This window comes from Psychrobacter sp. UBA6739, from assembly GCF_002453835.1.
GTDB lineage: Bacteria > Pseudomonadota > Gammaproteobacteria > Pseudomonadales > Moraxellaceae > Psychrobacter > Psychrobacter immobilis_A.
In genome coordinates this window covers 1-57,671 of the sequence record NZ_DKHR01000028.1, presented here as the reverse complement: position 1 = coordinate 57,671, position 57,671 = coordinate 1, and the positions used below count along the sequence as shown (strand labels likewise).

The 57,671-nt window shown below is 42.7% G+C and carries 55 protein-coding genes and 1 tRNA gene (1 of these 56 running past the window's edge); 16 read left to right on the top strand and 40 right to left on the bottom strand.

All coding sequences use genetic code 11. The features are described 5' to 3' along the window. From B2575_RS06925 to B2575_RS06895, 7 genes are all read right to left on the bottom strand, one after another. Window positions 1-411, bottom strand: the start of a protein-coding gene (locus tag B2575_RS06925; RefSeq protein ID WP_296240767.1) for an anion permease. 1,047 nt of this gene lie to the left of the window's left edge; the window shows 411 of its 1,458 coding nt (coding positions 1-411); it begins with the start codon at window positions 409-411; its stop codon lies beyond the left edge, outside the window. A 307-nt stretch (window positions 412-718) separates the two neighbouring features. Then, window positions 719-1,462: a YidB family protein gene (locus B2575_RS06920; RefSeq protein WP_296240764.1), complete on the bottom strand. Its 744-nt coding sequence runs from the start codon at window positions 1,460-1,462 to the stop codon at window positions 719-721. Between the two features lie 301 nt (window positions 1,463-1,763). After that, window positions 1,764-2,207: a hypothetical protein gene (locus B2575_RS06915; protein WP_296240763.1), complete on the bottom strand. Its 444-nt coding sequence runs from the start codon at window positions 2,205-2,207 to the stop codon at window positions 1,764-1,766. 92 nt (window positions 2,208-2,299) lie between these two features. Continuing rightward, window positions 2,300-2,581: a succinate dehydrogenase assembly factor 2 gene (locus B2575_RS06910; protein WP_045444191.1), complete on the bottom strand. Its 282-nt coding sequence runs from the start codon at window positions 2,579-2,581 to the stop codon at window positions 2,300-2,302. 29 nt (window positions 2,582-2,610) lie between these two features. Continuing rightward, window positions 2,611-3,507: a dihydropteroate synthase gene (gene folP, locus B2575_RS06905; protein WP_296240761.1), complete on the bottom strand. Its 897-nt coding sequence runs from the start codon at window positions 3,505-3,507 to the stop codon at window positions 2,611-2,613. Between the two features lie 172 nt (window positions 3,508-3,679). Then, on the bottom strand, window positions 3,680-5,575 hold the full coding sequence (gene ftsH, locus B2575_RS06900; RefSeq protein WP_055124711.1) for an ATP-dependent zinc metalloprotease FtsH: 1,896 nt from the start codon (window positions 5,573-5,575) through the stop codon (window positions 3,680-3,682). Between the two features lie 401 nt (window positions 5,576-5,976). After that, the gene (locus B2575_RS06895; protein WP_045444188.1) at window positions 5,977-6,609 is read right to left on the bottom strand and encodes an RlmE family RNA methyltransferase; all 633 of its coding nucleotides are present in this window, start codon (window positions 6,607-6,609) and stop codon (window positions 5,977-5,979) included. Between the two features lie 343 nt (window positions 6,610-6,952). Here B2575_RS06895 and B2575_RS06890 point away from each other — a divergent pair, with 343 nt between their 5' ends. Further along, a complete protein-coding gene (locus tag B2575_RS06890) occupies window positions 6,953-7,261 on the top strand; it encodes a YhbY family RNA-binding protein (RefSeq protein ID WP_045444184.1) in 309 nt (102 codons plus the stop codon). Window positions 7,262-7,484: 223 nt separating this feature from the next. Continuing rightward, window positions 7,485-8,213 (top strand): hypothetical protein, encoded by a 729-nt coding sequence (locus B2575_RS06885; protein WP_296240756.1) that lies wholly within the window; start codon window positions 7,485-7,487, stop codon window positions 8,211-8,213. Between the two features lie 113 nt (window positions 8,214-8,326). On the opposite strand, the gene B2575_RS06880 is transcribed toward B2575_RS06885, so the two are convergent. Beyond that, on the bottom strand, window positions 8,327-9,055 hold the full coding sequence (locus tag B2575_RS06880; protein ID WP_045444182.1) for a CHAP domain-containing protein: 729 nt from the start codon (window positions 9,053-9,055) through the stop codon (window positions 8,327-8,329). Between the two features lie 262 nt (window positions 9,056-9,317). Between B2575_RS06880 and B2575_RS06875 the strand changes: the two genes are divergently transcribed. Further along, window positions 9,318-9,833: a hypothetical protein gene (locus B2575_RS06875; protein ID WP_201581977.1), complete on the top strand. Its 516-nt coding sequence runs from the start codon at window positions 9,318-9,320 to the stop codon at window positions 9,831-9,833. A 298-nt stretch (window positions 9,834-10,131) separates the two neighbouring features. Here the strand turns inward: B2575_RS06875 and lpxC are convergent, their stop codons facing one another. The 12 genes from lpxC to B2575_RS06815 all read right to left on the bottom strand — a co-directional run bounded on the left by lpxC (window position 10,132) and on the right by B2575_RS06815 (window position 25,591). Then, window positions 10,132-11,049, bottom strand: coding sequence for a UDP-3-O-acyl-N-acetylglucosamine deacetylase (gene lpxC, locus B2575_RS06870; protein WP_045444177.1), 918 nt, complete (start codon window positions 11,047-11,049; stop codon window positions 10,132-10,134). A gap of 372 nt (window positions 11,050-11,421) precedes the next feature. Further along, a complete protein-coding gene (gene ftsZ, locus B2575_RS06865; protein ID WP_045444174.1) occupies window positions 11,422-12,627 on the bottom strand; it encodes a cell division protein FtsZ in 1,206 nt (401 codons plus the stop codon). 235 nt (window positions 12,628-12,862) lie between these two features. Next, a complete protein-coding gene (ftsA, locus tag B2575_RS06860) occupies window positions 12,863-14,155 on the bottom strand; it encodes a cell division protein FtsA (RefSeq protein WP_198329470.1) in 1,293 nt (430 codons plus the stop codon). A 167-nt stretch (window positions 14,156-14,322) separates the two neighbouring features. Continuing rightward, window positions 14,323-15,117 carry a cell division protein FtsQ/DivIB gene (locus tag B2575_RS06855; protein WP_250163100.1) on the bottom strand — a complete coding sequence of 265 codons (795 nt, stop codon included), beginning with the start codon at window positions 15,115-15,117 and terminating at the stop codon, window positions 14,323-14,325. Between the two features lie 570 nt (window positions 15,118-15,687). Then, window positions 15,688-16,695, bottom strand: coding sequence for a D-alanine--D-alanine ligase (locus B2575_RS06850; protein WP_250163101.1), 1,008 nt, complete (start codon window positions 16,693-16,695; stop codon window positions 15,688-15,690). A gap of 26 nt (window positions 16,696-16,721) precedes the next feature. Further along, a complete protein-coding gene (gene murC / locus B2575_RS06845; RefSeq protein WP_296240742.1) occupies window positions 16,722-18,161 on the bottom strand; it encodes a UDP-N-acetylmuramate--L-alanine ligase in 1,440 nt (479 codons plus the stop codon). Between the two features lie 68 nt (window positions 18,162-18,229). Then, window positions 18,230-19,330, bottom strand: coding sequence for an undecaprenyldiphospho-muramoylpentapeptide beta-N-acetylglucosaminyltransferase (murG, locus tag B2575_RS06840; RefSeq protein WP_250163102.1), 1,101 nt, complete (start codon window positions 19,328-19,330; stop codon window positions 18,230-18,232). 338 nt (window positions 19,331-19,668) lie between these two features. Continuing rightward, window positions 19,669-20,652: a glutathione synthase gene (gene gshB / locus B2575_RS06835; protein WP_296240739.1), complete on the bottom strand. Its 984-nt coding sequence runs from the start codon at window positions 20,650-20,652 to the stop codon at window positions 19,669-19,671. 58 nt (window positions 20,653-20,710) lie between these two features. After that, window positions 20,711-21,433, bottom strand: a complete 723-nt coding sequence (pyrE, locus tag B2575_RS06830; protein ID WP_372886432.1) for an orotate phosphoribosyltransferase — start codon at window positions 21,431-21,433, stop codon at window positions 20,711-20,713. Window positions 21,434-21,494: 61 nt separating this feature from the next. Further along, window positions 21,495-22,496 (bottom strand): hypothetical protein, encoded by a 1,002-nt coding sequence (locus tag B2575_RS06825; protein WP_238048769.1) that lies wholly within the window; start codon window positions 22,494-22,496, stop codon window positions 21,495-21,497. A gap of 57 nt (window positions 22,497-22,553) precedes the next feature. Further along, window positions 22,554-23,405: an SDR family oxidoreductase gene (locus B2575_RS06820; protein WP_296240735.1), complete on the bottom strand. Its 852-nt coding sequence runs from the start codon at window positions 23,403-23,405 to the stop codon at window positions 22,554-22,556. An 83-nt stretch (window positions 23,406-23,488) separates the two neighbouring features. Beyond that, window positions 23,489-25,591, bottom strand: a complete 2,103-nt coding sequence (locus B2575_RS06815; RefSeq protein ID WP_296240732.1) for a DUF4105 domain-containing protein — start codon at window positions 25,589-25,591, stop codon at window positions 23,489-23,491. Window positions 25,592-25,865: 274 nt separating this feature from the next. Here B2575_RS06815 and ampD point away from each other — a divergent pair, with 274 nt between their 5' ends. The 3 genes from ampD (at window position 25,866) to B2575_RS06800 (ending at window position 28,914) form a co-directional block, all read left to right on the top strand. Then, window positions 25,866-26,453: a 1,6-anhydro-N-acetylmuramyl-L-alanine amidase AmpD gene (gene ampD / locus B2575_RS06810; RefSeq protein WP_296240730.1), complete on the top strand. Its 588-nt coding sequence runs from the start codon at window positions 25,866-25,868 to the stop codon at window positions 26,451-26,453. A 187-nt stretch (window positions 26,454-26,640) separates the two neighbouring features. Beyond that, window positions 26,641-28,191, top strand: a complete 1,551-nt coding sequence (gene murJ, locus B2575_RS06805; RefSeq protein ID WP_296240727.1) for a murein biosynthesis integral membrane protein MurJ — start codon at window positions 26,641-26,643, stop codon at window positions 28,189-28,191. 111 nt (window positions 28,192-28,302) lie between these two features. Then, window positions 28,303-28,914 carry a hypothetical protein gene (locus tag B2575_RS06800; protein WP_296240726.1) on the top strand — a complete coding sequence of 204 codons (612 nt, stop codon included), beginning with the start codon at window positions 28,303-28,305 and terminating at the stop codon, window positions 28,912-28,914. 111 nt (window positions 28,915-29,025) lie between these two features. On the opposite strand, the gene B2575_RS06795 is transcribed toward B2575_RS06800, so the two are convergent. Further along, window positions 29,026-29,631: a GNAT family N-acetyltransferase gene (locus B2575_RS06795; RefSeq protein ID WP_296240725.1), complete on the bottom strand. Its 606-nt coding sequence runs from the start codon at window positions 29,629-29,631 to the stop codon at window positions 29,026-29,028. Window positions 29,632-30,000: 369 nt separating this feature from the next. Here B2575_RS06795 and ribF point away from each other — a divergent pair, with 369 nt between their 5' ends. Further along, window positions 30,001-31,041 carry a riboflavin biosynthesis protein RibF gene (gene ribF, locus B2575_RS06790; RefSeq protein WP_296240723.1) on the top strand — a complete coding sequence of 347 codons (1,041 nt, stop codon included), beginning with the start codon at window positions 30,001-30,003 and terminating at the stop codon, window positions 31,039-31,041. Between the two features lie 115 nt (window positions 31,042-31,156). Here ribF and B2575_RS06785 read toward each other — a convergent pair whose 3' ends face one another. The 4 genes from B2575_RS06785 to B2575_RS06770 form a co-directional block, all read right to left on the bottom strand. After that, the gene (locus B2575_RS06785) at window positions 31,157-31,396 is read right to left on the bottom strand and encodes a DUF2789 domain-containing protein (protein ID WP_045444148.1); all 240 of its coding nucleotides are present in this window, start codon (window positions 31,394-31,396) and stop codon (window positions 31,157-31,159) included. 227 nt (window positions 31,397-31,623) lie between these two features. Beyond that, on the bottom strand, window positions 31,624-32,607 hold the full coding sequence (locus B2575_RS06780) for a malate dehydrogenase (RefSeq protein ID WP_055124854.1): 984 nt from the start codon (window positions 32,605-32,607) through the stop codon (window positions 31,624-31,626). Window positions 32,608-32,982: 375 nt separating this feature from the next. Further along, complete coding sequence (locus B2575_RS06775) at window positions 32,983-33,624, bottom strand: hypothetical protein (RefSeq protein WP_055124727.1); 642 nt, start codon at window positions 33,622-33,624, stop codon at window positions 32,983-32,985. 529 nt (window positions 33,625-34,153) lie between these two features. After that, window positions 34,154-36,292, bottom strand: a complete 2,139-nt coding sequence (locus B2575_RS06770; protein WP_296240714.1) for a lytic transglycosylase domain-containing protein — start codon at window positions 36,290-36,292, stop codon at window positions 34,154-34,156. 387 nt (window positions 36,293-36,679) lie between these two features. Here B2575_RS06770 and miaB point away from each other — a divergent pair, with 387 nt between their 5' ends. After that, window positions 36,680-38,170, top strand: a complete 1,491-nt coding sequence (gene miaB, locus B2575_RS06765) for a tRNA (N6-isopentenyl adenosine(37)-C2)-methylthiotransferase MiaB (protein ID WP_087814074.1) — start codon at window positions 36,680-36,682, stop codon at window positions 38,168-38,170. 184 nt (window positions 38,171-38,354) lie between these two features. On the opposite strand, the gene B2575_RS06760 is transcribed toward miaB, so the two are convergent. From B2575_RS06760 to B2575_RS06740, 5 genes are all read right to left on the bottom strand, one after another. After that, the gene (locus B2575_RS06760; RefSeq protein WP_296240712.1) at window positions 38,355-38,852 is read right to left on the bottom strand and encodes a GNAT family N-acetyltransferase; all 498 of its coding nucleotides are present in this window, start codon (window positions 38,850-38,852) and stop codon (window positions 38,355-38,357) included. Between the two features lie 131 nt (window positions 38,853-38,983). After that, window positions 38,984-39,724: a LysE family translocator gene (locus tag B2575_RS06755; RefSeq protein ID WP_296240710.1), complete on the bottom strand. Its 741-nt coding sequence runs from the start codon at window positions 39,722-39,724 to the stop codon at window positions 38,984-38,986. A gap of 135 nt (window positions 39,725-39,859) precedes the next feature. Further along, window positions 39,860-41,080, bottom strand: coding sequence for an acetylornithine deacetylase (gene argE, locus B2575_RS06750; RefSeq protein WP_296240709.1), 1,221 nt, complete (start codon window positions 41,078-41,080; stop codon window positions 39,860-39,862). Window positions 41,081-41,215: 135 nt separating this feature from the next. Then, window positions 41,216-41,701, bottom strand: coding sequence for a nucleoside deaminase (locus B2575_RS06745; RefSeq protein WP_296240708.1), 486 nt, complete (start codon window positions 41,699-41,701; stop codon window positions 41,216-41,218). A 287-nt stretch (window positions 41,702-41,988) separates the two neighbouring features. Continuing rightward, window positions 41,989-42,642, bottom strand: a complete 654-nt coding sequence (locus B2575_RS06740) for a UPF0149 family protein (RefSeq protein ID WP_296240706.1) — start codon at window positions 42,640-42,642, stop codon at window positions 41,989-41,991. A 246-nt stretch (window positions 42,643-42,888) separates the two neighbouring features. Here B2575_RS06740 and B2575_RS06735 point away from each other — a divergent pair, with 246 nt between their 5' ends. Both B2575_RS06735 and B2575_RS06730 read left to right on the top strand, forming a co-directional pair. Beyond that, window positions 42,889-43,329, top strand: coding sequence for a hypothetical protein (locus B2575_RS06735; protein ID WP_055124734.1), 441 nt, complete (start codon window positions 42,889-42,891; stop codon window positions 43,327-43,329). Window positions 43,330-43,445: 116 nt separating this feature from the next. Next, the gene (locus B2575_RS06730) at window positions 43,446-43,877 is read left to right on the top strand and encodes a cell division protein ZapA (protein ID WP_060491781.1); all 432 of its coding nucleotides are present in this window, start codon (window positions 43,446-43,448) and stop codon (window positions 43,875-43,877) included. 82 nt (window positions 43,878-43,959) lie between these two features. Here the strand turns inward: B2575_RS06730 and B2575_RS06725 are convergent, their stop codons facing one another. The 4 genes from B2575_RS06725 to B2575_RS06710 all read right to left on the bottom strand — a co-directional run bounded on the left by B2575_RS06725 (window position 43,960) and on the right by B2575_RS06710 (window position 48,291). Then, a complete protein-coding gene (locus tag B2575_RS06725) occupies window positions 43,960-44,256 on the bottom strand; it encodes a hypothetical protein (RefSeq protein WP_296240704.1) in 297 nt (98 codons plus the stop codon). A 254-nt stretch (window positions 44,257-44,510) separates the two neighbouring features. After that, a complete protein-coding gene (glyS, locus tag B2575_RS06720; RefSeq protein ID WP_296240702.1) occupies window positions 44,511-46,604 on the bottom strand; it encodes a glycine--tRNA ligase subunit beta in 2,094 nt (697 codons plus the stop codon). A gap of 9 nt (window positions 46,605-46,613) precedes the next feature. Further along, complete coding sequence (glyQ, locus tag B2575_RS06715) at window positions 46,614-47,591, bottom strand: glycine--tRNA ligase subunit alpha (protein WP_296240797.1); 978 nt, start codon at window positions 47,589-47,591, stop codon at window positions 46,614-46,616. 487 nt (window positions 47,592-48,078) lie between these two features. Further along, complete coding sequence (locus B2575_RS06710) at window positions 48,079-48,291, bottom strand: PspC domain-containing protein (protein WP_045454060.1); 213 nt, start codon at window positions 48,289-48,291, stop codon at window positions 48,079-48,081. A gap of 651 nt (window positions 48,292-48,942) precedes the next feature. Between B2575_RS06710 and nadR the strand changes: the two genes are divergently transcribed. The 5 genes from nadR to B2575_RS06685 all read left to right on the top strand — a co-directional run bounded on the left by nadR (window position 48,943) and on the right by B2575_RS06685 (window position 52,312). Then, window positions 48,943-49,983 (top strand): multifunctional transcriptional regulator/nicotinamide-nucleotide adenylyltransferase/ribosylnicotinamide kinase NadR, encoded by a 1,041-nt coding sequence (gene nadR / locus B2575_RS06705; RefSeq protein ID WP_296240698.1) that lies wholly within the window; start codon window positions 48,943-48,945, stop codon window positions 49,981-49,983. Window positions 49,984-50,096: 113 nt separating this feature from the next. Beyond that, entirely contained in the window at window positions 50,097-50,828 is a 732-nt protein-coding gene (gene pnuC / locus B2575_RS06700) for a nicotinamide riboside transporter PnuC (RefSeq protein WP_296240696.1), read from the top strand. Window positions 50,829-51,023: 195 nt separating this feature from the next. Then, the gene (locus B2575_RS06695) at window positions 51,024-51,476 is read left to right on the top strand and encodes a DUF962 domain-containing protein (RefSeq protein WP_055124739.1); all 453 of its coding nucleotides are present in this window, start codon (window positions 51,024-51,026) and stop codon (window positions 51,474-51,476) included. Window positions 51,477-51,827: 351 nt separating this feature from the next. Beyond that, window positions 51,828-51,995, top strand: coding sequence for a hypothetical protein (locus tag B2575_RS06690; RefSeq protein WP_296240694.1), 168 nt, complete (start codon window positions 51,828-51,830; stop codon window positions 51,993-51,995). An 11-nt stretch (window positions 51,996-52,006) separates the two neighbouring features. Next, on the top strand, window positions 52,007-52,312 hold the full coding sequence (locus B2575_RS06685; RefSeq protein ID WP_296240691.1) for a LysR substrate-binding domain-containing protein: 306 nt from the start codon (window positions 52,007-52,009) through the stop codon (window positions 52,310-52,312). Between the two features lie 54 nt (window positions 52,313-52,366). Here B2575_RS06685 and B2575_RS06680 read toward each other — a convergent pair whose 3' ends face one another. The 4 genes from B2575_RS06680 to B2575_RS06665 form a co-directional block, all read right to left on the bottom strand. Then, on the bottom strand, window positions 52,367-52,783 hold the full coding sequence (locus B2575_RS06680) for a roadblock/LC7 domain-containing protein (RefSeq protein WP_140412966.1): 417 nt from the start codon (window positions 52,781-52,783) through the stop codon (window positions 52,367-52,369). A gap of 8 nt (window positions 52,784-52,791) precedes the next feature. After that, the gene (locus tag B2575_RS06675; protein WP_055124740.1) at window positions 52,792-53,325 is read right to left on the bottom strand and encodes a GTP-binding protein; all 534 of its coding nucleotides are present in this window, start codon (window positions 53,323-53,325) and stop codon (window positions 52,792-52,794) included. A 4-nt stretch (window positions 53,326-53,329) separates the two neighbouring features. Beyond that, window positions 53,330-54,058, bottom strand: coding sequence for a BLUF domain-containing protein (locus B2575_RS06670; RefSeq protein ID WP_296240688.1), 729 nt, complete (start codon window positions 54,056-54,058; stop codon window positions 53,330-53,332). A gap of 188 nt (window positions 54,059-54,246) precedes the next feature. Continuing rightward, window positions 54,247-54,606: a hypothetical protein gene (locus tag B2575_RS06665; RefSeq protein WP_296240686.1), complete on the bottom strand. Its 360-nt coding sequence runs from the start codon at window positions 54,604-54,606 to the stop codon at window positions 54,247-54,249. Between the two features lie 430 nt (window positions 54,607-55,036). Here B2575_RS06665 and B2575_RS06660 point away from each other — a divergent pair, with 430 nt between their 5' ends. Further along, complete coding sequence (locus B2575_RS06660) at window positions 55,037-56,272, top strand: amidohydrolase family protein (protein ID WP_296240685.1); 1,236 nt, start codon at window positions 55,037-55,039, stop codon at window positions 56,270-56,272. Between the two features lie 215 nt (window positions 56,273-56,487). On the opposite strand, the gene B2575_RS06655 is transcribed toward B2575_RS06660, so the two are convergent. Continuing rightward, window positions 56,488-57,279, bottom strand: a complete 792-nt coding sequence (locus B2575_RS06655) for a glucose 1-dehydrogenase (protein WP_296240684.1) — start codon at window positions 57,277-57,279, stop codon at window positions 56,488-56,490. A gap of 288 nt (window positions 57,280-57,567) precedes the next feature. Beyond that, window positions 57,568-57,642 (bottom strand) — tRNA-Gly (locus tag B2575_RS06650). Window positions 57,643-57,671: the final 29 nt, after the last annotated feature.

The following is a 57,671-nucleotide window of genomic DNA, read 5'->3' as shown; positions in this document are numbered from 1 at the left end:
CATCAATTCAGCCGCAGTCAAAGAATAAGCCACGCCGATGGTTTTTTTACCAAAAATAGAAATAAAATAATAGGCAATACGTCGACCCAAACCCGTTTTTATCAAGCCACGCGATATCATAACTGCAATACCAATTAGCCAAATCAACGGACTTGAGTAGCTTGATAATGCATCACTAATGGCTTGTGCTGGGCTATCACTAGTCACGCCTGTAAGTGCGACTAGGGTGACGGCAACGATAGCAATGGCACCAATGGGTAATACTTTGCCGATGATGGCGACAATAGTGGCGATGAATAACGCCAGCATGTGCCATGCTTCAGGGGTGACGCCAGTAGGCACAGGTATCACAAACCAAATGATCAAGCCGACCAAAATGGCAACCGCTGCTTGAATAGGCTTAAATGGCATGATTAACTATCCTTATAAATGCTTATACCATCACGCAGTCATATTATATAAAGGATCATCAAAGTAGCCACTGCGACAAAAGACTCAATGAATCATATGACCATCTTATAAGATTTATAGAATTATTTTTCTATTATTCACCATTTTTAACATATCTATTTAGAATAAAGAGTAAATATTCAGTAATAGAGTACCAATAGTAGGGTTAAACTAACAGCCATAAAAAAGAGCACGTTGGATAACGTACTCTTTTTTATAGTATTAACTTTATGGCATTAACCGTTGCGACTTTCTTTAAAAAATAAATTTATTTTAACGCACCTAATCGCCTAGATAGCTGATTGATGATTTGATCAATCTCTTCATTGGCTTCAGATTCATTATCTAAATTGCCACTTGGTGTCAGCTGATTCATTACTTCTGGCAGCAACTCAGCAAGACCTTGACGGACTTCTACGTCATTAGCACCAGTATGTACTGCAACCTGCTGAATTTCACTTTCATCGAATAACTGACTGATATCATTTGGATCAAGGTTGTCATTGTCTTGTTGGTTACTCATCCAAGAACGCGCTTGGTTTTCATAACCCATACCTGTGATTTTTGATAATGCACCACTCAAGCCGCCATTGCGTTTGATCCAGCTTAGTACCATTGGCATAAGTGCAGCGATTAGCATACCTTTACCACCGAATCCAGATTTTCTCGTTTGACCACCCATGGCTTGACCACCCAATACGCTGCCTAATATGTCTCCAAGACCGCCGGCATTAGAATTGACGCCGCCACGTTGATTGCCACCAGTGAGTCCACCGCCTGTTAACCCACCGAGAATATCATCTAAGCCAAAACCATTGTCTGGCTGACGATCATACTGGCGTGGATTGTAGCCTCCAGTTTGACTACCACCGCCGAGCACGCTACCCAATATATCCCCAAGACCACCTGTACGACGTGGATCAATGCGTTGATTTACAGGATTACGCTGCGCATCTTCAGGATCCATCGCACGACGGGCCACCTGACTAACCAAATTCCCTAATAAGCTCATTCTCGATTCCTTTTTGTCATATTATTTATTATCTATAAACCGCTAAAAACTTCGCTGCTAATTTAATATATTAAGCAACAGCTTGATTTACTTATGCGATTCATAATTCTCTTGCAATATAACAAATCTCTTTCGCTATCCAGATAGGTGTTTTGTTATGACATGTAGGCGTTCGTAAATTCGTGGAAAAAACCGCTCATTGGGCGCTATAAAAAATACTACCTCAACTCGTATTTTCGGCGTTTATGTTAGGCATATTGAACATTCAACCATGGTACTAATAAGTACTATTTATAAGTATTCAATACAATCTAGCCAAAATATTCAACTCTCGCCATTGTTCAGGGCTCACTTGATCTCGAAAGATGGTCACTGATAAAGAGCGCTGATAAGGCTCTATAACATTGAATTCAAAGCTTATCGCCCATCGATATCCAGAGACAGCGATTAATTGTGCCTGCCATAGCTCATCACCGCGACCCGTACGGAGCAGTAGCTGCCAATGCTGCTCAACACGATGACTAAGTGGTGGTTGGCTAAGGTGCAGCAGTATGGGTCGTGATAATGTCAAATAAATAATCACCGCGGCGGTAACGATTAAAATAAGCACATATTGCCATAACAATAAAGAAGCGAGCCATGCCAGTACAACCATGACGACGGTCAACCCACTATAAAGCAGCAAACGCAAATAGCTGGCAGGCCAAATAGCCGTATCAATACGCAACGAATTTGCCAAGGTCATATTTTATCACCAAAAAAAACGGCAGACCATTATGTTACTTAGGCCTAGCTATACCAGCTCTAGACAACCATTTTTTATATCTAAATCAGTTTTTAAGTCAAATCTTTGGTATGACGCCATGTCTTAATTTTATTGACTAACGCCCATATTTCTTCATTTTCTGGACGATTTTGATTGGTGAAATAATCCAACAAATCAGGGTCTTCATGAGTCAGCATTTCTGCAAACGTCTCTTGTTCAGCAGGCTCTGCCGTTAAGTAAATCTCTTTGACATAAAGGTCAATATAAAAGTCTAACTCTTTTAATCCGCGGCGTGCTTGATAGATAATGCGGCGCTGTTCATTGGTTGGTTCTGGCTGAATCGGGGTGGTCATAAAAGTACTCTCATTATTTTAAATTGGGATTAAGGATAATTATGCGCAGATAATTGACGCCATAAGGCGACTGCTTGCTGCATCATCGCCACATTATGGGTGCGTATAATGCCAGCGCCTTGCTGTAGGGCAAAGATACCAGCTGCCGTACCTACCACATCACGATCTACCGCGTTGGTAGTAGCAACGACTTCGAAGCCACTCTTGCTCAATACTTCCGCTAAAAAACGTTTGCGCGAAATGCCAAACATCATCGGTAAACCAAGCGCTTGTAGCCTGCCAAGCTGGCTTAATAGTGCACAATGATGCTCATAATTTTTAGCAAAACCAAAGCCTGGATCGATAATAATTTTCTCACGCTTAACACCGATTCCTGTTACTTCGTCAATACGCGATAATAGCTCAGCCCTTACGTCACTAATGATGTCGTCATATTGTGCCAAATTATTCATCGTTGTTGGCTCACCGCGCATATGCATGAGCATGATGGGTATATCAAGCTCAGCCGCTAGTACTGCTGCACCCTCGCGTTTGAGTGCGCGTACATCATTCCAAATATCAGCACCAGCGTCAAAAGCCGCTTTCATAACCTCTGGATTACTGGTATCAATGGATAGCCAAATATCCTCCCCGCAATGCCGGCGGATGGCTCGAACCACTGGCGCAACACGCTGCAGCTCTTCAGACGTGCCCACAGCATTCGCATTGGGGCGAGTAGACTCACCGCCAATGTCGATAATAGTCGCGCCCTCTTCTATCATTTGCTGACAATGCGCAACAGCCTTATCTACCGCATTGAACTGTCCACCGTCTGAAAACGAATCGGGTGTGACATTAAGAATACCCATAATATGAGGCTGCGATAGATCTAGTGTTTTATCACGACTTGATATCTTATAGCTGGGTAAGGGCTGAAATAAGGACATAACCAAATTATCTCTCATTAAAACATTCTAATTATTGCAGACTGCTTGTTATGCGTTGTGCTTATGATACCAGTAAACTCTATTCTGTACTAAACCCTTCACGAAATATGGACAACAAAAAAAGCCCTTTATGATAAAGGGCTTTTTCTATTGAATATGAATCAATTAATAACTACATCGCTGGTAACGGTGGCGGTGTTGAGTTGGTTGTTTTAATATCATTCTTCGATAAGTTGACTTCGTTGTGCTGATAGACTCTAGGTGGACGTGGGTCTTCACCTGCTAAGATATCTTGCAACTGATCTCGGTCAATCGTTTCCCACTTCATTAGGGCATCTACCATCGCATGCATTTTTTCTTGATTACCTTCAATCAATTCACGCGCGATATCATATTGCTCCTCTAACATACGGCGAACTTCTTCATCGACCTTTTGTTGCGTGGCTTCTGAAATCGTACGACTGCTAGAGCCAAAATAGCCTTGCGAGCTGTCCTCATCTTCATAAACCATAATACCAAGCGCATCAGACATACCGTACTTCGTTACCATGGCGCGGGCCATCTTGGTTGCACGTTCGAAGTCGTTAGAAGCACCCGTCGACATTTGATTGATAAAGACTTCTTCAGCGATACGACCGCCGAATAAGATAGCAATATCGCTCAGCATTTTTGATTTATACATGCTGGTTTGGTCATGCTCTGGCAACTGCCAAGTAACCCCAAGCGCAAAACCACGCGGCATGATCGTTACTTTATGCACAGGATCGGTACCTGGTAGTAGCTCAGCGACTAAGGCGTGACCTGCTTCATGATAAGCGGTCGCACGGCGCTCCTCTTCACGAATGACCATTGATTTACGCTCAGGACCCATATATAACTTGTCTTTTGCATCTTCAAAGTCATTCATATCAACGCTGGTCTTGTTGCGACGTGCTGCAAACAATGCCGCTTCGTTGACAAGGTTGGCCAGCTGCGCACCACTAAATCCAGGCGTACCGCGAGCCAGTGCATTGGCATCCACACCGATAGTATTCGGCAGCTTTCTCAAATGCACTTTAAGAATTTGCTCACGGCCTTTAATATCTGGCAATCCTACTTGTACCTGACGGTCAAAACGACCTGGACGCAATAGCGCTTTATCAAGCACATCCGCACGGTTGGTCGCGGCAATGACGATCACGCCTTCATTGCCTTCAAAACCATCCATTTCGACCAATAATTGGTTCAGTGTCTGCTCACGCTCATCATTACCGCCGCCCATACCAGAGCCACGATGACGACCGACCGCATCAATTTCATCAATAAAAATGATACAAGGCGCGCTCTTTTTAGCCTGTTCGAACATGTCACGTACACGTGATGCACCGACACCAACGAACATCTCAACGAAATCGGAACCTGAGATAGAGAAGAACGGTACTTTAGCTTCACCAGCAATGGCTCTTGCTAACAAGGTTTTACCGGTACCTGGAGGGCCAACCATTAAGATACCACGTGGAATCGTCGCACCAAGCTTGGTAAATTTATCAGGGTCGCGTAAAAACTCGACCACTTCGACCACTTCTTCTTTGGCCTCTTCACAACCAGCCACATCTTCAAAGTTCACCTTGATTTGGTCTTCAGTCAACATTTTGGCTTTGGATTTACCAAAGCTCATAGGGCCACCGCCTTTACCGCCAGCGCCACCTTGCATGTTACGCATGAAGAATAAAAACAGACCAATAATCAATAGAATTGGGAAACTGGCTATCAGTAATTGCATCAAGACGCTTTGGCGTTTTGGGGCAGTCCCTTGGACTTCGACTTGGTTCTCACGCAGCAATGGCATGAGCTCATCATCTGACACAGCTGGTCTAATGGTCTCAAATGATGAACCATTTTTCTTTTCGCCGGTGATTTGCTCGCCATCGATTTCAACGCTGGCTACTTGGTTTTCTGACACGGCGGTCACAAACTCAGAGTAGTTAAGGCTATCCGGCTCGGATGATTGGTCAAAGCCGCTAAACACCAGCACCAAAACGCCGATTACCACCAGCCACAATAAGGTATTTTTTACCATGTCGCTCACTAGTTATTCCCATCCCTTACTTATTGGTGTGTTTATTAAACACGTGACGTCTATAAACGTACCGCTCATTTTTTAGTAAATATATTCATAGCCAAAATTTATAAGTCAGACTCATACAACTCAAATGCTGCATGGGGACTGTTTTCACAAGTTATAAATATCAATGACCTATATATCTATCGTAGATGAGCACATCAGGCGCTTATTGTCAGACGACTTTGCCTAAAACATATGCTTGAAACAAAGTTAATATACCATGATATGTGGTGCTAACCTGCATAATTCAAGCAGGTTTCGCTATTATTCAGTTAACGATTGTAGCGAGTTCAATACGCTCATGAGACTATGTTATGGTGACACATTATCTCGCTTACAATGGCTGTGAAATAACGACGTTATGATTATTTAATCGCTATCCAAAACATCTCTTTTGACCGTGGTCGTGACGCACCTGGTTTAATACTACGGATTTTACTAAAATCCTGCTGCATCTGCTTGCGTAATTCTTGTGTGCCTTCACCTTGAAACACTTTCATAATAAGTGCGCCACCTTCTGGTAAGGTTGCAAGCGCGAAGTCCACTGCCAGCTCGCATAAATACATCATACGTGGCTGATCGATTGCGCTGTTTCCTGCCGTATTTGGTGCCATATCGGACAGCACTACATCGACCTGCCTATCACCAACCTCTGCCATGATCGCATCAAACACTTCTGCTTCGCGAAAGTCGCCTTGAATAAAGGTCACATCAGGCAATGTATCCATCGGCAGAATATCAGAGGCAATCAAAATGCCTTTTTCGCCTACTAGCTGACCTGCCACTTGAGACCAACTGCCTGGAGCACTGCCCAAATCTACAACCGTCATGCCTTTTTTAATAATATTGGTCTTTTCATTAATTTCTAATAGTTTATAGGCGGCACGGGCACGATAGCCATCTTTTTGCGCTTTTTGCACATAATGATCGTCAATATGCTCTTTCATCCAAGCGCTACTACTCTTTGACAGTTTTTTATTTTCGATACGCGTGGCCAAAATACCTGCTCCTATTGCTTTGCAAAACATTCATACATATTACTGAAGTAGCTAAAAGATTTATGAAGCACTTTCGATATGGTTTAAATTCATTCGAATATGCTATCAATCAAGATTTTTATACATTTGCAGTCTTAAACTGACTAAATTCTATTGGTTAAAACACTGATTTATCAGACAGTAGCGTTTATAATGTGCCCAAACATTCAGTTTAACATTTTCATCACGTAAAATCGTGCAAAATCCTGCTGATCTCATGCAAGATGACCACAGATTATCTATAATGGTCGTCAACTGCTCTTAATAGCACTGTCTTTTATTTTTACCAACACCTAGGAATTCTATGCAACTCGATAACGCTACCATCAAACGCCTAAGAGGCATTGGTCACGACCTCAAACCTATCGTCATGATTGGCAACAAAGGTATTACCCCAACCATTACTGAAGAGATTGATCGCGCGCTATCAGATCATGAGCTCATCAAAGTAAAGCTGCCTGCTGGCACAAAAGAAGAGCGCGATGTCATCGGTGCGGAACTTGCCAAAGCGGCTAACGCGTCTTTGGTTCATTCTATTGGTCGTATGGCATTGTTACTACGTAAAAATCCAAACGCCAACCCAAAATTGTCTAATTTAGCACGTCATGCATAATAATATGTGATGACCAGCTGGTTTGAGTGATGGTATGGTATGCCATATCAACTCAAATCATAGCCACATGGCGACGATAAATGTAAAAGCCGCGATGCATCTTGCTCGCGGCTTTTATGTTGTCTGCTCGTTTTAGATTTACTTAGCGTGTAATATTAGCTCGCTTAGTCGGTACAATTTTTCTTATAGTTACTTCTATATTTTCATTGTCGGGTCTTAACTTATGAATCAATCATTCAATCTCTATGTGGCCACCGAAACCATAGTAAACGATGCGCAGCAACTGGGTGTAACAGTGGATGAGTTGCAGCGCATCTGTATAAAGGTGCGTGCTCAGATTATTCGACAGCCATCACTATACTTACAGCTAACCTATCAACTCACCCTGCCCAACCAACTGCTAGCAAAGCAGCTAAACTGGTCAGTGTGGCAGCAAGCGCAAGTAAGATTCGATGATTACTTGTGGGAAGAGACTTGCCTTGAGTGTTTTATCGCTGGTCGTCTGATAAATGATGAAAATCTAACAGATGCTCAAAAGGCAACGCCCTATATCGAGATTAATGCCAATCCAGACGGTCGTTACGCGCTATATCAATTTGAAAGCTATCGTAATCCTGCGACCTTACCACCAACACCCTTACATGCAGCTGATGGACAAGCGCGCGCGTCTATTAATTGGATAAATAATGTAAAGCCAACATTAAGGTACGTGGAGAATTCTTCATTTAATGATCCATCACTAGCAAATAAACCTCATCATTATGAGCGCAGCTTTAATGTACCAGTAATCCAACGATCCAATAAGCAATACACCATCGCAAATACTGTGATTGAGCAAATACATCCTTGTGTTATTTTATGGTTTGGTGAGATTGCTTTATATTTTGCCCCAAACCACGCCTCCCCGCCTGACTTTCACAATCGTAGCCACTGGTCGAAATTTGAGCTTTAACTCTACTTTTAACTTAAGCATCACAACTCAAAGCGCAAAAAAAACCAGCAACGCTATAAAGGCATTACTGGATTTGGAGAAAACTTTTAACATAGGTTACATCTAGCTGGCTATTATTTGTCAGCCATCGCGAGGTAAATACCACGGTCTGATGCATCATCGACATATTGCGAATCACGCCATGTCGTATAGCTGTAAGTGCCACTGTATGGGCTAATGCTGTTTTGGCGGAAATCAGATACCCAATCGTTACCATCAAAGATCTGGATATGACCATGTGGACGGTTTGACGTACGATTATAGACAACGACGTCACCCACTTGTGGCTGCATATCATTACTGATCTTGGTAAAACCTGCTTGAGCAAGTGTGCCGCGAGAAGCATACTGATAAGCTGAAGGGTTAGGCGTAAATTCGTAACCTGCTGATTGTAGCGCTTTACGTACATAGCGAGCACAGTAGCCAGAGCTTCTAGATAACGCTACTCGCGATGCACTTGCCGCTGCGATAGCAGGAGCAGAATTGCGATCAGGAGCGCGGCTTGATTGCTGCTGACGCTGCTCATAAGACAAACGGCTGGTAAGCGAAGCAAGCTGGTATTCTTTTTGCTTGGCATGCGCACTTAAATTATCAATGGCTTGACTGATCTCATCATTGCTATATACATGAGCACCACTGTTAGTGCTATAGATATTGCGGCTAGAACCGTAGTTCGCAGAAGCAGAGATGTTAGTGATGGTATGACTCAAGGTATTATTTGGTTGAAAGGTTGTTTCGACAGCACCACTTGTCTGTGCTATACCCATTCCCAATACTGACAAAATTAATAAAGCTTGTTTCATAAATTTACTACCTATTGTTAATACAAGACCGCTCGTCATCCGTGACAAAGCATCAATTAGTTTAGAGGAGATGATCATTACAAAACATGATAAAATCCTTGTTAAAACAGCCCGCTATTTCTTCTGTAGTGACTAATGCTGGTATTATCTGTTAATACCCTATTCCGCTTAGTTCACTGTCTCGCAAATCGTTCAGTATCAATTGCCTTTAGCATGTCAATTATGAATATCGATTTTGTCACCTATTAGATGAGTCATCACGATGTCAAAAAAACAGCCAAATCGGCTTGCCCAACTTATCGACCATCAAGCTTTTGCTGGTAGCGCACTACCCCGAACGCTTGCTGACAATATGCGGCTATACATAGAAGCGACCAACGAGGTAAAAGAGCTATTGGTAGATTGTCTACCTGAAGAAATTCTTAATACCTGTTGGGTCGTAGGCCTCACCTCCGAGCAATTAATACTCAGTGTGGGCTCAATGACTGCTGCCAATCATATTCGCTATTTGCAGAGCGCTTATTTGCAAGTCTTAACAGAGCAGTCAATTACATTTAAACAACTCAAGCAAATTCGCGTCGTCGTCGCTAAAAATTCAGCTGATAATCATTCATCTAAACAACTATCAGCAGCAGCATCAACTTTGTCAAAGTCTAGTAAAGCCAATGAAAATCAGGCTCTTAGCCAAAACACAAAGCGGACTATATCACAGGCCGCAGAGCATGTCACCACTGATGAAAATCTCAAAAAAGCACTTTTGCGTCTGGCAAATCATTGAAATTATTAATATTGCTATGTAAAGTTGTGTAAACAAAACCGTAAAAATCAGCTGATAACGCTGCGATTTTGTAATGACGCAAACAAAAAAAATCACCTGCTAACTCCGTTCACATTATGAACGTCACCAACAGATGATTGAAAAACTATCCACAGCTTTGATATTCTCTACTCTAGAGCAGAATTGTTAAAATAATCTAAACAATACATTCAAAAAAACGAATATTATTAGAATGTAATTACTGCTGGATTATGTAATATTGCGTAAATGTTTCGATACTTCGTGTATATTCCTGTATTCATCCTTCAACAGTCAAACCTTCGAGAGGTAAATACTGAATTGGGCACGTTACATTGTCATCAAAAGTTACAATTTCAAAATTATTATGGTCAGATAGTATCTCACGTACCAATAAATTGTTTAACGCGTGACCAGATTTATAAGCATTAAAGCGACCCAAAATCGGATAGCCAATCAAATACAAATCACCTAAAGCATCCAAAATTTTATGGCGAACGAACTCATCATTAAAACGCAGACCTTCTTCGTTAAGAATATTTACCTCATCAATAACAATAGCATTATCCATACTGCCTCCTAACGCCAAATTATTCTGACGTAAGGCTTCTATATCTCGTAAAAACCCAAAAGTACGGGCTGAGCTCAATTGCTCAATGAAGTTTTGCGTCGAAAACTGCAACTGTGCATGCTGAAAATCTTTGTCGATAGCAGGATGATCAAAATCAATCTCAAAATTTAGCTCAAACCCTTCATAAGGACGCAGTTCTGCCCATTTATCATCCACTTTTACTCTTACAGGTCTGACGATTTTTATAAACTTCTTTAAAGCGTCTTGCTCGCAGAATCCTGCGTCAAGCAGCAACGCTACAAAAGGAGCGGCACTACCATCCATAATCGGTATCTCTGAGGCCGATACACGAATTAAAAGGTTATCCACGCCAAGTCCTGCAATGGCACTAAGCAAATGCTCGACCGTCCCCACACGTGTGCCACCAAACACTAGGTTTGACGACATCATAGTATCTTGTACTAAAAAAGCACTGGCTGGAATCGGCTGACTGCCTTCGATATCAGAACGCTCGAAAACAATACCCGTATCAATAGGTTGCGGATGAAACTCTAAGTCAACAGGCTGACCACTATGGAGACCAATACCTGTAACAGCAATCGCAGTTTTTATGGTTCTTTGGTTCATGGCTGTCTTCTCACATATTTTGTTACAATTGCCATAGTGTATCATTACCCGCCCCTAGTTCGCCATAGTTAAAACTCGCTAATTTCCTTATCTCCTTGATTGATAACACTTATCGTCAATAAATTTTGATGGTTCTCATGTCTTATTGATCACATTGCCTCTGTTAACACAGGGAAATAACAGCCAAATGTTACAATCATAAATTGTTTTATACGCCTATTTATTAATGATTATTTTCGCATTGAGAGGCGATTTTTATAAATAGAGCGCGCTCATAGCTGAATCAGTTTGCTAATATATCGACATTTTCTATACGCACAAAAAAGCCAGCAACTTAGTACTGGCTTTTTTTATTCCAAACATCTGAAAATATTATTTATTTTGTTGACGTTTTAGATAGTCTTGAATGCTATTAGTTTTGGTTTTCGCTTGCTCTTGAGGCGCGCTTGAGCGAGTAGCACTAGCCGTTTCTTGATACATCTGAGCTTGCGATTGCTTCTGGCTGTTTAAAGCACTGGTATGCACGTTGGGGTCAACAGGCTGAGTGCTATTGACAGAAGGAACTGGTGTCTCGACTACTTCTGGCTCTTGCCCAGCGTTTTCATCTAAAGTCAGACCCGTTGCAATAACAGTGACATGTAAGTCATCACCCATTTTTTCATCAATCACTGAACCATAGAAAATATGTGCATCGTCAATATCTGTAATTTCTTCGACAATAACACTGATTTTGCTCATCTCATCCAATGAGAGTGATTCAGAAGAAATTACGTTAACCAATAGACCTTTTGCATTTTCTAAACGCAAGTCATCAAGTAATGGTGATCTGATGGCTTTCTCAGTTGCTTGACGCGCACGATCATCGCCGCTAGCACGGCCGATACCCATCATCGCATGACCTTTGGCAGTCATAGCAGTGCGGATATCGTTAAAGTCGATATTGATCATACCTTCACTAGCGATAGTTTCAGCAATACCTTGAACCGCATGCAATAACACATCGTCCGCTTTTTTAAAGGCATCTTGCATAGAGATATTGCCATAGACACTCATCAACTTATCATTCGGAATCGTAATGATAGAATCAACAAAGTTAGTCAATTGCTCAATACCAGCTTTAGCAGCCTTGATACGTTTGCCACCTTCAAACTTAAATGGCGTAGTCACGACGGCAACTGTCAACACTTCCATTTCTTTAGCAATACGAGCAACCACAGGCGCTGCACCTGTGCCCGTACCACCGCCCATACCAGCAGTGATGAACACCATGTCTGAATGTTCGAGTAATGCACGGATGGCTTCTTCTTCGCTTTCTGCTGCTTCACGCCCAACTTCTGGGTTCGCCCCTGCGCCCAAACCGCGATTCGTTTTTGCGCCAAGTTGCAATTTATGCGGTGCAGTTAAACGATCAAGCGCTTGTTTATCCGTATTAGCACAGACGAACGTTACACCTCTAATCCCTTGTTGTACCATATGTTCAACCGCATTACCGCCACCACCACCAACACCGAATACAGTGAAGCTTGCTTGGCCGTTATTTTGAGGCTGGTTATCATCTGGCATGGTGTATTTTGACATAAAAAGGTTTCTCCAGTTGCAGATAGCGTGATGGTCGATACTTGGTAACACACTTATATGGCGCGCTATCGACTTACTATATATAATTGTATTTAAATAAAACAGGGCAATGGCTTAGATAATTGTGCTAGCCAAAATATGCCAGTATGGTATAGGGTGTTGCTTTTCGTATTCTTGCCTATTATATAGCTGCATACTCTTATACTGCTTAATATAAGTATGTTTTGCTAACAGATTATAATATCTTTTTGAGTACACTAGCAAAACGCTGCCCTGCACTTTGAAAAACACCAGTGACTCGATTTTTTTGAATCGCTTCAGGCTCGCTTTTTTCACTACGGCGAAACTGCTCGCTTTGACTATATAATAGTGTACCAAATGCCGTTTGATAAGCACGATCATTTACTTGACTGTTTAGCTGCTTAAATGACTCATCATTATCAAAATGATTATGAGCACTAATAGCAGGATGAGTGTTGGTTAATACTACGGGCATTTTGAGCAATTTTTTGGTAAAGGGTATCATACCTTTAATCGCCGTACCGCCACCTGTGAGTACGATACCTTTGTCGATATAGCCGATGAGATCAGCCTCATGTAATTGACGAGCAACTTCCGTAAATATCTGCACATAGCGCGCTTCAATAATACGGGCTAGATTATAGATACCAATATTAATCTCGTCACCTGTTCCTTGTGGTTTAAAGATAAAGAATGAGCTAGGATCGACACTATTGACATCGACAGTACCATGGGTCTTTTTCAGCTTTTCAGCTTCAATCATGGAGATACCAAAATCAGCTGAGATATCCATCGTTACTTCGTGGCTACCTGTCGCGATACAATGGGTAAATATCAGCTTGTTTTCTTTATAAACGCAAATACTGGTCGTACTAGCACCAATATCTACCAAACAAACCCCTTGCTGGCGCTCGTCACTCATCAAACTATATTCAGCACTCGTCACTGCATCAAATACAATGTGATCAATACCAACATCACAGCTTTGCAGTAATTTTTGGATATTCTGACGACTAGCAACGGGCATCATCATCATGTGATACATCACAGTAATATTATGCGCCATCATTTCGATCGCATCATCCACCATGAAATCTTGATCATCAACATAGATGCCCTGCTGACAGCAATGCATTAAATAATAGTCTGATGATAGATCGCGTGACTTGGCATTAGACAACGCCTGCACCATATCTTTGGCACGTACCGCCTCATCTTCTACACGTACCTCGCCTGCACTATTTTTGCTCGATAATTCCGGTGTTGCTAGGGTCAACCACACACTGTGCACGCGGCAATTGGCAGTATCTTCTGCTTCTTGAATGGCTTGCTTAATAGCACCTTGTAGACGTTCACGGTGTTTTATTTGACCTTGGTAAAAATCGCTATTTTTGACTTGTCCCACGCCCAGAATACGGATGTCTTTTGCAGAGACAACGTTACCAATGACGACATAGACTGCCGTGGCACTTAGATGGACAACAACCAGATTTTCAGTATTTTTCATGGTACCAGACAAATTATCGCTAAACAGGAGACCAAATGACGTCTCCATTAGATCATTAAAAAAAGCGTTATCAACACGCTATGATGTTGTATATCCTGTGCTACAAACTATCAAAATAGCTCAAACTAAAATGCTAACCAGTTTTTGTTTATGCTATCTATCTATCGTTATTCTGCTTCATCGATTTTTGGCTGTGCCATATCCCAAGCAATGGTAAAACCATTTTTATAGCGCAAATCTACAGACTGTATTTCGCCTCGACGCTCACTTAACTGATTGCCGAGCAGCTGACTTAAACTCAGCAGCTTTTGCGCAGTATTCTCGTTATCAACAATCACACGCAGTCCATTGTCAAAACGAATCAGCCAAGTCATTCTTGGTGACAGGATAATATCTTCGACTTGCATACCAAGTGGCGTATACCAGTCGTTAACTTGCTGCATCTGCTGCATGATAACTGGGGCTTGCGTTATCTCACCTTGTAAGGTGGCGAAGCGTTCTTGCGTCAGATCTTTACTATCAGCAGGGACAAAAACTGCACCTTTTGCATCCACTAAACGCTCTGTACCAAAATTAGCAACCGCCTGCTTAGGTAATGCGGTAACGACTATGCCCCGTTGCCAATCACGAGAAATACTGACCTGATCAACCCAAGCCAGACCCGTCGTAATATCTCTTAATGCTTGCAAATCAGAGGTAAAAAAGCTGCTTACCTTTTGTTGATTCATAACCTGTTGCAATGCGCGATACTGGGTAACTGTCAAACCCTGATTATTCACATGGATAGAAGCTGGCGGTGCATCACGCAACGCTTTTCCACCCATTATCAATATCAGTACGAGCAACCCTAGTACCAATACCATAAAAAAATATTTGAGCGAAGTCGGTACTTGGAACTTAGAGTTTGGGCGACGGGTTTTATCACTCATCAAGTCAGTTACCTCGTTGACAGTTTGAGCCATAACGACCTTTGTCCCTATATTTGCATAAAACTGATCATGCTATTTATAAATGTAACTCTGCATATTTTTGCAGAAGCCTATTAAGTTGACATATTATCAAAATATTTTACTAAAACGATTTATAGGATGACATTATGCTCATTTAAACGTAACATTTTTCTTAATTTATGAATAACTTATGGGCTAAATTCATAGAAAACAGAAATATCACTAAAACAGACCTATAATTACAATATTAACGTATTTTATGGTTAAACAATAGCTTAACCCCTACTAGTGACAACGAATTTACACAAGTTTACATGACGCTGTGGTATAGCAGCTCTAGTGATACATTAACCCGTTCTAGTCTAGTAGTATTCTCAGGCTATCTAGTCTAGTAGTATTCTCAGGCTATAAGAAAAATTTAACTCTAATGATTCATAAGTTTTATCACTGGTTTATTAAGACAGCTTATTAATGACAACTGCCTTAATAAATATCAATAGCATTATGAACAATACTAAAAAATGAGCAATGTTAAAAAGTAGCATTGCTAAATCACTGTTTAAGCAATAACTGCTATACCAGTCACTCTAATGTCTGCGCTAAAATATGCCAGCACAATGCATCAAAGTCCATGCCTCGAGCCTTGGCTGCCATCGGAACCAAGCTATGGCTGGTCATGCCTGGCACTGTATTGATTTCAAGCAACCAGAAGTTGCCTGCTTCATCTTGCATAGCATCGATGCGTCCCCAGCCTTTAGCATCAACGGCACGGAACGCTGCAAGGCTCAGATCTTGTAAATGCTTTTCGTCAGCAGCGCTCAGACCACAGGGAATGTAGTAGCTGGTATCATTACGATTGTACTTGGCTTCAAAATCGTAGAAGTTGGTAATATCAGCAGGTTCAAGACGAATGACTGGATAAGCTTCATCGTCGATAATGACGATTGTAAACTCGCGACCAGTAATCCAGCGCTCAGCCATAACTGCATCACCGCACTGTACCGCCGTTGCATAAGCCGCTGGCAACTCGTCAAGATTGTTGACCTTAGTCATACCAATACTCGAGCCTTCATGAACGGGCTTAATAATAAGTGGTAGACCTAGCATGTTGACCACTTGCTGCCAGTCAGTCTCAGCTGTTAACAATGAAAATGGCGCGGTTGCTAACCCACAACCCTGCCACAATTGCTTGGTACGAACCTTATCCATACCCAGCGCTGATGCCAGAATGCCTGAACCCGTCTGCGGAATATCAAACCATTGCAGCACACCTTGCAACAAACCATCCTCGCCGCCGCGACCATGCAACACATTGAACACGCGGTCATACTGGCGTAGCTCTGTGATATCTTGATGCTTAGGGTCGAAATGAGTGGCATCAACGCCTTGGTTTTGTAGCGCCTGCAATACGGCAGCACCACTGTCTAATGACACGCTGCGTTCATTGCTACTGCCGCCGTAGACAACCGCCACTTTACCAAACTGTCTGGCATCTTTTGCATCACTGGTCGTCGTGTTTAGAGTGGCATCATTGCTCTCTAAATTATCTGCATTTTGAGTGCTGGTATTTTCTTTAGTATCAGTCGTCATGAAGATCGTTCCTAGAATTTTTTAGCTTACTTAATGTAAAGGTTATTGGCAGCCAAGTCGACAGCGATCTGCCCTACATTACCTGCACCTTGAGTAATGAGCATGTCATTGGCTTTTAATAAACGCTGCATGACAGGAGCTAAATTGTCCTTGTCAATAATCGTCGGTTCAACTTCACCGCGCAACCGAATACTACGTGCCAATGACTTGGTATCAGCGCCAGTAATTGGGCTTTCACCTGCTGAATATACGTCTAATAATAATAATTCATCAACGCTGGAGAGTACTTCAACAAAATCATCAAAGCAATCTCGGGTACGACTATAACGGTGCGGCTGAAACATCATTACCAAACGACGTTCAGGGAAACTTTGACGCGCCGCTTTAATGGTGGCATCGACTTCTTTTGGGTGATGGCCATAATCGTCAATCAATAAAACATTACCCTCATCAAGGCTGACAGAAGCATGCTGCTCAAAACGGCGACCAACGCCTTCAAATTTTTGCAGAGCGCGTTTGATCGCTTCGTCATCGACCCCTTCATCAGTCGCCATGGTAATAGCAGCAAGTGCGTTATAAACGTTGTGAGTACCAGGAATGTTGAGGGTCAAACGTAAAGGTTCACGGTCACGGCGCAGTACCGTGAAGTGAGTTTTCGTGCCTTCCGTAACCAAATCAACACCTTGCACATCATTAAAAGGCTCAAGTCCAAAGGTCAGTACGGGACGACCAATATCATCAATCATGGCATACAATTCTGGATCATCACCGCAGACCACCGCCAAACCGTAGAATGGCATGTTTTGTAAAAACTGAATATAAGCGGCTTTTAATTTATCAAAACTATTCTCATACGTTTCCATATGGTCTTGATCGATATTGGTGACAATCGCGGCCATCGGATGTAACGATAAAAACGACGCATCAGACTCATCGGCTTCTGCCACCAAGAAACGACTGCTACCCAGCGCAGCATTTTTACCAGATGCATTCAGCTTACCGCCGATCACGTAGGTAGGATCGAGTTGCCCTTCTGCCATCATGGTAGTCAACAAACTGGTCGTGGTGGTTTTGCCATGAGCGCCAGCAACAGCGATACCGTGACGATAACGCATCAACTCGCCCAGCATATCGGCACGGCGTACCACTGGCAAACGTGCTTCTAATGCCGCTTTTACTTCAGGGTTGCTGCGATCAATCGCTGACGATACAACGATGACATCAGCATTAGCGATGTTCTTAGAATCATGACCGATCGCAATATCAATACCAATCTGTGCCAAACGTTTGGTTACTAAGCTCTCAGCAATATCAGAACCACTTACTTGATATCCTTGATTGTTCATCACCTCCGCGATGCCGCACATCCCCGAGCCACCAATACCGACAAAATGCAAATGCTGAATACGACGCATTTCTGGTATTTCAATCAAACGCTTAGGTAGAGCTTTCGCAGGGTTAGACATAGGGCTTCTCTTTATTAAAGGCTAATACAATTTAGTGTATCAAAATAATTGGCAATAAAAACAGTCAGTTATAATAATATAGGCTTCAGCGTTTGCCAAATAATATCAGCAACTTGCTTGCTCGCACTTCGATTGGCAAGGGCATGGCCTTTTTTGGCCATCGCTAGGCACTTCTCTCGATTAAGGGCAGCAAGCTCATTGCTCAAACGCTGCGCTGTCAACTCAGACTGCGGTAACAAAATCGCCGCATCGTGTGAGGTTAAAGTGCGGGCATTAGCAGTCTGATGGTCATCTACCGCATGCGGCAGCGGTACAAAAATTGCGGCAATACCAACGTTCTGGATTTCCGTAACCGTCAATGCGCCTGCTCGGCAAACAATAACATCTGCCCAATTATAAGCGGCAGCCATATCGTCGATAAAAGGCTGTACCACAAATTTGTGCATACTCAAGTCCTGCTCATCGTAAGCCGCTTGTGTGGCAGCCTCATTGTTACGCCCGCATTGGTGACGCACTTCAAAAGGCTGATTGAGCAATGCCAGCGCTTTTGGCACAGTGTCGTTTAAGGCTTGTGCACCAAGTGAGCCACCCACCACCAACAATTTGAGCGGTGAGTTGTCATTAACATCATAACGCACCGTCGGTTCAGAGACACCAGTGATGGCATTGCGTACTGGGTTACCCACCGTTTCAAGCTTAGCATCCTGTGCACTATTGGCAAAGGTATCCTCAAATGCTTGCAGCACCTTGGTTGCAATCTTGGATAGGTAGCGATTACTCATGCCTGCAATGGCATTTTGTTCATGGATAATCAGAGGCGTATTGGTCAGACGTGCGGCGATGCCGCCAGGTGCAGTCACATAACCACCGAAACCGACAACTATGTCAATTTGATTACTACGAATCACCTTTATAACTGCCATCGTCGCTGACAATAAAGTCACTGGCAACTTCAATAAACGCCCGATTCCTTTACCGCGTAAACCCTGCATCTCAATCGCATGAAAAGGATAACCAGTCGGTGCAACCAAGCCGTTTTCCATACCATTTGGCGTTCCTAGCCAATGAATAACCGCACCACGCTGAGTCAATTCCTCAGCCACTGCCAGCGCTGGGAACACATGCCCACCAGTACCCGCGGCCATCATTAATATATGCGGTGCTTTCATGAACGCCTGCCTATCTTTTCTTTATTTATATGAAGGACTTATTATCCTATGATCATCTTAGTCATCAGCCAATAATGACCCTATAAAATCTCGCATAGTATAGTGTAAATCGTTGGCTGATATATAGCACTTTATGCACTGTCAATAACAAAAATCCAAGCCGCGAGCAATCACGACTTGGCTTTTATAAATACTATCGAAAAATCATAAAAGCATCGTTTATAAATGACGTTTTATCGCCTTTTTATGCGCTATGAAAAGATGCTGTTTATCAATCTATCTTAGCACACTGTTTTTTAAGTATTGTGCTCATAGCTTAGTGATAAATCACTCTATCCTTACAGTGTTGCGCAAACTGCTACTTTATTCTCAATGGCGATGATAAAATCGGTCGCAATATCTGTACCGCATTGATCATCAATCTCACGTACACACGTTGGGCTGGTGACATTAATCTCGGTAATACGACCACCTATTAAATCGAGCCCGACGAACATTAGACCTTTTTCTTTAACAATAGGTGCCACGACTTCTGCCACTTGACGTTCGACATCAGTGAGCGGCATCGCAACACCGCTACCACCCGCCGCAAGATTACCACGGGTCTCGCCTTTGGTAGGAATACGCGCCAAGCTATAATCGACCACTTCACCATCAACGATCAACACGCGCTTATCGCCTTCTTTGATCTCTGGCAAATAGCGCTGCGCCATAATCGGCAAGGTTTCAAGCTCGGTTAAAATCTCAAGCGTGACGCCGATATTTGGACTATCTGCGGTCAAACGGAAAATACCCGTACCGCCCATACCATCTAATGGCTTAACAATGACGTCTTGCTGCTCAGCGATAAACTTGCGAATATGCACCTGTTTACTGGTCACAATCGTTGGGCTCATATAATCGCTAAACCACGTGGCAAATAGCTTTTCATTACAATCACGTATCGCTTGTGGATCATTGACCACTAGCACGCCTGCCGCTTTGGCATGATCAAGCATATAAGTGGCATAAATAAAACGCATGTCAAACGGCGGATCTTTACGCATCAACACCACGTCATAGTCGCTGATTGGCGCTGTCGCTTTATCCCCTAATGTATAAAAATCTTTAGGATCGCGCTTGACGGTCACTGGCTGCGTATCAACCATCAGTTGCCCACGATCCAACCACAAATCATGAATCTGACAATAGCCAAGGCTGTGCCCACGGTCTTGTGCCGACCACATCATCGCAAGGGTCGTGTCTTTTTTATAATTAACCTGCTCGATAGGATCCATAATAACGAGTATGTTTAACGATTTTTTTTGATTTTCTTGGCTCATGATAAAGCTCACTTACGTTATATTATTAATGTAGAACAGCTTCGGACTCAGTACCCAACTATACGCCGTACTGCGCGCGATAATGTTGCATCTTGGCAAGTTGGGTCGCGTCTTTATGCTGACCGCTTTGTACGCCATGGTCATCTGCCAAATAACTGATTAAATCATCGATATCGACGAGTGCACGCACTGGTACCTCTAATGTCGACGCCAACTCTTGAATAGCAGAATGCTCAGCCTGACCTTTTTCTTTACGGTCAAGGGCAACGATAATACCAGCAACGCTAGCGCCTGCTTGCTCTAAAATCTCAACCACTTCGCGCATCGCCGTACCAGCGGTAATGACATCATCGAGTACCCAGACTGCTTTACCACTAACGTCAGCGCCTACTAAGTTGCCACCTTCGCCATGGGTTTTGGCTTCTTTACGATTATAGCCCCACTTGGCATTGATACCATGATGAATCCATAAGGCTTGCGCGGTTGCTGCCACAAAAGGAATACCTTTATACGCTGCCCCAAATATCACCAGCTCCTGCTCATCTGTACCGTTATGACTAGCAGCCATTTGCTCAGCCAAGGCATCAGCATAACCACACGCGAGCAACGACAACATCTCACCCGACGCCAGCAAGCCTGCATTAAAAAAATACGGACTGATGCGACCAGACTTGAGGACAAACTCGCCAAATTTGAGAACTTGATTGTCTAAAGCCAGTTGGATAAATTGATGTGAGGAGAAAGAAGGGTGTTGCGCATTAGGCATTGAGGCATTAAGCATGGAAGCGTTCCTATTGACAAAAAGAAGAGCAAAAAATTGGCGTTATTGTACGCATTATTGATCAGCTTGACCAACCATTGATGTCGTAATCCTGCATGTTAGGATAACGAGTCAATAGGCCACTGCGCGATGAGAGATTAAAATAACACTGACCGTCATCACTCACTTGTATCTCCCAACCTAAATGATACGCGGCAACAATAACATGTCCTGTGAAAATGCGTATTTGACGGTAGGCATGGCGCTGCGATGGCTCACAAATGATTTGACTCAGCAGATAACTGCGTATGTGCTGACAGATTTGCGCGGCACTATAGCGGTGATTGATACTTTTTCGTGTCTCGCACTGCCTCAATGCATGGACAGCGACGCTGCACGCCATAATGTCAGTAGCCAAACTGCCCTCGCCTGTCTCAAATTGCTGCGGCTGCAACACCACTTGCCAATCTTCGGCGTAAACACTGTTGAGCAATTCATCTGGGTTATAACGTTTGGTCAATGCACGTAAAGAAGCCTGTTTGTTTTTAGCATTATTACTAACGCTCGTATCGGTACTTACAGAAGAGCCATTCAGTGCAAAACCGTAACGATGCAGTTTTGGATAAGCACGAAGCGCCTGCTGAATATCGGCCATGTCGAGCAAAGTCATACCATTTAATGATGATAATAATGGTTGCGCGCTGTGATTGTGATAAAAGCTGTCTGGAAACTCGACAAGCTCTGCTGCCCGCAGTAATGACAGATGCTCGTCCAATACTTCTGAAGCAATCAGCGACCATTTTGATAAGCTGTGTTCTTTAGGCTGGTAAAAACGCGCAGAGCGACCATAGAGTCGTTGCAATTGACCATTTAAGCGCCTAGCAGGTTCTGGAATATCGCTCAAGGGTCTGGCAGGATCAAGTGCCAAGCGACTCGGGTCAAAATTAGGATGTACAATCGCAGGTTGGGTAGTATCTGGCAAAATAGACGACTGCTCAGCATTGCCTTCTGAAACTGTACCGCCTACTGCTTTTTTAAGATCAGCACTGGGTAAATGAGTGTCAGAAGTAGAAGGCTGGGTCATGAAATCTCCATAAGCTATAAAATACAAAAATAATTCTAATTAAACCAAACTGGCATATTATTCTTGATGTTGTTCTTGATGACGCAAAATATCACGGTAACCGACTTGCCAATCAGGATATGCCAACCAAGCTAATGGAATATTACTGTGCAAGCGTTTTCCCGTAACCGCTGCTTTTTTATCGTCAAGAGCAGGAGGCGTTTCATTTATCTGCTGACTTAACCAAACGCCCAACTCAAAAGTCGTGACTGGCGCATAATCAGTAGCAATATACAGGGGCTTGGGCGCATCGATAGTCAGTACGTTAACGATGATAGCGACCAAATCGCGATCCATAATCCGATTGCTCCAATGCGTCGCTGCCACTGCTTCCTTTTGTGGCTCGCGGGCTTTACGCAGACGCATGAGACGCGCGCGTCCATAAATACCGCTTGGACGAATAATAATGGCTTTATCATCAAAGCCTTGTTGCAGGACTTGTTCTGCTTGCAATATCACCTGCGATGCTTCACGCTCTGGCGTCACAGGTGCAGTATTGTCATCAATCCATTCGCCATTATCTTGCCCATAAACACCCGTTGATGAAATAAAAACAATGCGTGAAAGGTTGGTGAGTTTGTCCGCAAGCGTTGCCAAATTTTGGCTAATTGCTAAGTAGCTATTATGATAGCCACTGGTCGAATAATCATCGGGGGTAACGATAATTGCTATCGCCGTAAAATCTTGCAGCTGCTCAGCCGTCAGAGTCAATGCATCGGCTTGCATAAATTCAGCGTTATCATCCAAAGAGTAATGATGGCGCTCACCACGAGCCAAACCTGTGACATTTAAGCCGTCCTGTGCCAGCTGGTTGCTGACTGGCAAACCAATATCACCTTGACCAATAATCAATAAATTTTGCGTACTCATCATTTATCCTTTATTCGAACGACATTTCTAATGACTGCCCATACATCTTTTCAATAATCTATACATCTTTTCAGTAATAAATGTTAAAAATAGCGTCTGTACGACAGCTGTACGTCTTCATTGGCATCAACACGATCTTGCCATTCGTAGTTGGCATTAATGCGTAATGCTTGTTTTTTATCAATATCATACTGCAGCCCTAATGTCGATATCAGCTGCCAATAATGACCACGGGCATTAGACTCATCGCTGCTGCCATGATACCAATATGGCAGTTGCAATTCAGCCTGCGCGCGTAACTGATTGTTAATCTGATAACGACAACCTGCATTCACGCCTGCACCAACCCGAAAACCTTTATTGATACCACGCCCTGCTTGCGCTGTGCCGGACAAAAAGGTATAGCATAGCTGCGGCGGCATCTCGCCTGTACCTGTGCGAGGCGTGCCAAATGCCCATGACCAACCTGATTCATAGCCCAAGCTCCCAACTAAATGATCGCGACCGTCTTGCTGGGAGCCATCATTCACACGCGTCGCCTCGATGCTAGCGCCCCACGTTTTGCCTTTTTTGGCAGAATTGACTGGATTAAATGAGCGCCCGCGAATCAACGTCACATTTTGCAAAACCACACTGTTTGGCTGATTGGCTTTGTCATTATCGGTGTCGTACAGGCGCAAAGTCGCAGATGCGCCTTCTAAGTCAAAAAACTGTGGGAATCCTGAGGGACGATCGAGAATATCATGATAGCCCGCTCGTAAGCCCAAATCGATATAGTTATTATCACCGCGCTGCCCTAGTCCCATATGAGCCAGTTGCAGCGGATGTCTGTCTATTGGATTGTTATCTGATACTGCTATATTAGACTGCAATAACGTCTGTCCATCAGCTGACATGCTCGAAACCGTATTGAGTTGGGCAGATTTAACCTCATTAATCGTCTGTTTTGCGCTGTTGTGATAGCCGAATTGCTCGCGCTGCTCTTTGACCTTGTTTAACTGCGCTTGGCGTAAAGTACTATCAGCAGGGGTATAGTTGGTGCTGGCAAGTAAGCCCTCATCATCAAGCAACTGCACGACATCTGAGGGAATAACCGCATAAGGCAGCTGACTCAATAAGTGCTGCTGCGGACGCACCACATCAATTAAGCGTAAAATCTCAGACGCACAGTTATCTGTGGTGAAGTAATACGGCAATTTTAAATCTTTGGTTTCCCAAACGTGCAACATAATCTGCTGTACTTCCGCTGGAGTCAAATCCAATTGATACGTCCACGCATCGCGCTCGTCTTCTTGCAGATATTTCGCCAGCTTCTCTGGATAAGGGTCAATTTCAATGAGATTGTCATAACCGCCGGTCATTGACTTGATGGCATACACCACAAAATTGTCTTTTGGATTACCACCAACCGTATAATTCAGCGCAACCGCGTGATGAATCTGGCTCGGATCAGCCACGCTCGCTTTTGAGTCGATGCGCAATAATGTATGAGCAAAGGCTGATAAAGGATTGTCTAAATACTCTTGGGCAAACATGATAGATAGCTGCTCAGGGGCAATCTTTTGCATCCATTCATTCAACTCCGGACAGTCAACTTGTAGCGCCGCCTCATCAATGTTTAATGTATCAGTCAACCATTGTACACGCGCTGGGAAACGACATAATACCGAATTATTAGCGGTACTTTTTTTAACAGTACGGTTATTCGTTGTCGCTACCTCATTAGCGAGGACGACGAGTAACGCATCAAGCTCGGCATTCGAATCTTGCCGACCATGCTCACTTAAAAAAAAGTCAGCCTCATCAACCATGCTGGTGTCTTTTTTCTTCCCAATCAAATTCTTTTGATCATCAAAGAAATACAACAAACGTCGCCATGTCGTATGTTGGGCTAAACTTTGTGTTGCTGCTTGCTCACGCCATTTGGCTAATAATTGCTCAGCGTTGCTTTTTTCTAGCCCTTGAGTGTCTTCTGGAGCGTCATTATCTGGCGTATTATTAGCGATTGCAGCAGCTTGTGGCGTAGGCGCTAATGCCCCTGTCGTTACTAATGATGCTGGGGTTGGCAAAAAAGCTTGCGTTTGTGCAGAGAGTAGCAATCCTGCAATAGCAAGTGGTAAACGCGCTCGTTGACTCATAGTAGTTAGGGTACAATCTACAGATAAAAAATTAGGCTTTAGAGACATGGGGTAAACCTCGCACGTTATTATTCATACGCCGATAGCGTGATTGATGGCTGGTTGATAATGCCGATTGAATCGTTCACTAAAATAACCTCAAAAGCCATATACGAGCTAGATCATGGAAATATCTTAGTCAAAGTGGCTGTTATCAAAGTTGTTACTATCAAAGCTACTGTTATCAAGGTAGCTATTATCAGACTGGCTATTAATTGATGAAAAATGGCTAGCAACCAGCGGTCAATGCCCACTTATTAATATCATGATAAAAGAGAATATTATGTCCATAACACCAATAACGATTAACGATGGCAGATTATCTGCCGCCACATACCTTGCATCACCAAACTGCAATCTGCGACCAACAGATATGAGTATTGATACTATTGTTATTCATAATATCAGCCTACCTCCGAACGAGTTCGGAGCGTCTGATACTGACGGCATCCATTACGTTAAAGCATTATTTACCAATCAGCTAGACTGGGCGGCGCATCCCTATTTTCAAACGATTAAAGGCGCGGAGGTTTCGGCCCACTTATTTATCGAGCGTGATGGCACGATTACTCAGTTTGTCAATTTTAATGAGCGCGCGTGGCATGCTGGACGCTCTAGCTACTTGGGTCGCCCTGAATGTAATGATTATAGCATCGGTATTGAGCTTGAAGGGTCTGATTTTGTGTCCTTCACCGCCGAACAATATGAGGTACTTGCAAAAATAGTCTGTGCCATTTATGCCGCCTATCCCAAAACTCGTCGTCATCTGACAGGTCATAGCGATATTGCCCCTGGTCGCAAAACAGATCCTGGTGATTATTTTGAATGGGCAAGATTGCGTGAGATGGTCGCCAACATTCTTGAGGGTTAAGTCATATGGATAATTATTTTGTCAATCCTGTTAAAAGCTCTATTAACTGTACACAGCATATTCCACATCCAATCCATTTATCTCGATTATGAAAATGCTATAATCCGTCAGCTTTTTGATAGCAGCAACTTAGTAAACAACCATCAGTAAACAACCTTCATTAAACAAATTAGCACAATAGGTTCTCATGGCAAAAAGTCGGTTATTTCGTTCAACCATGGTGGTCAGTAGTATGACCATGCTGTCTCGTATCTTGGGTCTGGTACGCGATGTCGTATTGTTAGGCGTTTTTGGCGCTGGTGGTCTGATGGATGCCTTTTTAGTCGCCTTCAAAATCCCAAACTTTTTGCGGCGTTTATTTGCAGAAGGTGCCTTTAGTCAAGCTTTTGTCCCTGTACTGTCCGAATACAAAGAAAAATATAGTTTGCAGCAGGTACAAATCTTAGTCAGTCGTACTTCAGGCGCTCTGTTGTTAATTTTGTCGATGCTTACCGTCGTTGTTATTTTAATGGCACCTTGGGTCGTGACTTTATTCGCGCCTGGTTTTGCCGACCAACCAGGTAAGTTTGCTATTACCGCTGAATTACTGCGTCTGACCTTTCCTTATTTGCTATTTATTTCTATGACCGCCTTTGCCAGTGGCATTTTACAAAGCTACGGACGCTTTGCTGCGCCTGCTTTTGCACCCGTGTTATTGAACCTATGTATGATTGGTGGCGCGCTAATTTTTGCCCCTATGTTCGATGTTCCTATCATGGCTCTAGGCTATGCAGTCGCTATCGCAGGATTGTTGCAATTCTTACTGCAGCTGCCGCAGCTATGGCAACAAAAGCTGCTGGTCGCACCCAAGGTCGACTTTCAGCATGAAGGCGTTCGCCGTATTTTAAAACTCATGCTGCCTGCTATCTTTGGCGTCTCTGTCACTCAGATTAATCTGCTGCTCAATACCATTTTTGCCTCATTGATGATTGGCGGCTCGGTCTCTTGGCTGTATGCCGCAGAGCGTATGAGTGAGCTGCCGTTAGGACTGATTGGCGTGGCAATCGGTACAGTCATTTTGCCAAGCTTATCAAAAAGTGAGGCGCAAAAAGACGATGTTAGTTTTAAAAAAACCATCGATTGGGCGGCACGCTTAATCATTTTAGTCGGTGTCCCTGCATCAGCAGCGTTGTTTACACTTGCCGATGTACTGATGCAAGCGCTGTTTTTGCGCGGTGAATTTACCTTACGTGATGCGCAGATGAGTTCGCTCGCATTACGTAGTATGGCTGGTGGTATTTTAGGCTTTATGCTTATTAAAATCTTTGCCCCTGCTTTTTTTGCCCGTCAAGATACCAGAACACCCGTAAAAATCGGTATCATTTCTGTCTTTGCCAACATGGTTTTTAGTGTCATTTTCATCGGTATATTTTATTTCTTAGAGATTCCACTACATGGCGGCTTGGCATTAGCAACCACGGGCGCGGCCTTTGTGAACGCAGGCTTATTATATTACTTCTTACATAAACGTGATATTTTCCGCTTTGGCAGCCATTGGAAGAAACTATTCACCCAGTTTGCGATTGCGACCAGCGCTATGATTGGCGTACTTTATGTCATGCTGCCTTACTTCCCTAGCGATGATGTGCAGTGGCGACGTATCGCCGCTTTACTCATTATGTGTGCCGTAGGGGCACTGGTTTATGGCATGGTATTACTAGCCACTGGTTTCCGTCCGCGCCAGCTAAAGCATGGTTAAGCAGTTTCACTTACGAAACCAAAACAAGCTTAGTAAGAGAATGGATAGTGAATGACGCCGATAGTTGCCATAATTAACCATTAATGAATAAATGAAATCTGAGGGCTAATAATGACAACCAAACTATCAACCTTACTACGCTTACCAACTATCTTAACCGCTGGCGTCCTTAGCACTGGACTGCTTTTAAGTGCTTGTAGCGATAACGATAAGACAGCTAATAGTGCCGAAGATACGGCAGCCATCGCTGAAGACAGCTCTGATGAAAGCATTGATGCTGAAAACGATACTACTAATCAAACATTAGCTGTGGAAAGTGAGCAGACGGCTGACAGTGGTAACGATGAAACGGCTATTGATAGTGATGATATTAACCCAGTTACCTCTGCGACCAAGCAAAAAAGCCTCGTAACCAATACAACCCAAGCTGGTACACCGGAAGATACTGTCAAACGAGCATTAGATAGCCTGTATTATGGCGAGGTAAAGGAAGCCGCTAAATATTATAAAGTAGATATGGCAAACTTCGAAGAAGAGCTGGCTAAAACCCAGTATGCCTTTCAGCAAACCGTCGATGGCGTCACTATCACCGATACTAAATACAGTGATGATAAAACCCGTGCCACCATCATTGGGGAGCTGATGCTAAAAGGACAAAGTGCGCCTGCACCGTTGACTTATGAGCTGCAAAAAATTGAAGGTCAATGGAAAATCCTAGGGTAAGACGCTTTGCTGTCCTCATTTAAAATTACTTTAGCTTAAGTTATTTTAGCTTAAGTCACTCGAACTTGAGCTATCTTATCTTCAATAATGTTATTTGATACCAATCAAAATTTAATATTCATCTGACGACACTGGCTTGCCAAGCATCACAACATCAGCGATAAAGCCTTGCATATCACACACTTTTGGCATATATCCCCATTGCTCAAAACCAAGCTTACGGAACAATCCTAAGCTTGGCTGATTGTGCGCAAAAATAAGCGCGATTACATTATGAATGCCTAGGCTTGGCGCTTGTGTCAACATCCAGCATGTCAATAAACTGCCCAATCCTTGACCGTGAAAATCCTGATGCAAGTAGATACTAATCTCAGTGCTGATATGATAAGCCGGTCGTGCATATAAATCGCTAAAGCTGCCCCATGCAACGATTGTTGCTGTCTCTGTTTTCGCTGCATTCTGCGTGGTCTTATGCATCACTTTTACCACATAAATAGGACGCGTCGGACTGTTTATATGCTCATCAAACCAATCTGCACGCTCTTCACAAGTCACTGGAGTAAGATTGGCAGTGGCTTGCTTACCTGCAATATTCTGATTATAAATCACCAAAATCTCTGACAAGTCGTCTCTACTTGCACGCTGCACAACAAACTCATCAGTGAGATAGTGTTCTGACAGAACAGTTGGTACAGCATTTAAGGCAGCAGCGGGCATAAGTTCTCCGTAATTATTAATTAATGTAGACAATTCCCTATCATATGGATACGGTGTCAGGCTCGCTTAGTCTACTATTTGTAATACTTTCGCTCGCCTTTCTTGTATCCACATTATATTGAAGAGACTATAATCTATGAGCGATAATTGTTGCAAGACAATCCATCCATAAAGAGGGTCATTACAAAAGCATGTGGACAAACATCACGGTATTTTAAGATGACAGAGCGGATAGCGCCATACTTTTATTGTCAGTAGACTATAGGATGTTAGTGTGGTCATTTTACTTTATAATGGCTGATTTTAAACACATTGATTTTGGTACGGGTGTGTTTTTTATCTGGTTTTATCTATCATAGCTGAAAATTTATGAACACCTATTTTCTTGAGCAACTGATTGCCTCGCCAAGTAATTTGACTGCAAATACTAGTCCAGTAGATTTAGCGCCCTGTGTGCTCACTATCGGTAACTTCGATGGTGTCCATCTTGGTCATCAAGCGATGCTTGAACAAGTCCGTGATATTGCGCATGCACAAAATCTTGGTTCTGCCGTGATGATATTTGAGCCACAGCCTCGTGAATTTTTTGCGCCAGCCACCGCGCCTGCTCGCCTCACCAATCTCGCTGAAAAACAAGCTTTGTTAGCAGAATATGGCGTTGAGACCTTGATTGTGGCAGGATTTGATGCAGAGTTTCGCTCGCTATCCGCCCAAGCATTTGCGGATCTTTTAGCCCTGCGCTTAAATGTCAAAGCGTTGGTGTTGGGTGATGACTTCAAATTTGGTCATGACCGTACTGGTGACAGTCAGTTTTTGCGGAATTATGGCTTAGATGTGACCAATCTACATACCGTCATCGATGATAGTGGTAAAGCGGCACGTATCAGCTCTACTCGCGTTCGGGACTTACTATTGGCTGGTGATATTGACGCTGCTAATGCGCTACTTGGTCGCGATTATGCGATTACAGGAATGGTCGTTGGTGGCGATAAAATAGGTCGTACCATGGACTTTCCTACTGCGAATATTGACCTACAGCGTTTAAAACCTGCCCTGCATGGTATCTTTGCTGTTGATGTCGTCAGCCTCGACGAGGATGGGCAAGTGATTGCTGAAGGCTTATCGGCACTTGCTATAGATGGGAAATCAGGTATCTCAGGATTACGTTCCAATAGCCTCTTTGGGACAGCCAATATCGGCACTAGACCCTCTGTCGATAAACAACATGATTGGCGTTTGGAAGTTCATTTCCCAGAATTAAATGCCGATTTATATGGATTAACTTTACAGGTTCGATTTTTGCATTATTTACATGGTGAACGACATTATGATGGCTTAGAAGCATTAAAAACAGGCATCCATAATGATGTAAAAGCATTAATTGAGTGGCGAGAGCAGCAGCCCAGTTAGGTTGCTATTAAGCTTAAATGCGACCCTCGATATCTATAATTTATAAAAAAACCCACAGCGTTTATAACGTTTGTGGGTTTTTATTTAATAATTCGTTTTTTAATAGTTGGCTTTTCTAAGCATCTGGATGCATACGTACGTTTAAGTCATCGATGACCTCTACCCATTCCGCATCTTTTTCCCACTCTTCTTGTAGAAAAGCACGCTGATTGTCTGTCCAAATGCTCGCTTCTATCAACTTCTCTTCTTTATCCAACTGATTATTTTCAATAAAACTATCAATCGCTGCATCTGAGCTATCAAGTCCCAACTGTGCAAATAATTCATTCATATTGTATTCTGGTTCACCCAACATGTTTTTCTCCTTAAATGGTACGAGTGTCTTTGTGTTTATTATCTAAATTGACACATTTATTGTAGCAAGCTTTATTTTAATAGCTGTTAATCAACGTGTATCTAACGTTATCAATTGTATTTGGATAGGCCGACAAGGCATAAAAAAGCCCTCTAATATAGAGGGCTTTTTTAGATCAATTTCTATAAAACAGCTTTATGACATGATAATATCGTGACATTGGTTGCTTATGGAAGTAAATGAGCGACCGCATCACGCTCTTCGCTAAGCTCTTGCTCAGTCGCTGCCATTTTCTCTTTAGAAAAATCTGATGACACATCAACGCCATCTACGATAGACCAGTCGCCGTTAGTGCATGTGCATGGGAATGAGTAGATCAAGCCTTTTGCGATACCGTATTCGCCGTTTGAATAAACGCCCATTGATACCCAATCGTTCTCATCAGTACCCAATGCCCACGTACGTACGTGTGCAATGGCCGCGTTGGCAGCAGAAGCGGCAGATGATGCACCGCGGGCTTTAATGATTGCTGCGCCACGTTGTTGTACTTCTGGGATATAAGTCGCTTCGTACCATTCACGATCAACCAAATCTAATGCAGGCTTACCATTGACAGTAGCAGCAGTCAGATCAGGATACTGCGTTGATGAATGGTTACCCCAGATGATCATTTTTTTCACGTCATTTACTGTGCTGTCAGTTTTGCCAGCCAACTGCGCCATAGCACGGTTGTGGTCTAAACGAGTCATCGCAGTAAAGTTACGTGGATCAAGATCTGGTGCATTACGCTGAGCGATAAGGGCGTTGGTGTTGGCAGGGTTACCAACAACCAATACTTTTACATCACGGCTTGCAACGTCATTCAATGCTTTACCTTGTGCTGAGAAAATCGCAGCGTTGGCTTCTAGCAAATCTTTACGTTCCATACCTGGACCACGTGGACGTGAACCGACTAGCAGAGCATAGTCAACATCTTTGAATGCAACGGTCGCATCATCAGTCTGCACAATACCTGCTAATAAAGGGAATGCACAATCTTCTAATTCCATGACCACACCCTTTAGGGCGTCAAGTGCTGGAGCGATTTCAAGCAATTGCAAAATAACTGGCTGATCTTTACCTAGCATCTCGCCAGATGCAATACGAAATAACATAGCATAGCTGATATTACCAGCGGCACCAGTGACGGCAACACGTAAAGGCTGTTTCATTGACATTGAATACTCCCTAATTATAGATTAGATAATTCATGATTCTGATTGATGGTTCTAATGGATGACTATCGTTGTAAATAACGACTTGCCTACTGAATATAGCAGTCATAAACCGAGAGCTAGTGTAGCACTTCGTTCAGCAAATCGTCTAGAGACAATAAGACGCCGACCACCGATTATATTGTTACATTTTATACGGGAGGATTTTTTACCTACTGTAAACCTATACGGATACAGTGCTAGAAGGCAATGGAAGGCAGCTGATAACAGCATTTAGAAGCGTTACATACAGTGATATAACGCTTAAAATAAGCGAATATTATTAGGGCGTGTCCTCAATTCAAACAATAAGCATTTAAATGGGCTAAAAAACTATTTTCCACCCGAAATGACGAACTTACTGCCACAATTATTCACAACATTATGACATGTGCCAAATTCGCTCCCTTCATAACAAATATGGATATCCGTCAATGTTGATTGACGACGACTGCCCGCTTGGCAAATCAAATCAATACTGTTTGAGGACATACCACTATTAAGCTGGGTCATTTGACTGATAAATCGAGATTTAGAAACCGTATAGCTATTACCCGTATTAAGCTCGTTAGGCAGCTTTAATGCGCCAGCATAATTGGTAATCTGGCGAAAATAACTACTGGCACTGAGTGGACTACACGCCCCATAACGCTGCCAAGCTTGGCTACGTACTGTCGTATCAGGCATGATACGGTTGACGACTTTTAACTGTAACGGTGTCAGACGTGGCTCACTACCACGTCCGCAGCGCTCACCATAGCCCATATCTAAACCTGATACTGTCAACGAATAACCCTCCAAGCATTGACGCATACGGGCACGCGTCGGCTGTATGCTACACAATGCTGGCGTCATCTCAATCATCAACACACGCTGTCCGCTCTTAACAGCGCTCGCGGCATGTACCGGCATCATCATAATGCCTTGCAACATCACTAATGCACCGATACTTAGCGTCGTATTTAGTTTATCCATAGATGTATTAGTTATCGAGCTTGGTTGGTTTAAATCTGGCGTCAGAGTAGATAGCGAGCGTACCTGCATCTGCTGAATAGATGACTGATGCCGAACTTTTAATAACAGGGACAGATTGAAATATTTTTTGATCATAGGGGCTGAAGGCATCTAGCAATGATAAAAACATGGGCTATCGTTTAGCTCATAGTGTTCGACGTATGAACACTGATAAAACTAAGAATAGAGCTAACAAAAATGTGTGCGTTGATTGATAAGCACTTATTATAAGCACGTATAAAAGACACTAATTGATGCAATGGTAGCAAAACGTTTTTTTTAATCTATAGCAGAAACGTAAACATAAGCTAATGATAGCATCAATAGTACAAAAATATCGCAACGTTAGCATGTCATCATCAGCGAGGTTGGGCGTCGAATTAGGCATCGCGTCAAGACAAAACTAGCTTTGATTGCACGATCAAAAGTGACATGAAAAAACCATTAATGATTGCTCACGAATGGTTTTTTTGGTTTATACATTGGTACTTTAGAGCGCGGCAGGTATCGTGCCCATGCGCTGGCTAATAGGCTGACTACGACCTAATAGACTGCTATAAATGGTGGCATTTTCCATCACGTGCTTAACGTAATTACGGGTTTCAGGAAAGGCAATCGACTCGACGTACTGGTCGGCTGCGAGCGAACCATATACTGGTTGCCAACGCTTGGCATTGTTCGGTCCCGCATTATAACCAGCCGTTGCCAACACAGGTTGACGGTTTAATTTACCGAAAATATCACCCATATACCATGTGCCGTAACGAATATTGGTATCGCCACTATTGGCACGGCTGGCACTATAGGTCTCGCCTAAGTTACGAGCAATGTATTTTGCCGTGTCAGGCATCACCTGCATCAAACCACTGGCACCAACGTTTGAGCGTGCTGATGCAACAAAACGACTTTCTTGACGCATGATGCCATAAGCCCAAGCAGGATCGATACCAGCAGACTGACTATAACGTACGACTGCATCTTGATGCGGCATCGGATGTGATAACGCTAAGCTGTCTACTCTATCAGTATTATCAACGGCATAAATTGCTCGGTCGAGCCAGCCCATATCATATGCTTGACGAGCAGCGGCAATAATCAAGTTATCATCACGCTTGTCGCGCGCCTGCTTTACCGCCCAGTTCCATTCACGATTGGCATAGGCACGGCTGGCGTCAGCATTATATAGAGCAAAAGCACGCGCAAAGTTGGCATCTTGCATGACACGTGCGCGATCAGCAGTACTGACATTTGGTAAGTTATTACTACCCAAACGACTGGCATCAAAGCGCTGACCCACTTTATCCTTTGCCATTAAGCCATAATAGTCATTATTTTTTGCCAAGTTTTGATACATTTTTTTAGCAGTATCACGCTTGTTAGCATCGCTTGATTGCTCGTAAGCGCGAGCCAGCCAATATTGCCACTGGTCACTTTTTTGGGTTTCAGCCTCCATTTTTGAGATGGCTTCGACCACATCGTCCCAGCGGCTAAAGCGAATCGCTGCCATGGCATAATCTTCGGCTTCTTCAAAATTAAAATCTTCGTCTAGGCTATTGCGGAACCAGTCAACCGCCTCAGCATTAAAACCATCATCCGTATTATGATTCATACGTTGCACCCCAAGGATGCGATACGCATAGCGACGAGTCTCCGCATTCAACAATTTAACTGAACGCTGATTGTCTTGTTTAACATCAAAATCCAACTGTAATGCAGCTTCACGGTAAGACTTGTCAGCAACGCGTCCTATGGCATATAGATATAGGTATTGATTGTTTTGACTGGCAGGTTCTCGACTAAAACGGCTAAAAAAAGCAGACGGATTCAGTTGAATCTCACTCAATGCTGAATAAGCAATGGGCGTTCCTAAACGTGATGACAATGCCATAATGTCACCCGTTTTGCCTTTGCGTAGCATACGCTTGAGCCGCGCCGCGCGATCCTGATTGCTAATCAGCGCGTTATTATTCATCTCCATCGCGAGTTGGTCACACAAGGCTGGCTGCTTTTTGGTCGTCAACCAAACTTCAGACTTGGCTGCCATAGCCCGCATAGTATCGCCGCCATTATTGAACCCAAGCGCAACCGCACAGCGCTCACTGGCATCCGCATTGGTAATTAAATTCGCAACTTGGCGTACTGAGGCGTAATCATTGGAGCCTGCTTTAGTCTCAGCAAAATCCGCCACCAGCTTTTCTGCCATCACCGTATTTGGATATTGACGCACAAACTGTGATACCGCCGCCGAACTTTGCGAATTAAGATCTAAATTCATCCGCCAATAAGTGGGATACATAGCAAACAAACCGCCGCTCATTGCTTGCTCATAATTGTATAAAGCACTGACATCACCGCGTTCTACCGCAATTGCCGCTGCTTTAAATGAGCTCACACCATTGTCCGACTGATAGCCACTGTTTTGTTGATAGCTGCCTTCTTGCTGATAACTGTCCTCTTCGCCCCACGTCAGCTCAGCACAAGCCACCTGTGACAATCCTAGCGCACTCATTGCTGTCGCCAAACTTAACGCACTGACTCGTAGCGTCCTTGCTTTCATTCGTTTTGCATCTTCATTTTGCTTAATAGATTCTCTATCCTTGATGCTATGAGCAACCTGCGGCTTTGTCATACTGACTCTCTTTGTAATGTGTCCAAATGATTTGGCTAAATAATATATTTAGCATAACAATGCCAAAACGGCGTAAATCGCGATTTAATCAATCGCGCTAATATGGTCGCATTCATCATACTATACTCGTTGCACTTTCAACCATCACCTTTACCTTTTGTTAATAAATACGATAGCACGGTGTAACATAGAAGTGATAGCAAGCTGTAATTTTTGCCAAACGCGTTACTAGCAGCAGTAAACAATTGATACTGTTATAAATAATTGATCATAACGACCAACAATTGACGCTGCTAATTTTTCACATTGTCATAGGGTTGTGATAAAATACGCCACCTGTTAATCACCTATCACGCTATATTTTTAGTCAATCATGGACTTATCCTTATGAGTGTTACTGTATTTAATCCCCGCATCGATGACACTGCTGTCGCTGAAACAACCGCTACTGCGCCTGCTGTCACTGCACTCAAAGAATCAAGTTCAGCCCAAGCACCTGTCAAAACAGCGACTAAGAAAGTCTTTGTCACCACACAGGGCTGTCAGATGAACGTCTATGATTCTGGCAAAATGCTGGATGTGCTCGGTGATTCCCACGGTATGGAAGTCACGCACGATATCGATGAAGCCGATGTGCTGCTGATGAATACTTGCTCTATCCGCGAAAAAGCGCAAGAAAAGGTGTTTTCAGAATTGGGTCGCTGGCGTAAATTAAAAGAAAAGCGCCCTGATCTTGTGATCGGTGTCGGTGGTTGCGTGGCCTCACAAGAAGGCGATAACATTCAAAAACGCGCGCCTTATGTCGATATGGTATTTGGCCCGCAGACATTACACCGTTTGCCAGAGCTGTATGATCAATCACATGAGCAGCGTGAAATCGCACCAAAAAATCGCATCGGCACAGTTGACGTATCCTTCCCAAGTATTGAAAAATTCGACTTTTTACCTGAGCCAAGAGTAGAAGGCTTTAAAGCCTTTGTCTCTATCATGGAAGGTTGCTCAAAGTATTGCTCATTTTGCGTGGTGCCTTATACCCGCGGTGAAGAATTGTCGCGTCCACTCGATGATGTCTTGGCTGAGATTGATAGCTTAGCGGCGCAAGGCGTGCGTGAAATCAACCTGTTGGGTCAAAACGTCAACGGCTATCGCGGTGAAAAAGACGATGGCAGTATTTGCCGTTTCGCTGAGCTGTTACATTATGTCTCGCATGTCGATGGTGTTGAGCGTATTCGCTATACGACCAGCCATCCGCTAGAGTTCACTGATGACATTATTGATGCCTATGCACAATTGCCAGAGCTGGTTTCTCACTTGCATCTGCCTGTTCAAAGTGGCTCAAATGCTATCTTGGCAGCGATGAAGCGCAATCACACGATTGATGTCTATATCAATCAGATTAATAAGCTCAAAGCCATTCGTCCTGATATTCACTTATCAAGCGACTTTATCATTGGCTTCCCTGGTGAGACCGATCAAGACTTCCAAGATACATTGAACTTGGCAAAAGAACTGAATTTCGATCACTCTTACAGCTTTATCTACTCTAAACGTCCGGGCACGCCAGCCGCTGAATTACCAGATGATGTGAGTTTCAAAACTAAAAAAGAGCGCTTGGCTGAATTCCAAAAAGTCATCATTGATTCGACACTTGCGAAAACGCATGAGATGGTTGGAACCACCACTCGCGTTTTGGTGGAGCAAGTTGCCAACCGTCATCCTGATTGCTTAATCGGTACGGCAGATAACACCCGTACGGTTATGTTCCCTCATGATGTCGAGAAAATGGATGAGATGTTGGGTAAACTCGTGAGCGTACGTATTACTGATTTCGTCAGTCCTCACATGGTAAAAGGTGAGCTAATAGAAGTATTGGCGTAACCGTTAAATTATAAGTTTGAGTAAAAATAAAAAAGCCGTTCACTATTTATAGTGAGCGGCTTTTTTATTCATAAAGTGGGTTAGTTTTATCAAGCTCTCAAAGAGAGTGCAAACGATACTTAACTTTCGAAAAAATTGCTATAAGGGCATATTAAGATATTGACTTATGAACACAATAAAAGTGCTATAACACAAAAAGCTTCATTAAGATCTCGTTAATATACTCCTCATTATCTTTCAATGCCATTGGTTCTAACCCATAAGCTTGAAAACCAAAATTTTTATAGAAATTAATAGCAGGCTTATTATCATCAGCTACAGTAAGTAAAATTTGTTCCACATATTTTTTACTATACTCCACAACTTCCCTAAGCAATTGACTTGCTATGCCTTTTTCTCGGAATTCAGGTTCAATGAATACACTAGATAGATACGCTTTATGAGAAAACTTTATTCCAGTCTCTTGTGTGAAGGTGGCTAAACCTATGATCTTATTTTTATGATAGGCGCCAAATACAGTTGAACTTGATAAGCAATTTTCAAAAAAAATTGGAGGTTTTGCTACTTCTGCTACATATGTGGATCCAAACATTCTTGGAGATTTTTCTAGAGCTGAAAGTCTGATAGTTCTGAAATCGTTAAGCTCATTAACACTTAAAATTTTTATCTCAATGTTTAACATATGATCATCTGCCCAATCATAAAATACCTAATAGATCAAACTAAGCTACCTGTCTCAGTGTGCAGGGTGAATTACTTTTGTCAAACTCACGTAGAAAGCGCCGATAAAACGTAACCTACTAGATTCGTTCTTTAAACCATAAAACCATTTATGACTTCAGCCAATAAAGCGGCTGCAATGATGATAAATATGACGCCGCAACCACGATTGAGCCACGCTAAACGATTGCCAACATCGAGCCAACTTGCCAGCTTTGTACCACCCAAGGTATAAACGATTTGCCAGATTGTTTCACTTAAGAACAACCCTATCGTTAATAAAACATATTGTGGCCATAACGGCGCACTAAAATTGATAAATTTGGGGAAGAAAGCGGCAAAAAATAAGATGGCTTTGGGGTTAGATAGTGATACCCAAACACCTGTACGAAACAAGGTCACATTGCTTGGCGAGATTCTCACCGCTGCGCTTGAGAGCGAACGCGGCTGCGGTGTATTAGCCGTGCTTTCACTGTCACTGTCAGACGCAGGATATTCAGCCGCGACTTCTTCGCTCATTTCACGAGCATCACTCATCAAGCTGCCATCGCCTGCATCGCGCCAAGAGCTAATACCCAGATAGATTAAATACGCCGCACCCACTGCTTTAATGACTGTCAACAACCAAGGCGACTGGCGACTGATCACATCGAGTCCAAGTAGTGTCGAAAGCAGTAATATAAATAGCCCAAGGCTCAGTCCCGCCAGCGTCCACAATGTGCGCTTTACGCCATAGTTCATGCCATACTGAAACGCGAGCAGCATATTGGGACCTGGGGTCGCTGAAATAAAAAACGTACTTGCAAAGAATACTGCAAACAGATGCCAAGACATCAACCAACCCCTAATTCTTAATTTATAGAAAATTTAAATACTTAATTCTAAGCTGCTAAAAAATAAACACCGCCATAAAGACGGTGTATTTTATGCCAATTCATATCAAAAACAAACGGTTTACCATCTAATAAACTAATTGACAGTACAGCTATCTAACAACTTCTGTAAAAACCCATCACAACGCTCAATTTCGCTCAGCTCGACATATTCATCGGCTTTATGTGCCTGCTCAATGCTACCGGGACCGCAGATAATCGTTGGGATGCCAGCATTAGTAAATTGCCCGCCTTCAGTGGCATAAGCGACTTTATGACGTTTTTCATCGCCCGTCAAAGCAGCTATCAACGCTTGTAGCTCAGCGCTGTCGCTATCGGTCATTGCCGGTACGCTTTCTTCTTGCAGCAGCTCAATACCAGTATCGGCAGCGCGTGCTTGCATTTGTGCGCTAAGCTCTGCAACCTTCGCCTGAATCGGCGCGAGGATATCGTCTTGCGTCATATGCGGCAGATTGCGATAGTCAAAGGTAAACTCACATAGATTGGGAACAATATTGGTCGCCGTCCCACCCTTTATCGTGCCCACTGAAAGTGTCGAATAAGGTACATCAAACAACGTATCATTATCGTCACGATGGCTCAATTCTTCTGCTAAATCATCGACATAACCAATCAAACGACTGGCATAGCTGATAGCATTGACACCTTGGGCGGTCAATGACGAATGCGCAGACTTACCATGGACGCGGCAACGATAAACGGAAATGCCTTTATGTGCCACAACCATCGTCATATTGGTTGGCTCACCAACGATACAATAATCAGGGGTGATACCACGCGCTTTCAAATCTGCCAGTATCAATGGCGCACCCAAGCAGCCCACTTCTTCATCGAATGACAGCGCCAAGTGCAGCGGGCGACGCAACTGACCTTCATTGGATAACTGCACAGCGCGTGGTAATAACGTCAATGCACAAGCGATAAAACCTTTCATATCACACGCACCGCGCCCGTATAGCTTATCGCCACGTATCGTCGCAGTGAATGGATCTGACGCCCAGTCTTGACCATCAACTGGCACCACATCGGTATGACCAGACAGCACCAGACCATGATTTACTTCATCAGAGTTTTTGCCTGCTGGCACAGTAACGAATAGATTGGCCTTGTTTTTGGCTTCATTAAAAGTCAAATCTATTATCAAACCTAATTGTTCACAGTATGCTTGCACATCTTTAATCAAGGCTAAATTTGAATGGCGACTGACCGTATCAAAGCCAATCAAGCGTGTGAGCCAATCGATACTATGCGCAGGGTAAGACGTATTTTTGAGCTGATTATTATTGTTCGAAGTCATGAAATATCCTTATCACGATATAATACCGATTTTAGAAATACGGTTAGCGATGTTAAATTTCCCAAGCCTACTAGATGTAGTACTCGCACTCGTTTTTCGCTACTGTAATTTCTGGAATGGTAAAAATAGAAAGCGTTAGCGTCTTTGAAATGCGCGCTGTTGCAGCGCCTTTACTTCTGCATCTAATCCAGCAATCGGACCTTGTACTGGTATGTTCGGAGCCACTTCTTGAATACTTAATGAATTGATTGGTGATGAGGATTTTACGCCCATCTCCTCCATCCATTCATCCAACTGTTTTGATGAGCTGACATAAACGATACGACCAAGCCCTGCCCACGCATGCGCGGCCGAACACATGGCACAATGCTCGCCCGAGGTATAAACCACAGCGTTAGCGCGCGCCTCCGCTGTCATATTTGCTGCTGCCCATTTGGCAACGGCAATCTCAGGATGATAAGTAGCATCGACAGAATTAGCTCGGTTACGATCTTCATGCAGCACATGACCGTCGCCGTCGACCAATACGCTACCAAATGGCTCATCGCCCGCCTCTAGCGCTTCAGTAGCAATCTCTACGCAGCGGCGCAAATACATCATATCATTGTCGGTGATCATCATAATCTCCCTTCTATTACCTAAGCGCCAGTAATGACTCTTAAAATCTCTCATATCTTTTTAGAAAATACTCGGGCGTGTTCTCATTTTAAAAATGGTGATAAAAATGATAGCCGAATCAGAAAAATAGCGCAGATAATATCGGGACATTAACCAGCTATTTGACGTAGTTTTGCAAGATTTAACTATTTTTAGCCCATTTAGTCGCTTTCTCCTAGATTGAGGACACGCCCTAGCATGGATAATAAGTTGGCTTTTATGACAGATTGCTTCTTACGATAGCGTCTTTATTATGAAGGACGGTTTTGATTCATCGCATCAACGACTGGTGGCATTGGCTTTGGTAACTTGCCTTCTGCCTGCAGCTCTTTGGTGGTTTTTGCATCGATAGCCAGTCCGGCAATCAGGGCAATATCTTTGACAGGTTTACGCGTGCGGGTGGCAAAGCTCACTGGCACCATGCGCGCAAACTCATAAATATGCAGATAAGACTCTTCGCCACCTTCAAAGTTTTCATCATCTTCTAAGCGAATACCACCGATTTTAGCCAAATCAGACAGCATCTCATTTTCGTCACCACTGAGACCACAGTCGGTAATCCCAAAACCCGTCATAAAACCATTTGCCCACTGTTTCAATGCCATCACGCGCTCGTACAAATCATGTTCATCATCTGGTACTAATGGCGTGTAAGAATAAGCATCGTCTTTGTCTTTAAGCTGAAAAACAGTGTCTTCCGCTTCTTCTGTTAACAGTGTCAATGCTTCATCAGGTAAAGGCGCAAAACTGAGCTCCTCAAATACCTTAGCCCATATTTGCTCATCAGGCGCATTACAGGCAGTCATCAGCCCTGTCATCAAGCCATGCACTTCGCTGATAGATACGTCAGTCCAGTCATCAAAAGCAGTCAGCCATGTATTCCAGCCAGATATATTGTCATTCATAATAGAGGTCCTAGTGATTGATTATTGCTTAAAAAATATTGCTTAAAAAATAAAAACAGACGGGTAAAATAGGTGTGAGACATCGCTTGATATTATCAATCAAACCATGGCTAATAAAAATAAACAAACAACGCCTAATATAGGTAATTACTTTGTTGATATAGATATTATGCGGTCACCTATGGCATTATTAAACGCAGAGAACAAAATTCATTCACGCTTACTTGTTAAGGATAAAAACTGACTATGTATGATCAACTTAGAATATTAGAAAAAATGATACTCGACATAAAAAAACAGTATCAGCTTGTCAGTGCTGAACTTAGCAGCCTCAAACAGCATCCTGTTAGCGACCCTCAAGAGCTTGCAGCATTAACGACCAAGCTCAACACTAGTCATAGCGAACGCGACGGTGCCAAAAAACAATTGAACGATCTCGACAAGCGCTACCAAAGCCTGGCTGAAGCGCATCATATGATAGGCGAAGAGCAAGACAAACTGCAAAAACAGGTTAGCCAATTGCAACAACAAAACAGCCAGTTACAGCAACAAAATAATGAATTAAAGCAGCAATATAGCGATATTAAACAGCAAAACAGTGAGCTGCAGAAAAAGAATCAATTGGCAGCTGAGCGTACACAAGTTGTATTAAAACGCTTAACTCACATCGATCAAGTAGAAGGCTGATCAGGGATGGCAATAAACGATGACCGATAATCACTACTTGCTAATGAAACCGACAAAATCAAAACGGTAATATTTTATATTACTCATTTTACTGACCAAACATTGTAGGATTTATCATGACCGATGACCACAAAAACTCTGTAGAAAAACAGCCACAAAATGGCCAACAGCAGAATATTTCTTCTAAACCACAACCAGTCGCTGCAACTGGTTCAAATACGCCGAGTGCTACTGTGAAAACCACTATCCCTGAACCACAAATCAAAAAGGTTGATATTGCAATTGCGGGTGTCACTTATCCTATTTATTGCCCAGTACACGAACAAGAAGAGCTGCTCTCAGCTGTCTCGTATATCAATAACCATGCACTAGATCTCAAACGAGATGCGCCAAGCCTCAGTCAAGAAAGTATCTTAGTATTGTGCTGCTTGAATTTGTATGAAAAAATACACACCAATCAAAGAAGCGATGAAGATCGACTACAGCAAGACAAACAATCTGAAGCGCTATTAAATAAAATTATGAAAGACGCACAGTCTGTTTTATAAGCGCATATTACGCGACGAAACAATAAGCGCTTCGCTCTGATGAGCCAAGCGCTTTTTTCTGCCTAAGCCATAATCTAATTGTTTATACGTTAGGGTTATAAACCTTACCTGCATGAAAATCTGCTTGATGCTCATAATTGCAAAAAAACAATGCTTGGTTTTCGCCAATAGCACTCTCACTATTTGCAGCCAAGTTGGGCTTGGTTTCAAGGACGCCGCGGTATTCAGCCAAGCTGTTGCCACAAAAATTGCACTGATGCGGTGTGATCACATCCCCTTTTTTTGGCATCATACTTTTGGGCGCGCGCGGGTACATAAATTTATAAAACCCCCACATTACTATCCAAATAACGATGATGATAATGATAACAGCAAACACGGCAGTGCTCCTTTGAATATGAGTAAGCGCTATGAATGATAAAAGCCGCTTGGCGGATTATTCAATACGTCTGAACAGTATAACTTAACCAGCAATACTGACAATAGTGCTATGTTTTAGCGAGTTAATTGCCTAGCTATTTATCATGGTAATTTATCAATAAATGCCATGATATGGCGTAAAAAACTGGCCATAGCGGGCCAGTTTTTATATTAAATAGAAAACAATAAAGTGAGCGATCTATATTAGTGAAACTATAGCTGCAACTCACTGATATCAGCGACGGTTAAAAACAATGCGCGTACTTGCTTAAGCAGCGCTAAGCGGTTGTTTTTAAGGGCGGCGTCTTCACTATTGACCATCACATTATCAAAGAACTGGGTCAATGGCTCATCTAAGCTAGCAAGCGTTTGCAATACTTGTGTGTAATCAGCTTGTTCTAACAGCGGTTTAACCGCCGTCTGCGCTTGCAGCACACTTGCGTATAAACCTTGCTCGGCAGGCTCAGATAATAACGATTCATCGACATTATCAGCGACACTCACTTCTGACTTGGCTAATATATTGGCGACACGCTTGTTTGAATCAGCAAGCATTGAAGCTTGTGACAATTCGCTAAAGGCTTGTACCGCGCGAATACGCTGATCAAAATCAAGCGGCATATGCGGGTTAATCGCTTGCACTGCCTGAATGGTATCGACGCTCACGCCCTGCTCGGTATACATCGCACGATAGCGCGAGTTTAAGAATGCCATGACCTGAGTAAACGTATCACCCATTTTTTCAATCTTGCTGCCTTCAGCGTCACTATAGCCTTTGATTGCTTGCTCAACGAGCGCAACCAAATTAATCGGCAACTGCTTTTCAATCAAAATACGCAAGATACCGATGGCTGAACGACGTAGACTGAACGGATCTTTTGACCCCGTCGGCGCTTGGTCAATGGCAAAAATACCAACAAGCGTATCTAAACGGTCGGCTAATGCTAAGCAAATGCCAATTGGCGTCTGTGGTAATACGTCACCGCTGAACTTGGGCAAATATTGCTCTTCTAGACTTGCCGCGACTGCTTCAGGCTCATTGTTTAAGCGCGCATAATAAGTACCAGCGATACCTTGCAACTCTGGATACTCACCGACCAATGAGCTTGTCAAATCCGCTTTGGATAAAATACCTGCACGTACCGTTTCATCGATATCAATCTGCTGACCTTGCTGTTGCATCAAGGCGGCAATAAAGGCGGCAAGCTTGGCAATACGCTCAGATTTTTCCCAAATCGTACCCAGCTTGTCTTGGAAGACGCGAGTTTTCAAGCTTTCTGTCAAGGCAAATAATGGCTGTTTTTGATCTTGTAAGAAGAAAAACTCGGCATCGGCTAAACGCGGACGTACGACTTTCTCATTACCTTCGATAATTTGATTGGGATCTTTTGACTCAATGTTAGTAATAAAAATAAAGTAAGGCTGCAACTTGCCTGCTTTATCAGTTAAGCAAAAATACTTTTGATCCGCTTGCATGGTCGAAATAAGCGCTTCTTGCGGCACTTGTAAAAAACGCGGCTCAAATCTTGCTCGTAGCGCAATGGGAAAATCAACCAATGCGGTGACTTCATCCAACAAATCTTGCGGCACGATAGCATCAGCATTAACTTCATCTGCTAGCGCTTTGACTTGGTTTTTGATCAGCATTTGACGCTTATCAAAATCAGCCACGACTTTTAAACTGCCTAGTAATTCTTCGTAGTCATTGGCGTGCGCAATCTCGTGATAATCAGGACTATGGAAGCGATGACCACGGGTTTGTGTGCCCGTCTGATGGCCTTGGATAGTCGCATCAATGACAGTACTATCTTGCATCAATACCGCCCACTGGACTGGACGCACAAATTCATTGCGGCTGGCACCTGAACGCATACGCTTAGCAATCGGTAGATTGTCTAGTGCAGTCTGAAAAATGGCAGCTAACAGTTCAGTAGTTGCTTGACCATGAATGACTTGCTCATAACCGACATAATCACCTTTGTCGGTGTTAATCGTTATCAACTCGCTGGCCTCAATACCTAAGCCTTTCGCAAAACCCATCGCTGCACGTGTTGGATTACCATCTGCATCAAACGCGGCTTTAATCGCAGGGCCGCGTTTTTGCTCACTGCGATCCGGCTGCTTATTGCTAATGCCCTGAATCTGAAGCGCCAAACGACGCGGTGCGGCAAAGGCTTTAATGCTATCAAAGGTAATATCAGCTTCAGTTAACTGCGCTATCACGCTTGCTTGTAGCGCATCACGTAGAGGTTTTAGGCTTTTTGGAGGTAGCTCTTCACACCCCAGTTCAAATAGAATAGTACTCATGGGATGCTCCTATTTATTATTAGTTGATTGGTTGGTCTTTGATTCTTCAATCGCCATGTCAGTGTCTTCTTTTGGCAAATACTTATCGAGCGCCGCTTGACGATGCGCCTCATCGGCTAATGGGAAGCCTAGCTTGGCACGCGCTTCGACATAACCAATGGCGACTTTACGCGCCAGCGTACGTACACGCAAAATGAAACGCTGACGTTCGGTCACTGAAATCGCACCACGAGCATCAAGTAAATTAAAAGCATGTGAGGCTTTTAGTACCATCTCATAGGCAGGTAATGGCAAACCTTCGGCAACCAATTTATCTGCTTGCTGCTCATAAAAATCAAACATCTGACCCATCATCGGCACATCGGCATGCTCAAAGTTATAGGTCGATTGCTCAACTTCGTTTTGATGGAAGACATCGCCATAAGTGACGCGACCAAACTCACCATCTGCCCAGACTAAATCATAAACACTATCGACGCCTTGCACATACATCGCCAGACGCTCAAGACCATAAGTGATTTCACCAGTCACTGGGAAGCACTCAAGACCGCCTACTTGCTGGAAGTACGTAAACTGCGTCACTTCCATACCGTTGAGCCAAATCTCCCAGCCTAGTCCCCACGCACCCAGCGTTGGCGACTCCCAGTTATCTTCAACAAAACGCACATCGTGCACCAATGGATCAATACCAATGGCTCTTAGCGAGTCCAAATACAGCTCTTGGATATTGGGTGGATTTGGCTTTAGCACCACTTGAAACTGATAATAATGCTGCAAGCGGTTGGGGTTATCACCGTAGCGACCATCGGTTGGACGACGTGATGGCTGCACATAGGCAGCATTCCAACGCTCAGGACCTAACGAGCGTAAAAATGTCGCGGTGTGAAAAGTACCCGCGCCGACTTCCATATCATAAGGCTGCAAAATAACGCAGCCCTTATCGGCCCAATAATTCTGTAGGGTTAGGATTAAATCCTGAAACGTCATCGGTTGAGGGTCTGTATTTTCTATCATCGGAGTTGTCGCTTGGGATGTCATAGTTTGGGTTTTCATAGTAAAGCCACTGTGGAATGGATATTTATAAATAAAGTTTTGATAGCACTCGTATAGCCTATTCGGCAACGACTCTATTTGCCTGCTCACCTTACTAAAAATTGACCATTTTATCTATATTTACATCAATTAAATTTATGCTGCAGACCTAAACCAGTCGTTATAAGGCTCATTTATAATCAAACTGCTGCAATATAGGAGGCACAAAAGTAGCAGATAAAAAAATACCCAAATGCGCGAGCATCTGGGCAGGAGGAAAGGTATGTCTTTGGTATCCTGATGAGTCAGGCTTTTTGTTTTTTAGTCGAACTGCTATTCTTTTTTTTGGTAAAAATCTATCTGAGCTAATCTCTATATTATTTCTATCAAAACAATACTGCTATTAAGCTGTTAAAAAGATACGAGCAAATATAAAATAACTTTATTGGTAAGACGCACTAGTCGCTTTTGGCATGATTATCCATAAAATTATATAAATTAAGATGCCAGGTACTGCTGCACTCAAAGATGAGATAATCACGAATAATACTCTCACCCAAGTTGGTGACCAGCCAACGTATTCGGCAATGCCGCCCATCACACCTGCTATCATGCGATTGTTCTGTGAGCGATGTAGTTTTGCTAGTTTAGCCAAATCAAATACCTCTCTATCATTTCTATCATTTCTATCATTTCTATCATTTCTATCATTTCTATCATTTCTATCATTTCTATCATTTCTATCATTTCTATCATTTCTATCATTTCTATTGTTATTTAAAATTCTGCTTTTTACTTTTTTTCTTCTATTTTTATGCTCTTTTCCGATTCTAGTTAGGAAGCTACTTAGCCCTCTTAACTTATGAATAAGTATAGCAACTATTTAATATTTATCTGTTGAACGTATAGACGTACTTTGTGAGTTTATGCTAACCAAGCTTGCCCTAATCTGTCATAAAACCTCATAAACTGCTGATTTTAAATAGTTATTTCAAAATGTTTCATGATTAGCTTTATTGCTGCCATATTACACATGTTGTTACAAATCCAATATTTAGCCATTTTCAGCACATAGATATTGTGTAGATGGAACTTCAGAAATGGTGAGATACTCAAACAATTACAGTTAAATTAATAACTTGGTCATATTTTTATCAGAAAACAGTCGTATAAAAAAACACCCCTTTACAATAACCTACCTGTAAATCGCCTTAAACCTTTATAACATGCTGGTAAATAACAGATATTCCAGCAGTCTATCGATAAAATTGGTGCAATTAAGAATAAATAAAAATTAAGGAAAGCTATGTACGAGTCAGGATTGATGATTGGACATTTTGAGCCACTACATTTAGGTCAAATGCGCAGTATATTGGCTGCGGCAGGACAAGCGAAAACCTTGCATATTATCATTATGGCGCATCCAGCACCGCATCCAGATTTTGACATTACTTTGCAAGACAAAGCACGTTGGCTACAGATGGCGTGTGCTGATTTGCCATTTATCCAGATTCATACCACTCATGAGATTGAGCTGCCGCTACATGATAGCTTCGTCGATGTGACAATCGACATTCCTGCCAGCAATGCCAAACTACAACGTTTGACGACAGCGCTCGACTTACCAGCAGATACAGTCTTGTTTGTCGCAGAAAACCACCCATTGGCGCAGAGTGATGTCTATGAGCGATTATCGATGCCAGTCGTCACGACCCCGTTACAGCCTGAGTTTGATTCTTATGCCATCGCTCGTAATCCAGTCGCGCATTGGTCAGCTATTCATCCCCAAGCGCGCGGCGACTATACCAAAACGGTGGCGATTGTTGGCGGCGAAAGTTCGGGTAAGACCACATTGGTGCATAAACTGGCCAATTATTATGGCGCCAGCTTTGCTTTAGAGATGGGACGCTTATATGTCGGTACAGATTTGGGCGGTAGTGAAGTCGGTCTACAATACAATGACTATGGTCCGATTGCCCTTCAGCATGCTCAAGCTATAAGAGATGCGGCGGCTAATGCGACCGCTCCTGTCACCATCGTTGATACCGATTTTGTGACCACTCAAGCATTTTGTGAAGAATATGAAGGTCGCAGCCATCCTTTTGTGGCGGCTTGTATCGATGAGTTTCGCTTGGATCATACCATTATGCTAGATAACAATACGCCGTGGATTGATGATGGCATGCGCTCATTGGGCACGCCTGAGGCGCGTGGACGCTTTGAGCGACGTCTTGTCGATATTTTTGCTCGTCATGATATCAAACCACACATGGTTGATCAGCCAGATTACGATGCGCGCTATCAGCAAGCGCTGCTGCTTATCGATCAGTATGTTTATGGTAGATAGAGGAGATGGTAAAAATAGCGATGGCAAGAATAGCGATAATACAAAAATAATAGGATACTAAAAAATAAAATAAGAACTCATTGTAGTTTTAATACTTTAAGGAAAAAGGCTTTATGCGTATTCAGCTATTAGATAATATTACTGGAAAGTGGGCGATGCAATGGATTGTCACTTGGTTCATTTGCGGGGTAATAGCATTATCCGCAGGTTTTTGGCTCACAACAGAACACACCACGCTTGATATGTTTTATTTGGGCGTGTCTTTCGTTGGTTTGGTCTGTGTGGTTTCGCTATCATTTCGCAAAAACGTCATGGGCAACGGGTTGGGAATGGCAGCGACTGCGGGAGAAGTCGTCGTGCAGGCGACGTCTGGAGCAGTCGGTTTGATGCTCGCGCCACTCTTTAACTTTTTCACCCATGTATACGGTATTTTTTATTGGTCAAAACATACCGATCCTGATGGCGACATGATACCAAAGGCTGCGAGCAAAGCGGTTTGGTTGATTACCGCTGCCTTTATTATTCTTGGTCTCGCACTTTTCCCCACAGTAAATGATTTACTCGCCAGCTATGGCTATGCAGTGGTTGAAGATGATAATAGTAAATTTCTAGGATTTATTTCCTTCTTTTGGATCAACGTCATTGCTTTTGTCCTCTCCATTACTGCACAAGCCGCGATGATTTTGCGCTATTCATTTAACTGGTGGTTATGGATTATCGTTAACTTTGTCTGGCTCATCGTCAATCTAATGTCAGGCAATTACATTTTTGCCATTCAAACCATGATATATCAAATAAACGCCTTTATTGGTTTGTATGAATGGCAGCGCAGTGAACAAGGTTAACGCTTATCTTGTATGGTCATAAGTGGTGACATCTTAAAAGAATAAAACCAAAGAGCTCGCAGATATTGGCAAACATGTTGATAACGTTATAGGTTTTGACTGTGCCGTCTATTAGATAATGTGGTGGAGTGGCTCAATTAGTGCTACAACTGATAGAAGAGATTTTTCAATTCATCTACTAACATGGAGGTTAGTATGTCTCGTACTCAGCAAAAACGCCTGTCTAAACGCACACTTGAGCAATGGCTTAGTGAATATTCTGTCAGTCATCAAAACCTAGTCAATAAAAAAATCCATTGGCTATGCGTTCCTACGATATTTGTCAGCCTGTTAGGCATGGGCATGTCGCTATCAGTTTGGTTTACCTTGGTACTTAGCGCGTTGGTATTGTTATTTTATATGCGTCTATCCACGCCGTTATTCTTGGCAATGGGGATGTTTATTCTTATTTGTTTGTCAGTAATGGCATTATTACCATGGGGCTTTAAGGTTTGGGCAGCTGTTTTTGTGGTTGCTTGGATTGGACAGTTCATCGGTCATAAAATTGAAGGCAAAAAACCCTCGTTTTTTGAAGACTTACAATTCTTATTAATTGGTCCAGCATGGGTAGCTAATAGCTTGATAGGTCGTAAAAAAAGCCAAGCCTAACTATGTATTCTTGATAGTATATTTAAGCTCAGTATCGTTAGAATTAGTATCTAAAAAACCACTATCTAAAACTGATATTTTGATTCAAAAAAGCACCGCTCAACAATCCGTTAAGTGGTGCTTTGTATATTAAGCTATCAAAGAACAAGTTATGAAAAATAAGCTATCAAAAAAATTTATTGACTGTAATTAATTACTCTAGATTTCAGAACAATAACACTGTAAACATAGCATCAAATAGCCACAGCAGAACTGTTTACTTCAAAATCGAACCATTCATTTTAGAATAGAGCCAACAGCATAAATTCAGCCTATTCGCCCGATAGTTAATACGCGACAAGCCTCTACGCAATGTACTGTAGAAATTCTTCATTACGCGCCATCACCGATAGATACAGCACTGGCTGTCCCGTCCTAAACGTTGAGTTGGGTTTTTCTGATCGACACATTGATTTGATCGAAGAAGGGTATGAGCTCGTCGTTCGCATTAAGAGCTGCAAGATTCCAGCGACCAAGTAAAACGGTTGGCGATGATTCGTTATTCGCTCTTTGCCAGTCCCGATTATCTGAGCAGAATGGGATTACTTGAGACGCTAGCAGATTTGAGAAATCATGAATTTTTACAAGATGGTTTTGGCACAACCAGCAACCTAAAGCTGACCGATGAAGAAGGCAGAAAGCATAAGCACAGGATCCATGCCAAAATTAATGCCGCTAATGCTGAGTTTTTGGTAGATATGGCCGTCAAAGGTCAGGGCATCACCTTTATACAAGGTCGATATCTGAATACAGTGTCGATATTTGATCACGCAAATAGTATCACATGTCTATCATAGTCGAATTATCGCTTATAGCCTACCGAATCCAGCAATCTTAGTTACTTATGCGCCTTACTCAGTGATAGCAGAAATGACACCAATCAGTTTTTTGGTCTTATACCTTGCTTCTGCTAGTGCCATCTTATTCTGCGCTACCACGGTCAATACACACGGCTTACCGATATAGTCAGTTTTGACAAATAGCATATTTCCAGCAGTGGCTTCGACGATAGTGATGTCGCACTTGCCCTGCTTCATTTGACTCGCGGATGAATCGCTCAGCGCTGATAGCGTGCTACTCATCGCCGCAAACTTGTCCGTTTGATTGCTCAATTCACTGATCGAAAAGCAACTAATGGGAAAGCCATCTGTGGTGCATAAGCTAACCAATATGACTTCTCTATTGGCGTCACACAATGCTTTCATATGGCTTAATAACGCTATTTTTGCTGGTGATTTTTCGTCTAATTTTTCTTTTAACATAGTCATATCTGGCATTAGTCTTGATTATTAAGGGTATTAAATAATGACAACAGAGACACGGCGGACTCTCTATTTCTAGGATCTGTATGGAGCACAGGTGCCACCACGTTATGCTGCATCAACATCACTCTTATTTCTTGTCCCAGTGCTGAAAGACTATCTTTGTCAGCATCTTCGCAATGAGTGATACCAATGATACACGTGGTCTGATTTTTTTCTGGTGCAAAAAAGTGTAACAGCTTATCTAAATTGGCATAATCGGGTGTCTCGCCATATCTAATCAAAATGAGCAATCCCCATAGCGACTGATTGACGAACTCCCATAAAAAAGAAAAACGCTCTTGACCTGGCACGCCGTAAATACCTAGCGCCATATCGTCAGACAGAGTGATGCGCCCATAATCGATGCCGACCGTCGTGTACTCTTTACCGATATCGATACTAGATTTTGCTTCTGTTTCGATGGGGCTTATCTCGCTTAGGGTTTTGACCAACTGAGTTTTTCCAGCACCTACTTCCCCAATAATTGCTAGCTTCTGATAATTCAATTTTTTACCTCATTCCTAAGAATTTTTTGATCGCACCATAAAATTTGTTAGGCTTTTTCTCAATTACGGTTTGCTCATGTATCGGTGCTGCCTCTGTAACACTCAATAAACCTAAACGATCAAACTCTCTGATAATCTGTGTGACTTGATGATGGCTGCCAAAATCACCACTGTCCGCTAGTGCATTAAACGAATAAGGCTTTTTAGTCAATTTGATACACAGGTTCATAATCATTTTCGGCTGGCTTTCATTGTTGAGATCAGGCCATGCCAGCAATCTTAAATCCTTACCTTCATAATATTTTTCAGGCACCGTATCAGATTTTTTTATATCAATAAACGGTTGAATACGTCTTTGTTGAGACTCATCAAAGCTGTTTAACACAGCGCTATTGTTCTCAATGAACGCATTAAAAAAGTTGCCTTGATCCACAAAATCAAACACGCTCACAGCCCAATTATGAAAGCTGCGTTTGATCACGCGTACATCCAAAAACACCCAAAGATCTTCATGTCTAGGATCAGAAGCTATCTTACTCATTAACTTGTCTACTTCAAGATAAGGGCCTTCTAGCACTTGCAGATACTGACCGTCACGGTAAGAGATGATACCCGTAATTTGCGATTTTGGATTATGCTTACGAGAGACGCTAACGATGTCTGATAACCCAGTAGGCATTCGAATAGTACGATCACTGATAGGCACTCTACTGACGTACGCAATACACTTCATTTTGCCACCACTTGATAAAACGGCTCACGCTCGTTAAGTTATTCCTACTGCCTATAAAATAATAATTCGCTATGTACAGTACGTACATAGCGAATTTGACCTTGTTGCCAGTCTTGTCTTATTTAAGGCGCGATAAGCAACAAGGAGAGTTTGATAAATCACTCATTTTTTGAACACGACCAACCGAATTATACTTCTAGTTTATTTTCTACCGCTTGTACCTTACGGCGGGCTAATGCAAGATTGGCTTTTGATTTATCAAGCACCAAATAAATAAACAAGTCTTCATGCTTGGCTGTAGGACGAATGATGTGCAGTTGAGACTCCAAGGTGATTAACATATCTTCGATTTCACCTTTGATATCTAATGACTTCATCGTTGCTACCTTCGCCTTTACCACTTGCGAGTTCCCTGCTGCTGCAAGTTCTAAGTCAACGCCGCCGCCAGCCATACCAAGTACCATGCCTGACATGTAGTCGACGATACAGCCACCCATTGCACCATCAAGATTCATTAATTCTTGTAACGACTCAGCGATATTTGACATACTTTTTCCTATTTATCTGATTGTATTTAAATTAAGTCATTCCATCACAGAAATGCCTTCGTAGTTTCAAGGTATGAAGCTAAATCCAGCTTATTATTTACTCTTTTTATTATTAGTATATCTTAACTTACACTCAAAACTTATAAGATAATTATAACAATAAAATATCAATAACTAAGTATGTTTTTTGGTAAAAACGATATAGTCTATTTATAAACAAAGTCTACATACCGTAGCGGTGGTCATTATATTCCATATATTAGACTCGATGACGCTTGCCCCTAACCACTCATGAACAAAAAACGACCGTTGGGTAGGAAAAAATAAAAACATCGAATAATCATGCGAATTTAAAGTTTAAAACCCCACTCTTAACACTAAAATGCCATTGATCGTTGAGTCATTCCAAGCAAACAACTAAGGAAAAACGATGCCCGATTTACTTATAAAAAATGCCCAATTACCCAATCATAAAAACTTGGTTAATATCAGTATAAACGACGCTTATATTGAGAGCATTGACGACATTTCGGAAAAACCTGAACATGATGATGCGCCAAAAGCAATTTACGATGCTAAAGGTTACTTTGTCTGTACAGGATTCTATGAGAGCCACATTCACCTTGATAAAGCCTGCATCCTTGATCGCTGTACTATAGAGCAAGGTGATTTAAACGAGGCTGTTGAAGAAACAGGTAAGGCTAAAAAGGATTTTACGGAAGTAGATGTGTTTAATCGTGCTTCACGAGTGATTGAGATGGCGATTAAAAAAGGCACCGTTGGTCTGCGTACCTTTGTTGAAACAGATTCAAAAACAGAGATGCGTGCCTTCAATGCCATCAAAAAAGCCCGCGACACCTATGCATTTGCCATCGATATAGAGATTTGCGCCTTTGCGCAATCAGGATTGACCAATGACCTGCATACTCATGAGCTACTAAAACTGGCATTGTCGCAAGGCGCTGATTTGGTTGGCGGATGTCCATACAAAGATGAGAATCCTCACAAGCATATTGAAATGGTGTTTGACTTGGCTGAGCAGTTTGACGTCGATGTTGATTTTCATCTGGATTTTGATCTGGATCCACAAGGCTCGAGCATTCCAAAATTGGTTGAAGAAACCATCAAGCGCCATTATCAAGGTCGCGTGTCTATTGGTCATGTGACTAAATTATCGGCGATGGACAAAGACAAACGTATGGAAATGGCTGCGTTACTGAAATTCGCTGACATTACCTTGACGGTGTTACCAGCCACCGACATATTTTTGAATGGGCGTGATTATGATGCGCTCATTCCTAGAGGCATGGTCAACGCCAATGAGCTATTAGCAATGGGCATCAATACGACTATTTCTAGTAATAATATTTTAAATGCTTTCACGCCTTACGGTGATGCCTCACTGATTAGAATGGCAAATATGTATGCCAATATCACTCAATTAGCAAAAGATGAGCAGATAGCAGAGGTATTCGATATGATTAGCAAAAATGCAGCGAAACTTTTGTCACAGCAAACGGAGATTAAAGTAGGAGCACTGGCTACCCTAGTCATATTAGAAGCGAAAGACGCGGTAGAAGCGATTAGAATCAATTCGCAAGCCATCGCAGGCTTTAAGAATGGCAAGCAAACTTTTTGCAATGAGGTCGCCCATATTTGCTTTTAATAACTTGAGTAACTTGAATACTCTTTAATTGAGCACATTCAGTCAATTGAAAGATACAGCCTATCAATGCGCCAGCACCTTTATCATGAAACATAGGCTTAAAACGATAAAAGCGTCACCCAACTATACATTGGATGACGCTTTTCATAACGGTTTTTTTACTATTTACTATAGCTTTAACATCATGGTTTAAATACTTTCATATGCAGATAAGCTTAGTCCAAGGTTTGCACACCGCCGCCATTCACAAATATGGTTTGACCACTGACCCACTCAGATAGTGGTGCGGCAAAATACAGCATAGCACCAGCGATATCATCGGCTTCACCCAAACGTTGAATCGGCGTATGTTCTAGCATTTTCTTTTCGATTTCTGGTGTTAGTACAGTTTTTAACGCATCAGTACGCGTGGCACCAGGGCCAACCGCATTGACGCGTACCTCAGGGCCAAAATCATGTGCCAAGTTCGCCACCATATGATTGACAGCCGCTTTTGATCCTGCATAACCACTCATGTTCGGGCTTTTATTGATACTCGACATCGAAGTGGTAAATACAATCGAACCATAACCCGACGCTTTCATGTGTGGCACGCATAATTGAGACAAGCGCCAGCCACTAAACACATTTAACTCAAAGTCACGGCGAATATCATCGACCGATGCGGTGGCTGGGTTTTCACGACCACCGCCGCCGCCACCAGCATTATTGATTAAAATATTGACAGTGCCAAATTCAGCGACGACCTTATCTACCATAACGACCAAATCTTCATCTTTCAAGATATTACATTCGACTGCCAAGCCTTTTACACCATACGCTTCGATATCCTTGACCGCAGCCTTTGCATCTTCTAACTTTAAATCAGCAATAGCGATATTTGCCCCAGCTTGTGCTAGACGTAACGCCGTTGCTTTACCAATACCATTTGCACCACCCGTCACAATTGCGGTTTTTCCTGACAGATCAAATAATTCATTAAATGCTCTATGTTTGAATTCTTGCATAATTATTCCTTATTATCATCATATCTATAGATGGATTATTTGTTGTTATATTCGTTTAAACGATCTATATAATTATGCATGATTGAACTGAGGCTAATGTGTCAAATTGACCACCTTTTGTAACTTAGTTTCGGCGCTGCAACTTTTAGTAATCTATGTCGTTAATTCCGTCGATAGTAACTTGGAATGTCATCGAAATATTCTTAAGAAACAATAACAACCCTTAAAATCAGGACAAAAAAAAGCCTCACAATAAAGTGAGGCTTTGATGCTTTTTCAAGCCATATTTGGAGCGGGAAAAGAGATTCGAACTCTCGACCCCAACCTTGGCAAGGTTATGCTCTACCACTAAGCTATTCCCGCTAATTATCAATTAACTATCGTTAGTTGAT

Excerpts from the sequence above, each read along its gene's own strand:
- B2575_RS06795 (WP_296240725.1), bottom strand. The coding sequence starts at position 29,631 with ATGCCCGCTGCTGCCTTAAATGCTGTACCAACTGTTCTGTCAGAACAC.
- B2575_RS06915 (WP_296240763.1), bottom strand. The coding sequence starts at position 2,207 with ATGACCTTGGCAAATTCGTTGCGTATTGATACGGCTATTTGGCCTGCC.
- B2575_RS06760 (WP_296240712.1), bottom strand. The coding sequence starts at position 38,852 with ATGTTAAACATTGAGATAAAAATTTTAAGTGTTAATGAGCTTAACGAT.
- B2575_RS06890 (WP_045444184.1), top strand. The coding sequence starts at position 6,953 with ATGCAACTCGATAACGCTACCATCAAACGCCTAAGAGGCATTGGTCAC.
- B2575_RS06670 (WP_296240688.1), bottom strand. The coding sequence starts at position 54,058 with ATGAAGTGTATTGCGTACGTCAGTAGAGTGCCTATCAGTGATCGTACT.
- B2575_RS06880 (WP_045444182.1), bottom strand. The coding sequence starts at position 9,055 with ATGAAACAAGCTTTATTAATTTTGTCAGTATTGGGAATGGGTATAGCA.
- pyrE (WP_372886432.1), bottom strand. The coding sequence starts at position 21,433 with ATGCTTAATGCCTCAATGCCTAATGCGCAACACCCTTCTTTCTCCTCA.
- B2575_RS06665 (WP_296240686.1), bottom strand. The coding sequence starts at position 54,606 with ATGTCAAATATCGCTGAGTCGTTACAAGAATTAATGAATCTTGATGGT.
- miaB (WP_087814074.1), top strand. The coding sequence starts at position 36,680 with ATGAGTGTTACTGTATTTAATCCCCGCATCGATGACACTGCTGTCGCT.
- B2575_RS06655 (WP_296240684.1), bottom strand. The coding sequence starts at position 57,279 with ATGCAAGAATTCAAACATAGAGCATTTAATGAATTATTTGATCTGTCA.
- nadR (WP_296240698.1), top strand. The coding sequence starts at position 48,943 with ATGTACGAGTCAGGATTGATGATTGGACATTTTGAGCCACTACATTTA.
- B2575_RS06910 (WP_045444191.1), bottom strand. The coding sequence starts at position 2,581 with ATGACCACCCCGATTCAGCCAGAACCAACCAATGAACAGCGCCGCATT.
- glyQ (WP_296240797.1), bottom strand. The coding sequence starts at position 47,591 with ATGACGTTTCAGGATTTAATCCTAACCCTACAGAATTATTGGGCCGAT.
- ribF (WP_296240723.1), top strand. The coding sequence starts at position 30,001 with ATGAACACCTATTTTCTTGAGCAACTGATTGCCTCGCCAAGTAATTTG.
- B2575_RS06825 (WP_238048769.1), bottom strand. The coding sequence starts at position 22,496 with ATGACCCAGCCTTCTACTTCTGACACTCATTTACCCAGTGCTGATCTT.
- argE (WP_296240709.1), bottom strand. The coding sequence starts at position 41,080 with ATGACTTCGAACAATAATAATCAGCTCAAAAATACGTCTTACCCTGCG.
- folP (WP_296240761.1), bottom strand. The coding sequence starts at position 3,507 with ATGTCCTTATTTCAGCCCTTACCCAGCTATAAGATATCAAGTCGTGAT.
- B2575_RS06855 (WP_250163100.1), bottom strand. The coding sequence starts at position 15,117 with ATGGCTCAAACTGTCAACGAGGTAACTGACTTGATGAGTGATAAAACC.
- ampD (WP_296240730.1), top strand. The coding sequence starts at position 25,866 with ATGTCCATAACACCAATAACGATTAACGATGGCAGATTATCTGCCGCC.
- B2575_RS06780 (WP_055124854.1), bottom strand. The coding sequence starts at position 32,607 with ATGAAACAGCCTTTACGTGTTGCCGTCACTGGTGCCGCTGGTAATATC.
- B2575_RS06885 (WP_296240756.1), top strand. The coding sequence starts at position 7,485 with ATGAATCAATCATTCAATCTCTATGTGGCCACCGAAACCATAGTAAAC.
- B2575_RS06735 (WP_055124734.1), top strand. The coding sequence starts at position 42,889 with ATGTATGATCAACTTAGAATATTAGAAAAAATGATACTCGACATAAAA.
- B2575_RS06730 (WP_060491781.1), top strand. The coding sequence starts at position 43,446 with ATGACCGATGACCACAAAAACTCTGTAGAAAAACAGCCACAAAATGGC.
- B2575_RS06695 (WP_055124739.1), top strand. The coding sequence starts at position 51,024 with ATGTCTCGTACTCAGCAAAAACGCCTGTCTAAACGCACACTTGAGCAA.
- ftsA (WP_198329470.1), bottom strand. The coding sequence starts at position 14,155 with ATGAAAAATACTGAAAATCTGGTTGTTGTCCATCTAAGTGCCACGGCA.
- B2575_RS06745 (WP_296240708.1), bottom strand. The coding sequence starts at position 41,701 with ATGATGATCACCGACAATGATATGATGTATTTGCGCCGCTGCGTAGAG.
- B2575_RS06785 (WP_045444148.1), bottom strand. The coding sequence starts at position 31,396 with ATGTTGGGTGAACCAGAATACAATATGAATGAATTATTTGCACAGTTG.
- B2575_RS06850 (WP_250163101.1), bottom strand. The coding sequence starts at position 16,695 with ATGACGACTGATACTAAAGAAAATACCAGCACTCAAAATGCAGATAAT.
- B2575_RS06740 (WP_296240706.1), bottom strand. The coding sequence starts at position 42,642 with ATGAATGACAATATATCTGGCTGGAATACATGGCTGACTGCTTTTGAT.
- lpxC (WP_045444177.1), bottom strand. The coding sequence starts at position 11,049 with ATGAACCAAAGAACCATAAAAACTGCGATTGCTGTTACAGGTATTGGT.
- pnuC (WP_296240696.1), top strand. The coding sequence starts at position 50,097 with ATGCGTATTCAGCTATTAGATAATATTACTGGAAAGTGGGCGATGCAA.
- B2575_RS06820 (WP_296240735.1), bottom strand. The coding sequence starts at position 23,405 with ATGAGTACGCAAAATTTATTGATTATTGGTCAAGGTGATATTGGTTTG.
- murJ (WP_296240727.1), top strand. The coding sequence starts at position 26,641 with ATGGCAAAAAGTCGGTTATTTCGTTCAACCATGGTGGTCAGTAGTATG.
- B2575_RS06920 (WP_296240764.1), bottom strand. The coding sequence starts at position 1,462 with ATGAGCTTATTAGGGAATTTGGTTAGTCAGGTGGCCCGTCGTGCGATG.
- murG (WP_250163102.1), bottom strand. The coding sequence starts at position 19,330 with ATGAAAGCACCGCATATATTAATGATGGCCGCGGGTACTGGTGGGCAT.
- gshB (WP_296240739.1), bottom strand. The coding sequence starts at position 20,652 with ATGAGCCAAGAAAATCAAAAAAAATCGTTAAACATACTCGTTATTATG.
- glyS (WP_296240702.1), bottom strand. The coding sequence starts at position 46,604 with ATGAGTACTATTCTATTTGAACTGGGGTGTGAAGAGCTACCTCCAAAA.
- B2575_RS06755 (WP_296240710.1), bottom strand. The coding sequence starts at position 39,724 with ATGTCTTGGCATCTGTTTGCAGTATTCTTTGCAAGTACGTTTTTTATT.
- B2575_RS06690 (WP_296240694.1), top strand. The coding sequence starts at position 51,828 with ATGTACTGTAGAAATTCTTCATTACGCGCCATCACCGATAGATACAGC.
- B2575_RS06800 (WP_296240726.1), top strand. The coding sequence starts at position 28,303 with ATGACAACCAAACTATCAACCTTACTACGCTTACCAACTATCTTAACC.
- murC (WP_296240742.1), bottom strand. The coding sequence starts at position 18,161 with ATGTCTAACCCTGCGAAAGCTCTACCTAAGCGTTTGATTGAAATACCA.
- B2575_RS06815 (WP_296240732.1), bottom strand. The coding sequence starts at position 25,591 with ATGTCTCTAAAGCCTAATTTTTTATCTGTAGATTGTACCCTAACTACT.
- B2575_RS06775 (WP_055124727.1), bottom strand. The coding sequence starts at position 33,624 with ATGGATAAACTAAATACGACGCTAAGTATCGGTGCATTAGTGATGTTG.
- B2575_RS06680 (WP_140412966.1), bottom strand. The coding sequence starts at position 52,783 with ATGACTATGTTAAAAGAAAAATTAGACGAAAAATCACCAGCAAAAATA.
- B2575_RS06770 (WP_296240714.1), bottom strand. The coding sequence starts at position 36,292 with ATGACAAAGCCGCAGGTTGCTCATAGCATCAAGGATAGAGAATCTATT.
- B2575_RS06875 (WP_201581977.1), top strand. The coding sequence starts at position 9,318 with ATGTCAAAAAAACAGCCAAATCGGCTTGCCCAACTTATCGACCATCAA.
- ftsZ (WP_045444174.1), bottom strand. The coding sequence starts at position 12,627 with ATGTCAAAATACACCATGCCAGATGATAACCAGCCTCAAAATAACGGC.
- B2575_RS06685 (WP_296240691.1), top strand. The coding sequence starts at position 52,007 with ATGATTCGTTATTCGCTCTTTGCCAGTCCCGATTATCTGAGCAGAATG.
- B2575_RS06660 (WP_296240685.1), top strand. The coding sequence starts at position 55,037 with ATGCCCGATTTACTTATAAAAAATGCCCAATTACCCAATCATAAAAAC.